Genomic DNA, 56,960 nt, shown 5'->3' with positions numbered 1-56,960 from the left:
TAGCGCCAAAACCCAACATCAGGATGACATTTAATGGAACTCGGTCTCTACACCTTCGCCGACGTCAGCCCGCACCCGGGCCCTGGCGCCATCGGTCCGCATGAGCGGCTGCGCAACCTGATCGAGGAGGTCGAACTGGCCGATCAGGTCGGTCTCGACGTCTTTGGCCTTGGCGAGCATCACCGGCCCGATTATGCCGCCTCCGCGCCGGTCGTGGCCCTGGCCGCGGCCGCCGAGCGCTCGAAGCGCATCAAGCTGACCAGCGCCGTCACCGTCCTGTCTTCCGATGATCCGGTGCGCGTCTTCCAACAGTTCGCCACGCTCGACCTTCTGTCGGGCGGCCGCGCCGAGATCATGGCCGGGCGCGGCTCGTTCATCGAATCCTTCCCGTTGTTCGGCTACAACCTCGAGGACTATGACGAGCTGTTCGCCGAAAAGCTCGACCTCCTGCTTGCCATCCGCGATAGCGTGACGGTGACCTGGTCCGGTAATCTGCGCGCACCGATCAACGATCGCGGCGTTTATCCGAGGCCTTTCCAGGACAGGCTGCCAGTCTGGATCGCCATTGGTGGCACGCCACAGTCTGCCGCCCGCGCGGGCGCGCTCGGGCTGCCGCTGGCGCTCGCCATCATTGGCGGTGAGCCGGCGCGTTTCGCGCCGCTGTTCGATCTCTACCGCGAGGCCGCCAAGCGCGCCGGCAGCGATCCGGCGGGCCTTGCCACCAGCATCAACGTGCACGGCTTCATCGCCGAAACGACCGAGCAGGCGGCCGACGATTTTTACGGCCCGCAGGCGGAGGTGATGAACCGCATCGGCCGCGAGCGCGGCTGGGGCCCGACATCGCGGGCGCATTTCGACCAGTCGCGCGGCCCGGACGGCGCCCTGTTCGTCGGCAGCCCCGAGCAGGTGGCCGAGAAGATCGTCGCCCAGCACAAGATCTTCGGCAATGACCGCTTCCTGCTGCAGATGGCGATCGGCACCATGCCGCATGCCAAGATCATGAAGGCGATCGAACTCTACGGCACCAGGGTGGCGCCGATCGTGCGCAAGGAAACGGCCAAGGCCGCACCGGCGCTGGCAGCGCCCGTCGCCTAAAGCCAATCGCAAGGCCCAATCACGGGCCTTGCCTGCAATGCCGGCTAACGGAACCTTGAGCCTGCGGAGGCGTTTTCGTCAGCGGAATGCACCAATTGCGGTGCGCCGCTGAGGGATCGTGATGAAAGCCGAACCCGCTGCGTTGGGCGCAGGCGTTGCCGATGAGCCGGATTCGCGCGTCGCGGCTCGCGCCGACACCCGTCTGACGCGCTCGCTGCTCGTCGGCATCTTCCTGTTCATGGCCATCTACGCGCTCTACTTCGCCCGCGCCTTCTTCATGCCGGTCATCCTGGCTTTCCTGCTGACGCTGACGCTGACGCCGATCGTCCGGCTGCTGCGCAAGCGCGGCATCCCTGAAGTGATTTCGGCAACCGTGCTGGTGCTGCTGTCGCTCTTCGTTTTCGCCAGTGCCGGCTATTTGCTCAGCGGTCCGGTCATCGATCTCATCAACAACACCTCGTCGATCGGCCAGCGGCTCACCGAACGGCTGGCGCAATTGCGGCGTCCGCTCGAGAAGATCATGCAGATTTCGCATCAGGTCGAACAGCTGACCGAGACCTCGCAGGAGCCGGGCATCCAGAAGGTGGCGGTGGCGCAGTCCGGCATTCTGTCGGCGGCGGCCAGCAACATCCTGTCGGCGGGAACAAGCCTCACCATAATTTTCGTGCTGTCGCTGTTCCTGCTCGCCTCCGGCACGATGTTCTACGAGAAGATCATCCAGTCCTTCGCTCGTCTCAGCGAAAAAAAGCGGGCCCTGCGCGTCGTCTATGACGTGGAACGGGAAATCTCGCACTATCTGCTCACTGTCACCATCATCAATGCCGGTCTCGGCACCGTCATCGGTCTTGGCCTGTGGGCACTCGGCGTGCCCAACCCGCAAGTCTGGGGCATCGCTGCCGCGATGCTCAACTTCCTGCCCTATGTCGGCGCCCTGTTGACCATCATACTTGTTACGATCATGTCGCTGATCAGCTTCGACACCATCTCCTACGCGCTACTTGCGCCGGCCTTCGTGCTGTTGTGCGATATCGTCGAAGGCCAATTCGTGACGCCGACAGTGGTCGGCCGCCGCCTCGAGATCAATGCCGTGGCGATCCTCATCGCCATCGCCTTCTGGTCGTGGCTGTGGGGCTTCGTCGGAGCCTTGATGGCGGTGCCGCTGCTGGTCGTCATCAAAGTGTTCTGCGATCATTTCGACGGGCTGAGCCATGTCGGCAATTTTCTCGCCGCACAGCACACGGCTGTCATCGAGGACGAGGACGTCGCCGACACCGAAACTGCAAAAGGCTGATCAATATTTTTGAATTTGCGGCGTCACCGGACGCTTCCTACATGCGGTCCTGACACAGGATACCGTTCATGACCGACCTTTCCGTCCTCGACCTGTCGCCGATCATCGAAGGCAGCGATGCCTCGCAATCGCTGGCCAATTCGCTTGATCTTGCCCGTCATGCCGAGCGGCTGGGCTACAAGCGCTTCTGGCTGGCCGAGCATCACAACATGCCGGGCATCGCCAGCGCCGCCACCGCGGTCGTCATCGCCCATGTCGCCGGCGGCACCAAGACCATTCGCGTCGGTGCCGGCGGTATCATGCTGCCCAACCATTCGCCCTTGGTGATTGCCGAGCAGTTCGGCACGTTGGCCGCCTTGCATCCGGGCCGCATCGATCTCGGCATCGGTCGGGCGCCCGGCACCGACATGGGCACGGCCCGCGCCTTGCGCCGCAACCTCGAGGCCGGGGTCGATAATTTTCCGCAGGATGTCGTCGAGTTGATGGGCTATTTCCAGCCGGCCGAGGAAGGCCAGCGCATCCGCGCCGTGCCGGGCGAGGGCCAGAACGTGCCGGTCTGGATCCTCGGCTCCAGCCTCTACGGCGCGCAGCTCGCCGCCATGCTCGGCCTGCCCTACGCCTTCGCCTCGCATTTCGCGCCGGCGGAGCTTGACCACGCGCTGGATGTCTATCGTTCGCGCTTCCAGCCGTCGGAGCAGCTCGACAAACCGCATGTCATGCTCGGCCTCAACGTCTTTGCCGCGCCCACCGACGCCGAGGCACGTTTGTTGTTCACCTCGTTGCAACAGGCTTTCGTCAATCTGCGCACCGGTCGGGCCGGCCGGCTGCCGCCACCTGTCGAGAACTATGACCGCGATCTCGATCCGATGGCCAAGACCATGCTCAGCCAGGCATTGTCCTGTGCCGTCGTCGGCTCCCCGGAAACGGTCAGGCAAGGCATCGACGCCTTCGTGCGCCGCACCGGCGCCGACGAGCTGATGGTCACCGCGCAGATATCAGACCATGCGGCGCGGGTGCGGTCGTTCGAGATCCTGGCCGAGGCGCACAAATCGCTGTCGCAAGCGGCCTGACAGTCCTGCTACGAGATACCCTTGGAAAGTGGCGTCCGCCTCGGTTAGAAGCGGTACACCTTTCGCAAGATCGAGCGCCCGCCAACGGGCGAAAACTACGCGCTCACGCTCTGCGCCATCGCTCCCAGCGGGCGGCATGAATTGCGGATCATCAGCCGGCCCTTGAGCACCAGCTTGCGCGGCGGCGCGTCCCTGTTGCCGGCGAGACGGTCGAGCAAGAGATTGGCGGCCTGCTCGCCGATCGCCTGCACCGGCTGGGCGACCGTGGTCAATTGCGGCTGGAACACATCGGACCACGGAAAATCGTCGAAACAGGCGACCGAAATGTCTTCCGGGCAGGACAGGCCGATGTCGCGGATCGCCTTCATGGTGCCGATCACCATCGGGTTGTTGGCCGAGAAGATCGCGCTTGGCCGATCGTGCGAGGAAAGCATCTGCATGGTGGCATTGTAGCCGTCGATCTCGTGGAAATTGCCGAAGCGGATCAACTCCGCGGCGATCGGCAGGCCGGCGGCGTGAAGCGCCTCGCGATATCCCGTCATGCGGTCATGCATCGGCGAAATGTCCGACGTGCCGGTGATGTAACCGATGCGCCGATGGCCGAGATTGATCAGATAGGTGATGGCGTCGAACACCGCGCGCTGGTTGTCGAGTACCACGGCATCGGTATCGACACCTTCGCAGAGACGGTCGAGCAGCACGACCGGCACATTGGCGTCGTCGACGATCCGTTTGAGGATCGCGCCGTCGCCGACGCGCGCCACAATCAGCCCGTCGACCATGCGGTCGAGCAGCAGCCTGATCTGGTCGTCCTGGGTGTTCAGGTCCTCGTCCGTGCAGCAAAGCATGACGGCGTAGCCGGCCCGGTCGAAGGCCTGCTGGATGACCGAGACGACATCCGTGAAGAACGGGTTGGTGATGTGCGGCACGGTCAAGCCGATAGTGCGGGTGGTGCCCATCTTCAGGCTGCGGGCGATCGCGTTGCGCTTGTAGCCGATATCGCGGATCGCCTGTTCGATGCGCTGGCTGAGCTCCGGGCTGACCGTTGCCGTGCCGTTGATCAGCGCCGACACCGTGGCGACCGATACACGCGCCGCTTCGGCGACGTGGAGCATGGTCGGCGCCGTGGATTTTCGCTTCCTAGTCCGCTTGGATGCTGCCATTTCGAAACGTTTCGCCGCCCCTCTATGTGCTATACCTACGGAATCTTGCAGTTTTTCGCAAGAATTGAAATAGGTCGGTTCAACATTATCAGATATCGGCTTGACATGATCGAAACGTTTAGATTAGCGTTTGGATGAGATTTGACGAGGACGGAAGGGAGGCCGCCATTGTCATGGAGCACGCGAGTTCCCTTTCCCCTGAGCACAACGCGGCGGATCGGTCAGACACCGTTCTGAGCGCCGAGCGCATCTCCAAGAGCTTCGGCGGCATCGCCGCCCTGGTCGATGTCGGCTTCGAGTTGCGGCGCGGCGAGGTTCATGCCCTGATGGGCGAGAATGGCGCCGGCAAGTCGACGCTGATGAAGATCCTCTCCGGCGTCTACACCGGCTATGAAGGCACGGTCAGCGTCGATGGCCGTCCCGTCAGCTTCGCCGGCGTGCGCGACGCCGAGGATGCCGGCATCGCCATCATTCACCAGGAACTCAATCTCGTTCCCGAACTCAGCGTCGCCGACAACATCTTCCTCGGCCGCGAGAAGCTGATCGCCGGGCTGATCGTCGACCGCAAGGCGAGCGGCCGCGCGGCGGGTGCTTTGTTGCAGCGGCTTGGCATCGAACTCGATCCGCAAGCCCGCGTCGGCGCCTTGCGCGTCGGCGAGCAGCAACTGGTCGAGATCGCCAAGGCGCTGTCGATGTCGGCACGCATCCTGATCATGGATGAGCCGACCTCGGCGCTGTCTCCGGCCGAATGCCAGCGGTTGTTCCGCATCGTCCGCCAGCTTGCCGACAGCGGTGTCGCCATCGTCTACATCTCGCACCGCATCGACGAGGTCATGCATCTGGCCAGCCGCGTCACCGTGTTTCGCGACGGGCGCCACGTCCTGACCAAGCCGATGGCCAGGCTCGACGAGGATGCGATCATTTCGGCGATGGTCGGCCGCAACCTGCTCGCGTCCTCCCAGGAAGAGCGCAACCCCAGTGGCAAGATCGTGCTTTCGGTCGAGAACCTGTCGCTGTCGAAGCCCGATGCCCATGGCTGGCGCACGGTGATCGACGGCGTCGGCTTCGATCTTGCCGCCGGAGAAATCCTCGGCATTGGCGGGCTGCTCGGCTCGGGCCGCACCGAGATCATGGAAGCGATCTTCGGCTCGAGCGATGGCCGCACCGGTGGCGAAATCCAGGTCGATGGCCTGCCCGTGGATATCCGTTCGCCCCGCGACGCAAGGCGGCTGGGCATCGCGCTGGTGACCGAAGACCGCAAGACGCAAGGCCTGCATCTGCAGGCATCGATATCGGACAATGTCGCGCTGCCGCTGGTCGGTTCGCTGGCGCGCTTCGGCATCCGCTCGCTGGCCGGCGAGCAGGGGTTGGCGCGGCAGGCGGTCAAGGCGCTCGGCATCCGCTGCCAGGACATCGACCAGCCCGCCGGCACGCTGTCGGGCGGCAACCAGCAGAAGGTCGTCATCGGCAAGTGGCTGGCGACGAAGCCAAGGGTGCTGTTGTTGGACGAGCCGACGCGCGGCATCGATGTCGGCGCCAAGCGCGAGATCTACGACCTCATCTTCAAGCTGGCGCGCGACGGCCTCGCCATCGCCGTCATAAGTTCGGAACTGCCGGAGCTTTTGCATCTCTCCGACCGCATCCTGGTGATGGCCGATGGCCGCCAGACAGGCATTCTTTCCCGCGCCGCGGCAAGCGAGGAGGCCATCATGCGCCTCGCCGCGCCGCGCCGGAGCATATCGAGACCAGCCGCATGACTGCCCTGAAACTCCTGTCCCAAACCAAGCTCTATTGGGGCCTGATCGCCATCTTCCTGATCGGCGTGCTGGGCTCGCCGATGAGTTCGAAAGGCAACAACATCTTCCTGTCCTACGGCAACCTGCTCGATGTGCTGCGCCAGGTCTCGACCACCGGCCTGATCGCCACCGGCATGACGGCGGTCATCATCACCGGCGGCATCGATCTCTCCGTCGGCTCGCTGATGGCCATCTGTTCGGTGGTCTGCGCCATGCTGCTGACGGTTCCAGGCGTGACGCCGGGCGTCGTGCTGGGCGTGCCGACTGTCGCCTTGGTGGCGCTTTGCCTCGGCTTCGTCGTCACCCGCTTCATCTTCCAGAACCTCGCAAAGTCCCGTGCCGGGGCCGATGTTGCCCGAGAGGTCAGGCTTGACGGCATTCGTGGCCTGGTCACGCCCGCTGTCGTCGGCGTGGTCCTGTGCTGCCTGTCCCTGTGGTACCTGCTGCCGCAGATCGATTCGAAATTCGGCGTGCTCGGCGTGCTGCTGGTGGCGCCGTGCGTCGGATTGCTGTTCGGCGCGCTCAACGGCTTCATCATCGTTGCCGGACGCCTGCAGCCCTTCATCGTCACCCTGGCGATGATGGTGACGGCGCTCGGCATCGCCCGGCTGACCGCCGGCCAGAACAATGCGGTGCTGCCGGTCTATACCAGCTCGAACGCCACCGCCGATTTCGAAATCCTGCGCTCGCTGGTGTTCGGCATCATCCCGATGCCCGGCCTGTTCTTCCTCGGCGCCATCCTGATCTATGGCGCGGTGCTGCGCTTCACGCCGTTCGGCCGCTATGTCTATGCCATCGGTGGCAATGAGGAAGCGGCGCGCCTCTCCGGCATCGCCGCCGGCCGCGTCAAGATCGCCACCTATGCCGTCTCCGGGCTGCTCGCCGGCATCGCTGCCGTGCTTTATGTCGCGCAATACCGGCAAGGCAAGCCGGATGCCGGCGCCGGGCTGGAGCTCGACGCCATCGCCGCCGTCGTCATTGGCGGCACCAGCCTGATGGGCGGGCGCGGCAGCCTCACAGGCACGTTCTGCGGCGTGCTGATCTTCGGGCTGCTCTCCAACATCCTGCAGCTCCACAACATCAATTCGAACCTTCAGCTGGTGCTGAAGGGGATGATCATCATCGGCACCGTGCTCGTGCAGGAGCGCAACGCCGGTGATCTCCTGGCCTATCTGCGCCTGCCAGGCGGGCAAACGGCGCGCAAGGAAACGGCCGCGGCAAAGCGGCCGTCGCAAGAGACACCGTCTCTCAATCTCGGAGGAAACAAAAATGAAACGACGTGACATGCTGAAGCTTGCCGCCATGACCGCGGCACTGCTGACCACCACCGCGCTGCTGACCACCGGCAATGCATATGCCCAGGACAAGAAGTGGAAGATCGGCTTCTCCCAGGTGACGACCATCGAGCCCTGGCGCGCGCAGTTCAACAAGGACATCCTGGCCGAAGCCGCCAAGCATCCCGAGGTCGAGCTGATCATCACCGACGGCGAGGACAAGACCGAAAAGCAGGTCGCCGATGTCGAGAACCTGATCCGTCAGGAGGTCGACGCGCTGCTGGTGTCACCGAAGGAATCCGCCGGCCTGACCGGCGTCGTGCAGCAGGCGATCGATGCCAAGATCCCGGTCTTCGTGCTTGATCGCAATGTCGACACCAAGGACTATACCCAGTTCGTCGGCGGCGACAACGCGCTGATCGGCCGCGCGGCCGGCGAATATGCCGTCGAACTGCTTGGCGGCAAGGGCAAGGCATCAGGCAATGTCGTCGAGATCTGGGGCGGCATGGGCACCCAGCCGGCGCATGATCGCCATGACGGCTTCCATGAATTCACCGACAAGGAGCCTGGCATCAAATATCTGCTCGACCAGCAATCGGGCGACTGGAAGCAGGACCAGGCCTACAATCTGATGGCCAACGCGCTGAAGAGCAACGAGAAGATCGATCTCGTCTACGGCCACAACGACCCGATGGCCTATGGTGCCTATCTCGCCGCCAAGGACGTCGGCCGCGAGAAGGACATCAAGTTCATCGGCATCGACGGTCTGCCAAACGAAGGCGTGCAGATGGTGAACAAGGGCGAGCTGACGGCGACCTTCACCTATGTCACCCCCGGCGCCGAAGGCCTGCGCCAGTCGATCAAGTTCCTCAACGGCGAGAAGGTCGAAAAGACCATCACTCTGCCGACCGAGAAGATCACCAAGGAAAACGCCGCCCAGGTGCTGAAGGACAACGGCCTCTGAGCAACAGAACGTGAGGGCATAACTCAGCGCTGCCCCTCATCCGCCTGCCGGCACCTTCTCCCCGTATAAGTGACGGGGAGAAGGGAACTGTCGCAAACGCCAGCTCCTTTTTGCAACGCTGGTGATTGGTCAAATCATCTGTGACGGCGTCTCCCCGTCACTATACAGTCACTATACGGGGAGAAGTGCCCGGCAGGGCGATGAGGGCAGCGCAGACCGACAAAGTTTGCCAACCCAGTCTCGAAAATGCCAGCCCCTACATCAATGGGGCAGCGCTTACGCCAGCTTGGCCAGCAGTTTCATGAAGGTGGCGATCTCCTTGACCGAGAGCGGCGCCAGCGTTTCCCTTGTGATCTCGCGGGCCAGGGGAATCAGGCGCTCGATCGCATCGCGACCTTCCGCGGTCAGGTTAACCAGCAGCCGTCGCTTGTCAATCTCGTGCTTGGAGAGCTCGACAAGGCCGCGCGCCTTCAGCCGGTCGATGACACCCTTCACCGTCGCCGCGTCCATGGCGATCAGCGTGCCGAGCTGGTTCTGCGAGGTCTCGCCGACATCGCGCAGCTTGGCGAGTGCGGCGAATTGCGGCGGCGTCAGGTCGCCGATATGCGCGGCGAAGATCGAGACATGGCGCTGGTGCGCCTTGCGCAGGATGAAGCCGACCTGCTCCTGCAGGTGGTAATCCTGGTCGTCGGGCTCTTCGACCTCGACCAGCTTGAGCAGATTGTCCTCGGCGCTCACCGCAGCCCATCCCAGGCCTTGATGTCCTCGGCTGCCAGCCCGCCCATGCGGTCGTGCACGCGCGGGCCGCAGGTCATGGCGAGGCAAAACAGGATTTCGTCAGCGCGTGGCCCGTCATTGATGCCGACTTCCATGGCGTCGAAATGGCTGCGCACATAGGCGGCGTTGATGTGGCCGAGCGGCACGTCGAGCCTTGAACCGAAAGCGCCGACCTTCTTCGCCGACGGCACGATCGCCTTGGCGTCGCCGAGCCGCTCGCGCATGGCGTAGCCGCCGGGCACATGCCAGAGCGCGCCATGTTCCAGCTCACCCGCCGTGCCGACAATGGCGCCCTTGCCATAGCCGTCGATTTGCTTGACGTCGCCGCCGAGCGCGGCGATCAGCCGGTCGGCGAGCAGCAGGCCGAGCGGCTTCAGATCATCCATGGCGCTTTGCAAGTCCTCGACATAGCGCCCGGCGAACGGGTTCTTCACCAGCGCCATGGCAGCGGCGCGGCGGCGCGGCACTTGGGCCACCGGCCCGCCCTCGTGAAAGATCTCCTCGGTCAGAACCGCGATCTTGCGGATCGGAAACTCAGGCATGCGCAACTTCCTTCCCTGGACTTTTGTTGGGCGCGGCAAGCGCCATGGAACCATCGATGCGGGTCTGGCCGGCAAGGAAGAGCGCCGATGCGGCGATCAATCCCCTGCGGCGGAAATCTTCGGCGACGGCAAGCCCGCTGTCCAGCGCCATGGCGATCTCCGCTGGAGAAAGCCGGCCGACTTCTTGCGTGACAAGCCTGTCGCCAAGGTCGCTGTCAGGCGCCAGATCGCGCGCCGGCACACGCCGGACGGCTGGATGGCCGGGAAGATCGACGGCGTTGGCGATCAACGTCGCGGCGGCATCGGCATCGGCTCCGGTCTTCGCGAGCACGGTGACGGCGTCGGCAATGCCCAGCGAGAACGAGCGCCCGCGCCACCCGCTGGTGGCAACGCCGCGCACGCCATCCTCGGCGCGAATGACGATGCGGTCGGCCAGACCGTGTCCGGTGCCGGCAATCGCAAGCGTCATCGATTGGCCGGCGCCGAGATGAATCGCACTGTCGCCGCCATTGTTGACATAGGCGCGATCGAGCCGACGGTCCGCCAGCAGTGCGCCAAGTATTTCGTCGGCTACTGAACCGGCAACGGCCGCCATCGGAGTGATGAAGCTTTCGGCCAACGGCACCACAGCCGCTTCCATACGCCGCGCTGTCGGACCGACGAAGGCGCGCGGCCGCAACGCGGCTGGGCGGCGCAGTTCGGGTAGCTCATCAACCAGCTCGGTCAAAATGGCCTGGAAGCGCGCCGCTGCCTGCTCATAGGCCAGGCGGCGTTCGCCTGCCTCGCCAAAGGCTTTGACGATCAGGTCGATCGGCCCGTGGTTGAGATGCAGCCGCTTGCCGTCCTGCAGCCAATGCACTTGTGGGCCGTCCATCACCCGGTCTCGTTCGACGCAGCGCGGCGCAATTGCGCCAGCGGCGGCCATGGATTGCCGGCCGCAGCACCAGTGCCGCGGCGCGGATTGAGGTATTCGCCACCCTTGGCGACGATGTCCTCGACACTGCGGATCTCGGCCTCGTAGCCGCCCAACCTGATGTAGTCGTCGCGACGCAGGGTGAATTCGATCGGCGCGACCAGCGCCGGGGTCGGCACATAGCCGAAGGCACCTTCCGGCACCCTTGTGACATCGACCATCAGCGTGATGCCGCCGCCTGGCCAGACATAGACCGGCGCGCCGCCGACCGTGACATAGGTGGTCAGGCCTTGCACGGAACGGGTCAGGTTGACCGGGTTTTCGGTGACGCCGGCGCGCAGCGAACCGCCGGCGCCGCCGATGAACAGCACGGTGCACAAAGCCGGCTCGCAATTATCCTCGATCAACTCGACGGACTTTTGCAGCCGTTCGGGAAACGGCTTTTGCACCGGCTTCAGCTCGTCGTCGAGCTCGTAATAGGCGAACTGCTCGCCGGTGGTCGAAACCATCAGCAGCGACAGGCCGGGCCGCGCGCCCTTCTTGGCATTCCATTCGCCGAGGATCGACAGCGGGTCGGATATGCTGGTGCCGCCCCAGCCGAGGCCGGGTTCGGAAACCTTGAAATAGCGGCCCGGCGTCGAGCGGCGGCCGATGATTTTTATGCCGGTGTCCTGCCAGCCCAACACCTTGCCGGCCTGATGCTCCGAGACGACGCCGGTGATGTGGTCGTCGACCACCACCACCTCGTCGACCAGGCCGCGCCATTGCGTGGCGAACATGCCGATGGTGGCCGAGCCGCACCCGACACGCATGCGGTGTTCCTGCTTGCCGTCGATAACAGGCGGTTTGCCGGCTTCGACTGTGATGGTGGCGCCGCCGTCGATGGCCAGTTCCACCGGCTTGCGGTTGCACAGATTGAGCAGCGCGTCACAGGTGGCGCGGCCCTCGGCCTTGGAGCCGCCCGTCAGATGATGAACGCCGCCCAGCGACAGCATCTGCGAGCCATATTCGCCCGTGGTGACATGACCGATCGCTTCGCCTGCCGCGCGGACAATGGCGGTCTCCGGGCCTAGGTGGCGGTCAGTGTCGATCTTCACCTTGACGCCACAGTAGGAGAAGATGCCCTCGGTGACGACGGTGACAAGATCGACGCCCTCGACCTCCTGGCTGACGATGAAGGGGGCCGGCTTGTAGTCGGGGTAGGTGGTGCCGGCACCGATGGCGGTGACGAAGCGGCGGCCGGTGTTGACCAGTTCGCCGTCCCATGCCTCGCCCTCGGCAACGAACGGCACGATTGCCGCGCCGGTCTCCGCCGCATGGTCGAGGATGGTCAGCGGATCCATCCGCACGATTCTGCCGCCGACATTGCCGTAGCGGTCGCAGGCGCCGGTGCGACCATCGGCGATGTAGCACATCACCGGACAGGCATCGCAGCGGATCTTTTCCGCCACCAGCTTCTCGCCGGGATCGTGGGTTTCGAAGCGCTCGGCAAGCTCGCTCATCGGCGTGCCTCCTTTTCGCGAATGGCGGCGCGGATACGCGTCGGCGTCGCCGGAACCTTGGTGACCAGCACGCCGGTTGCGTGCCTGATGGCATTGAGGATCGCCGGCGCCGTCGGGATCAGCACATGCTCGCCCAACCCCTTGGCGCCAAACGGTCCTTCCGGATCCGGAACTTCTATCAGGATGGACTCGATCGGTGGCACATCACCGATCGTCGGAATGAGATAGTCGTGCAGATTCTCGGTGCGGCCGGGGATATACTCCTCCATCAGCGCCATGCCGATGCCTTGCGCGATGCCGCCTTCGATCTGGCCCTCGACCAGCAGCGGGTTGATCGCCTTGCCGACATCGTGCGCGGCGGTGATTTTCAGCAGCTTCACCGTGCCAAGCTTGAGATCGACCTCGAGCTCGGCGATCTGCGCGCCATAGCCATAGACCGCATAGGGCTTGCCCTGGCCCTTGGCGTCAAGCGGCAGCGTCGGCGGGTCGTAGGTCTCCTCGGCGCGGAAGACGAAGCCTTCGGCATCCACGTCGAGCGAGGCGAGGTCGATACGGCGAGTGGCTTCACCTTCGCGGATGGCGATCGCCGGGCCGTCGAGTTGCAGCGACGCCTTTTCGGACACATTGGCGAAACGCAGGATCTGTTCGCGCAAGGCGCGGCCGGCCTTTTCGGCTGCCTTACCGGTGACGAAGGTCTGGCGCGAGGCCGATGTCTTGCCGGCGTCGGGGCTGATGGCCGTATCGGCGCTCCTCAGCTGGAATTTCTCCAACGGCAGGCCAAGCGCATCGGCGCAGATCTGGGTGATGACCGTGTTCGAACCCTGGCCGATATCGACGGCGCCCTGGTGCAGGATGACCGCGCCGTTCGCCGCGATGCCGACCCGGATGGTCGATGGATTGGGCAGCGAAGTGTTGCCGCAGCCGTACCAGCAGGACGCGATGCCAACGCCGCGCTTTCTATCCCGGTTGGCACTGTTGAACGCATCCGCATCGGCCGTCGCGCGCGCCCAATGCGGCCGCAGCGATTCGAGGCATTCGGCGATGCCGACGCCTGAGTCCAGCCGCTGCCCGGTAACTGTTTCGGAGCCGTTCCGAAGGCAGTTCTTCAGGCGAAAATCTAGTCGGTCCATGCCGAGCTTGCCGGCCAGCTCGTCGTAGAGCGTCTCCTGCATAATCGTCGCCTGCGGCACGCCGAAGCCGCGGAAGGCGCCGGAAATCGGACCATGGGTATGGATGGCGCGGCCCTCGGCGCGATAGTTCGGCGTCGCATAGGGTCCGGAGGCATGCACCGGCACGCGGTTGGCGACCGTCGGCCCCCAGCTGGCATAGGCGCCGGTGTTGAAATCGCCTTCGAAGATCATGCCGGTGACAAGGCCATCGGCATCGGTGCCGATCGTCGCCTTCATCTCGGCTGGATGGCGCTTGGTGGTCGACATCATCGATTCGTTGCGGGTGTAGGCAAGGGCCGCCGGTCGGCCGGTCTTTAGCGCCACGAGGCCGATCAGCGGCTGCAGCGAGACATCGAGCTTTGAGCCGAAGCCGCCGCCGGTCGCCGTCGGCACGATGCGCACCTTGTCGACGGGGAGACCGAGCACCTTCGCCGTCTCGTCGCGGTCCATATACGGCGCCTGGGTGCAGGCGACGACCACCAGCGTGTCGCCGTCCATATAGGCGTGGCCGGCTTCCGGCTCGATATAGGCATGCTCGACATAGGAGGTGTCGATGGCACCGGAAACCGTGACGGCGGCACTGGCAAGAGCAGCCTCCGGATCGCCGCGCTCGACGAAGCCGGAGGTCAGCAGGTTGGAAGGGCGGTTCTGATGGATCGGCGCGGCACCCTCGGCCTGGGCCTCGCAAGGCTGCAGGACATGCGGCAGTTCGGTCCAGCGGACAGGGAAATCCGACAAATCGAGATCGAGCATCGCCTCGCGCTCGCCGGCGACCAGCGCCACCGCCTCGCCGCGAAACCGCGCAAACCCTTCGGCGAGCGCCGGCTGGTCGGCGAACGGCCCGATGACGCCGAAACAATTCTTGCCGGGAATGTCGGCGGCGGTGAAAACAGCGACGATGCCGGGATGTGCCTTCGCCCAGCCGTCGAGGTGACCGAAGGCGAAGCCGGCGTGATAATGCGGCGAGCGGACCACCAGCACGGCCAGCGCGTCGGCAGGGAAAGAATCGCCGCCGAATTTTTCACCGCCGGTGACTTTTGGCACGCCGTCGAGCCTGACAGGGGAGGAGCCAATCGCTTGGCCGGATCGAGGCAAGCGGAAATCGAGATTTGCTGGTTGCAGCGACGCATCCATCACCGCCGCGATGATCTTCCGGTAGCCGGTGCAGCGGCACAGAATTCCGCCCAGCGCATCCTGCACCTCGGCTTCGGTCGGGCTGGGCTGCTTGTCAAGCAATGCGGTTGCCGCGACCAGCAGCGCCGGCGTGCAGATGCCGCACTGCGCCGCGCCATGGGCAAGGAACGAGGCTTGCAGCGCCGACAGCCGGCCATTGGCGAGGCCTTCAATGGTTGTAACCGACGTTCCGGCAGCGGAGGCAGCCGACATCAGGCAGGCGCAGACGGGATCGCCGTCGACCAGCACCGTGCAGGCGCCGCAGTCGCCGGCGTCGCAGCCGACCTTGGTGCCGGTCAGCAGCAGTTCGTCGCGCAATACCGAGGACAGCCGGCGCAGCGGCGGTACGTTGACCGAAATGGCGTCGCCATTGACCTCGAAGGCGATATCGGACCGTGCAGCGCCGAAGCCAGGCAGGACGTTGCCTGGAACGGGCAGGGCTTCATTCATTTCAGGTCGAATCTGGCTCATGCCGCCACCTCGTCGCCGGTCGTCCGCCCCACAGCCGCAAGCACGGCGCGGGCAACGATCTCGCGCACCGCATCGAGCCGATACTCGGCACTGCCGCGCACATCGGCTATCGGCGACAGTTCGCCCATCGGCGCGGACAGGACCGCATCGGCGAGCGCTTGGCCGGCGGGCAGCCCGCGCAGAGCAGCCTCGACGCCGGCAAGCCGCTCGGCCACCACCGAGCAGGAGCCGGCGGCGACCGCCGCTTCCGCAACAATGCCATTCTCGACAACCAGACGCGCCGCCACCATGGCAATGGAGATCACAAGGTAGCGCCGCGCGCCGAGCTTGACGAAAGCCGATGTGCCAGTGGCGGATCGTTTCGGCACGCGGATGGCCGTCACCATCTCGCCGGGCAGCAGAGCCGTGCGGCGGTTGCCGAGGATGAAGTCCTGTAGTGGCAGATGACGTGTCGCCGCCACGGACCGCAGCTCGACCTCGGCATCGAGGACGAGCAAGGCAGGCACGCCGTCAGCGGCAGGCGAGGCGTTGCAGAGGTTGCCGGCGACCGAGGCGACGTTCTGGATCTGCGCCGAGCCGACCTCGCGCGCCGCCTGCTTCAGCGCGTCGAAGGATGGCGGCAAGGAATGGCGGACGATGTCGGTCCAGGTCGTGCGCGCGCCGATGACGAAGTGGCCGCCCGTCTCGGCAATGCCGCGCAGCGCCGCCAGGCCATTGATGTCGAGAACATTGTCGCGGAAGGGTTTGCTGCCCTGTGCCGGATAGAAATCGGTGCCGCCGGCAAGGATGCGCCAGGCGCCCTCGCCAAGCAAAGCGAGCGCTTCGTCGACCGAGGTGGGTTTCGCGTAACGGATCACGCTTTGCCTTCCAGAAAAGAGGTCTTCCAGAAACCGGTATTTCGAAAGACCCCGCCGGCATCGGCGGCCGGGTAAATTCATTCGTATGCAAATGATATCAAGCCGGCAGGATTTGTCAAAGCCGGAGTTTGCGGCGGCTCGGCCGGCACGCATTTGTTATGCGGCCAGAGGTTGACGCGGCCGGCCATCTGGTCAAGTTTCTGCCTCGGGTCGCGACAGCGGCATCGAGGCAGAGAGAAGGAAGCCGCATGGCCGACGAAGCGCTTGTCGTCATCGACCTGCAGAACGACTTTTGCCCGGGCGGCGCGCTGGCGGTCGCTGGTGGCGACGAGATCGTGCCGCTGGTCAACGACCTGATTCGGCACGCCGATCACGTCGTGCTGACGCAGGACTGGCACCCCGCCGGCCATTCCAGCTTTGCTTCCAGCCATCCCGGCGCGCAGCCTTTCACAATGATCGAAATGCCCTATGGCCAGCAGACGCTGTGGCCGGACCATTGCATCCAGGGCAGCCTGGGCTCTGACTTCCATTCCGGCCTTGCCTGGACCAAGGCCGAACTCGTCATCCGCAAGGGATTTCGGCCCGATATCGACAGCTATTCGGCCTTTTTCGAGAATGATCGCAAGACGCAGACCGGCCTTGCCGGCTATCTCCGGGAACGCGGCATCGACACGCTGACCCTGGTCGGGCTGGCGACCGATTTCTGCGTTGCCTTCTCGGCGCTGGACGCCGTCAGCCAGGGCTTCAAGACGACCGTCAGGCTTGATGCCTGCCGTGGCATCGATCTCAACGGTTCGCTCGATACAATGCTGCACCGCATGCGCGACGCCGGAGTGACGCTCGAAGATCCCTTGTCGGATTGATCGGACCGTGGGGCGCAAGAGGGGCTTTTTACCGACCGCGGCGGGTGTGATGGCGGGTGCCGCAATCGCTGCCGCGATGCTCTTCCCGGCGCAGGCCTTGGCGGCGGAGGAACACGGTCTGCCCGGCGCCGTGATGTCGCTGTGGTGGGCGCTGCCCTTTGCCGGGCTGCTGTTGTCGATCGCCACTGGTCCTCTGCTCTTCCACCATGTCTGGGAGCATCACTACGGCAAGATCGCAGCCCTGTGGGCCGCTCTGGTGATCGTGCCGCTGGCCCTTGCCTTCGGCGTCCCCTCGGCGACCGAGGCGGTGTTGCATGCGGTGCTCACCGAATACATGTCGTTCATCATCCTGCTGTTTGCGCTGTTCACCATTTCGGGCGGCATTCTCGTCGCCGGCAACATTCACGGCACGCCGCTGGTCAATGCCGGGCTGTTGCTGGTCGGCGCACTACTCGCCTCGGTCATCGGCACGACCGGCGCCTCGATGATCCTGATCCGGCCGATCCTGCGCGCCAACGACAACCGCCCGTTCAACGCCCATGTCGTGATCTTCTTCATCTTCCTGGTCTCCAACATCGGCGGCTCGCTGACCCCTTTGGGCGATCCGCCACTGTTCGTCGGTTTTCTCAGAGGCATCGACTTCTTCTGGACGACCGCCAACCTCTATCGCGAGACGCTGTTCGTCGGCGGTGTCGTGCTGGCCGTCTTCCTAGGCATCGACATCGTCCTGCACCGGCGCGAGGCTGGCGCGCCGAAGATCAAGGATCCGACACCGGATACGAAGGTGCGCCTGCGCGGCCTGGCCAACGTTCCACTGCTGGCCGGCGTGATCGGTGCCATTCTGCTGTCGGCGGCCTGGAAGCCGGGCGTGAGCTTTTCCGTCCTCGGCGTGAGTCTCGAGCTGCAGAACCTGGCGCGTGACGCCATCATCCTGGCGCTCGCCTTCCTTTCGCTCGCCGTCTCTTACAAGAGCCACCGCGAGGCGAACGGCTTCAATTGGGGACCGATCGCGGAAGTCGCAAAGCTGTTCGCCAGCATCTTCATCTGCATCGTGCCGGTCGTCGCCATCTTGAGAGCCGGACATGACGGCGCGCTGGCGCCCTTGGTCGCCCTCGTCTCCTCGCCCTCGGGCGCGCCCAGCGACATCGCCTATTTCTGGCTGACCGGGGCGCTGTCGTCTTTCCTCGACAATGCGCCGACCTATCTGGTGTTCTTCGAGCTTGCCGGCGGCGATCCACGGCACCTGATGACGGAATTCGCCTCGACCTTGGCGGCGATCTCGGCCGGCGCGGTGTTCATGGGCGCCAACACCTATATCGGCAATGCGCCGAACTTCATGGTCTACGCCATAGCCCGCCATCGCGGCGTCAGGATGCCGGGCTTTTTCGGCTATATGGCATGGTCCGGCCTTGTGCTGATCCCGACATTCCTGATCGCGGGTTTTCTGTTTTTCGGCTGATCAACCGACACCGACGTAGCGGCGCACCGCCGACGGATCGGCGCGCAGCTCCTCGACATCGACCGTCTCGCGATTGCGGCCGTTTTCGATGAACGCAACGCGGTCGGCGACGGACAGCACGGCATCGACCCGTTGCTCGACCAAAATGGTCGAAACGTCCATGTCACGCAGCTTCGACACCGTCTCGCGGATCTTGGCGATCATCGACGGCATCAGGCCCTCGGTCGGCTCGTCGAGCAGCAGCACCCCCGGCTCCAGGCAAAGCGCGCGCGCCATCGCCAGCATCTGCTGCTCGCCGCCGGACAGCGTGCCGGAGCGTTGCCGCAGCCGCTGGCGCAGCAGCGGGAACAGGTCGAGCACGTTTTCGCGCGTCGCCTTGCCCTTGCCGCGCGCCATCAGCCCGATCTCGATGTTTTCCGCCACCGTCATCTCGGCGAACAGCCGCCTTCCCTGCGGTACATAGGCGACCCCGGCCCTGGGCACCTCGTGCGCCGGCAGTCCTGTCAATTCCTGGCCGTCGAGCCTTATCGAGCCGGCGCTTGAGGGAACCAGCCCCATGATGGCCTTGAGCGTCGTCGTCTTGCCGGCGCCATTGCGGCCGAACAGGCACAGCACCTCGCCTTTGTTCAGCGTGAGGTCGAGGCCATAGAGCACCTGCACTTCGCCATAGAAGCAGTCGAGCCCCGAGATGCTGAGTGCTTTAGACTTAGGTTCAGCCTTGTTTGTTTCGGTCATGGGGCGGTCCCCAGATAGGCTTCCTGCACCGCGGCATTCTCGCGGATCGCCTCGGGCGTGCCTTCGGCCAAGATCTTGCCGGCATTGAAGACGGTGATGCGGTCGGCCAGTTGCATGACGACAGGCATGTTGTGCTCGATCAGAAGCACGGTGGCGTTTTCAGCGATCTCGCGCACCAGAGTGATGAAATTGTCGATCTCGCTGTCAGCAAGGCCTTGCGTTGGCTCATCGAGAATCAGCAGGCGCGGCTTCAGCGCCAGGCCCATCGCCACTTCCAGCAGGCGCTGATGGCCGTAGGACAATTGCCCGGCCGGCATGTGGGCGCGATCGGCCAGCCCCGTGCGTTCGAGCGCCGCCATGACGCCGGCCCGCACCGCACCCTTCGAGCGGCCGTCGCTCAAAGTCCGCTGCACCGGCAGCGCGACATTGTCGTAGGCGGAAAGATTGGCAAAGACGCTGGTGATCTGGAACGTGTAGGCAATGCCCTTGCGGACCCTGATATAGGCCGGCTGGCTGGTGATGTCGGTGCCATCGAAGACGATCATGCCGGAAGACGGCTGGATGCGGCCGCTGACCAGGCTGACGAAAGTGGTCTTCCCCGCCCCGTTGGGGCCGATGACGGCGCGGATTTCGCCCGGCATCAGCTCGAAATCGACGCCGTCGACGGCACGCAGGCCGCCGAAGTTGCGCGACAGACCCTTGGTGGTCAGAAGCGGCATCATGGCAGCCATCCGAGCCAACGCTGGCGGATGCTGCCCAGAATGCCTTTCGGGAAAAACAGCACCAGCAGGATCAGCGCGATGCCGACGATCAGCAGATAGGCCGAGGTGTAGCCGCTGGTGATGTCGATGACATAATACATGAACAGCGTGCCGACCAGCGGCCCGAGCGTCGTGGCCGCACCCCCGAGCAGCACCCACAGCAGCGGCAGGATCGAATACTGCACAGAGGAGAAGCTCGATCCGACATAGCCGAACAGCAGCGCATAGGCGGCGCCCGAGGCAGCGCAGATGGTGCCGGAGATGACGACGGCGGCAAGCTTGTTCGAAAACGTATCGTAGCCGAGCATCTTCGTCCGCTCCTCGTTTTCGCGGATGGCGACCAGCACGCGCCCATATCTGGAGCGGACGATGGCGAGAGTGACGAGTAGCACGAGCGAAAACAGGCCGAGCGCCGTCATGTAGCGCACGGTCGGATTGGTGAGATCGAGCGACGTCGCGCCGAAGCTGAGCACCCGCGCCGGCTGCGGCACGACCATGCCCTGGTCGCCGCCGGTCCATGCCGCGAAATAGAGGATGAGGAGATAAAAGACCTGGGCGAACATCATGGTGACGATCATGAAGGCGACACCCGTGGTGCGCAGTGCCAGCAGGCCGATCGCCAGTGCCAGGACAGCACCGCTGGCAATTCCGCCTAGGAAAGCCAATGGTACGCTCCAGCCGAGCTGGATGACGGCAAGGCCGGCGCCATAGAGCCCGGCGGCAAAGAACATGGCGTGGCCGAGGCTGAGCAGGCCGACATAGCCGAACAGCATGTTGTAGCCCATGGTGAAGACCGCCAGCACCATGATGCGGGCGAGCAGGCCGTGATAATAGTCCGGTAAAAGGAAGCTCAGCACGAAGAGCAGCGCGATGACGCCGAGATGCAGTGCGTAGGCTTTTGCCGGCGAGGCTTCGCTCATCGCGATGCCGTCCCGAACAGGCCTTGCGGCCGGAACACCAGCACCATGGCCACCAGCAGCGTGGCGATGATCCTGGCCAGCGTCGGCGAGAAGAACATCGAGATGATGCCGTCGGACAGGCCGATCAGCACGGCGGCGACGACGGTGCCGCGCAGCGAACCGAGGCCACCGATGATGACGACGATGAAGGACAGCAGCAGCGGGTCCTGCCCCATCAGATAATGCGCCTGGCTGATCGGCACGATCAGCACCGCGGCGATAGCCGCCAGCATGGCTCCAAGCGCGAAGACGCCGCCATAGACGCGGCCGACGGGAATGCCGAAGGCCTGCGCCGTCTCGCTGTCATACTGCGTGGCGCGCATGACGAGGCCGATCTTGGTGCGCGTCAGCACCAGCCATGTCGCGAGCAGCAGCAGCGCCGAAGCGGCGATGATCGATAGCTTGTAGCCGGAGTAGCCGAACCAGGGCAAAAGGATGCGGTAGCTGAACGGCGGCTCCACCGGCCGCGCCTCCGGCCCGTAGAAGGTCAGCGCCAGCTGCTGGATGATATAGAGCATGCCGATGGTGGCGACGATGGTGGCTTCCGGATTGTAGTTGAGCCGGCGCAGCACCAGCCGTTCGGCGACCAGCGCTATGGCGCCGACGATCAGCGGCGCAATCACCAGTGCCGCCAGGAAGCCGAGCGCCGGATGGCCCCCGATCGCCGTGGTGATCGCCCAGGCGAGCACGGCGCCGAGCATGAAAAACTCGCCATGCGCGACATTGACCACCCGCATGACGCCGAACACCAGCGACAGCCCAAGCGCGGTCAGCGCCAGCACCGCCGACGTGACGAGGCCTTCGAGGGCGGCGAGGAGGAGATGGGGACCAAAGTGCATCGGCTACACCCCAATGGGTGCGCGAGGCACCCCCCTCTGCCCTGCCGGGGATCTCCCCCACAAGGGGGGAGATTGGCAGTACCTGCGACGGCGCCTTAGCGCCGTCGTCGGTAGTTGGCGAAACCCGCCGTGACATCCAATCTCCCCCCTTGAGGGGGAGATGTCCGGCAGGACAGAGGGGGGTGGGCCGAAGGGCACTGCGCTTAAAGGACCAAGCCTACAGCGCCTGCGTCGTATAGTCCCCCTCGGCTTCGTAAAGCCCGTCCTCGATCTTGGTCTTGTGCACGACCTTCAACTTGCCGCCTTCGACCTTGGAGATGTTCTGGATGCCAAAGCACTGGTGGATCTTGCCATTGAAAGTTTTGGGTCCCTGCGGATGCTCGGGGCCCTCGGCGAATTCGGTCAGGGCCTCGGTGGCCTCGACCAGCTTGGCGCGGTCTTCCGGTCCCTTGTAGCCGGCATCTTCCATCGCCTTCTTGACGACGTAGAGCGTTTCCCAGCAGCCGAACATGTGCGCGGCGGTCGAGACGTCCTTTGGGTCGCCGACGGCGGCACCATTGTCGTCGATGCCGACGGCGGCGCGATAGGCTTTCTGCGCCTCGGAATCGTCTGGCTGCGCATAGCGCGGCGAGCCTTCCCAGAAATGGCTGCCGTCGAGGAATTCGAGGCCGGGGCTGTTGATGTCGGTGGCTTCGAGCGAATCGATGAAGCCGAACAGTTGCGGCCGGTTGGAGCCGTAGAACTCGCCGAGCTCCTTGACGAAGGTGAGCACGGCCGGGCCGACCATGACGTGGTAGATCACCTCGGTCTCGGCCGGGATCTGCGGAAAGTACTTGGTGAAGGACGATTCCGTCGGCGGAATAGCGATCTGCGCGATGACCTCGGCGCCTTGCGCCTTCAGCGCCGGCGGCAGGTAGTCGCGATGGTCGTAGCCGAAGGCGAAATCGGGGAAGATCTGCGTCACCTTCTTGCCGGCATTGGCCGCGATCCACGGCGCCATCGACTGGATCTGGCTCTTCACATCGGTGATGCCGGGCTGGAAGACGTAACGGTTCAGCTTGGTCGAGGCGACGTGGTGGCCTTCGCTGACGACGAAATAGGGCATCTTGTTTTCGCCGGCGGCGGGCGCCGAGCCGATGACGACATGCGAGAACAGCGTGCCGAAGACGATGTCGGTCTTGTGCTGGGTGGCGAACTTCCCGACCACCTCGGCGCCACGGCCGGGATCGGTGCCGTCATCCTCGATAATCACCTCGACCTGACGGCCATTGATGCCGCCGGCGGCGTTGATCGCCTTGACCGCGGCGGCGGTGGTCTTCTCGTACCAGCGGCCATAGGCGGCGCCGATGCCGGTGCGGTGCGACTGGAAGCCGATCTTGATCGGCGCCGAACTCTGCGCCTGGGAATAGCGGACGAAGCCCGGTGCGACGGCGAGGCCGGCGCCCGCGGCCAGACCCTTCAGCGCCGTGCGGCGGCTGAGGGCGGTCTTGGAGAGGTCGAAAAATCCGTTCTTGTCAGCCATGTTCGTTCCCCTGTTTTTTTAGTGTTGACCAACGATTAAGGCGCTTCGGCATCCTCGCTCAGAGGACGTAAAAAATTGCATGTGTACAAACTAAATCACCAAAGCCTTGATGTGGCAAGCGAGCTTCTCCAGCGACATTCGAGGCCGCCTTTTTCTCATCCGACGGTCGGCGTGGCAAGCAACCAGAGGCCGAAGACGGTATAGGCGATCATCAGCAGGGTAAGCGGGAACTGGCTGAGTGCCGCAAGGGAGGGCTGCGGGTGCAGGCGCCAGGCGAAGCCGTGGGCGACGAGGACGGCGAGCACATGGCCTGATATGATGGTGCCGGCCTGGACATTCCACAGCCACCACGCCGAGTCCGCCCCGGCAACGATGCCGGCCTCGATCCGCATGTCGGCGGTGCCGAACAGGTTCCAGTCCTGCGCGAACGGGTCGGAAAGTGCCGCAAGCGCATATTGGCTGTCGACGAGCAGCGCCGTCAGATAGTGCGCGACATGATAGGCAAGCGCGATCGGCACGATCGACCACACCAGCAGGCCAGCCGCCTGTCCAAGAGTTTGATCGCTGCCGGCGAGACGCTGGCCGAGCCAGACGGCAAGCAGGAACACCGCCGCCAGCAGCACGAATGTCAGGACGAGCCCGAGAGTGCCGCTGCCGATAACCGCGGTGCGGCCGGGAAATTCGAGCGGGTTGATGCCGAACAGGCCGAGCCAAAAGAAGGTTTTCGACAGGCCGTCGAAGGAAACGGATGACAGGGCCAGCAGCAGGAAGGCAATGCCGCTGGTCGGCAACGGCTCGGCGGCCAGTAGCTTGGCGCCCGGCCAGCACAGGCCAAGCCGGCCGTTCTCGTCGCGCTCGACGATAGCGAAGCGTGCCACTAGCGAAAAGAAGACCGTCAGGAATTCGCCGCCGCGGCTCCAGGCGCGATAGCCGAATGCCAGCATCGCAAGGAAAGAGAACAGCCAGTAAAGGCCCACGATCCAAGCCAGCCGCGCCGGATCGTCAGGCGCCGGATCGATGAGTTCGAACCAGGCAAAGGCGACAAACAGTATCACTGCCGGCCAGTAGCCAAGCCATCGCGGGAGTCGCCACCTTCCCCCGTCGTCCCCGCCCAACAGGTGCGAGACGAGGCGCCACGGACCGTACCACGGGTTAAGCCATGACCAGAGATCGCCGAAGACGCCCTGCAGCAGCGTGGTGCCAGCCCATAGAAGGGTCCAGATCACCAGTGGCAGCGGGTTGGAGAGCGGGTCTCGACTGCCGAACAAGCCGGCGGTGACGGGGATTGCAAAGCCGGCAAAGGATATCAGGCTGACGGCAGTGCGGGCGCTGTCACTGAAGGTGAATAGCGGCAGGCGCCGGCGCCAGAAACGTCCAAGCGAATCCGCTGGCAGCAGTGCCAGGACGAGGAAGCTGACGGCAACGGCAAAGGCGCCGCCGGCCAGATAGTAGCCGGTTGGCAGGAGCAGGACGTGGCCGCGATCGGAGGCGTGGGCGAAGGCCGGGGTGGGTGAGATGAACCACAGGGCCGCAAGCAACAAGGCAAACGACCGACGATGGCGTTCGGTGGCGAAGGAACTCATCCTATCCAAGACTGCCATCTTGGCTGCCGCGGCCACCCCTCACACCTTGACCAGTTGCTCCACGCGGTCCTTTTCACCGAAGATGCGCAAATACCGCTCGATCTCGTCCTCGTCGCCGGTTGCCTTGGCCGGGTTGTCCGACAGCTTGACCGCCGGCCTTCCATTGGCTTCGGTGACCTTGCAGACCAGCGAGATGGCGTCGAGCCTGTTGGTTTCGGTCGGCGCGCAGCCTTCGAAATCATTGGTCAAATTGGTGCCCCAGCCGAAGGACATGCGCACCTTGCCCTTGAAGTGGCGGTAGGTCTCTTCGATTGTCTCGACCTCAAGCCCGTCGGAGAAGATCAGCAGCTTCTGGCGGGGATCCTTGCCCTTGTCGCGCCACCACGACAGGATCTTCTCGCCGCCCTCGATAGGCGGCGCGCTGTCGGGGCGGAAGCCGGTCCAGTCGGCCACCCAGTCCGGCGCGTCGCGCAGGAACGACGCGGTGCCGAAGGCGTCGGGCAGCACGATCAGCAGATTGCCGCCATAGTAGCGCTGCCAGTCCTGCAGCACCTTGTAGGGCGACTGTTTCAGCTCTTTTTCCGAATTGGCCAGCGCCGCGAACACCATCGGCAGCTCATGCGCGTTGGTGCCAAGCGCTTCGAGGTCGTTGTCCATCGCCAGAAGCACGTTGGAGGTGCCGGTGAATGCCTCGCCGATGCCTTCCTTCAGCGCTTCGACGCACCAGCGCTGCCACAGGAAGGAATGGCGCCGGCGCGTGCCGAAGTCTGAGATGCGGATGCCGGGCAGCGCTTTCAGCCGCTCGGTCTTGGCCCACATCTTGGCCTTGGCGCGCGCATAGAGCACATCGAGCGCGAACGGCCCGAACGCCCGCATGGCCGCGCGAGATCGGAGTTCGTTGATGATCGCCAGCGCCGGGATCTCCCACAGCGTGGTGTACATCCACGGCCCGCTGAAGGTCAGTTCATATTGCCTGTCCCGCTTCGACAGCTCGTATTCGGGCAGCCGGAAGCCTTCCAGCCAGGCGAGAAACTCCGGCTCGAAGATCTGCTTGCGGCCGTAGAAATTGTTACCGGCGAGCCAGATCATCTCCTTCTTGGAGAAGCGCAAGGTGCGGGCATGATCGAGCTGTTCGCGCAATTCGCCTTCATCGATCTCGTCGGCCAGCCGCACAGAGGTGGTGCGGTTGATCAGCGAGAAGGTGGTCTCGACCTTGGGGTACATGCCCCAGATCATCTGCAGCATCAAAAGCTTGTAGAAATCCGTGTCGAGCAGGCTGCGCACGATCGGATCGAGCTTCCAGGTGTGGTTGTAGACCCGCCGCGCAATATCGGTCTTAGCCATGTTTCAACACCGCCTTTGCTGCCTGCAATCCACAACCGCGACAGGCCTCATAGCATCGAATTGGCAAAAACGCTGCCCGGTTTCAGGCTGGCCCGACAAAAAGAGAACCCTGCGGAGACGGAACATCACCGACGGCCACCGCAAGCCGTTGTCAGGTCCCGGTCTTGGCACCGATGACCCTGAGCGCCGGACGCTTGCGGCGGCTGACGATGCGGCCCGCCACCGGTGCGTCGGCGCGGCCGTCATCTTGCGCCTTCTCGGCGAACAGCCAATCGATGAACAGCTGAACGATCGGCGTCGCCCTCATCTCGTTGCGGCAGACGACATAGAAATCGTCGACCGCCGGCACCGACAGACTGAACGGCGCAACCAGCATACCCCTGGCCAGCAGCGCACTTGCCGTCACCGAATCGCCCAACGCCACGCCATGGCCATGCACCGCCGCCTCGGTCGCCACGCGTGCATCGCCAAGGTGATGGCGGCGGCCCCGCTCCAGGTCCAGCGCATCGGCGGCCGCCAGCCATGTGTGCCATTCGCGGCCATCGTCGCCATGCAGGAAGACATGGTCGGCGAGATCCCTGACGCCGCGGATCGGACGGTTGTTGATCAAGGTCGGGCTGACCACGGGAAACAGTTCGAGGCCCGACCATTTGCGCATCCAGCAGTCGGCCCAGCTGCCGTCGCCATAATGCACGCAGACGTCGATATTCGGCGCCCGCAGATCCTTAGGGTCGTTGGAGGGGATAAGCGTCAGCCTTATGTCGGGATATTGCGCCATGAAACCGCCGAGCCGCGGTGTCATCCACAGCAACAGCAGCGCCGGCACGCAGGAGACTGAAAGTGTGCCGCTGCTCGCCGGCCTTGTCATGCGCTGGGTGGCGGCCGCGATGCTGTCGAAGGCCGTCGAGACCGCAGGCAAGAGTTCGGCGCCGTGTGGAGTCAGTTTGACCCGCTGACCGACCCGCTCGAACAGCTTGACGCCGAGCGACTGCTCGAGTGCCTTGATCTGGTGGCTGATGGCGCCATGCGTGACGTTCAGTTCACCCGCCGCCTTGGTCAGCGAGCCATGGCGAGCCGTTGCCTCGAAGGCACGCAGTGGATTGAGAGGCGGCAGCCGGTTGGCCATGAGCATCCATTTCAGCACGATCCCGAAAAGTGGAGGCCGGTTTTCGGACGGGATCGTGCTCAGGGTTGATTGTGAGATTTTCTCACAGAGAGCAGCCTAACATTATCATTTGATTTTTCAATGCGGCTGCCAGACACTTGAGCTCGGAACAGCTTCAAGACGTGAAATCTGCAGGCAGCCAGCGCGACAGCGACCCGGCCGGATGATGGTCGGCTCGCCAGGCATCGCCAACGGTCGCACTGCATCAGCCCGGCAGGAGGAGCGGATATGGGATACGATCGCGGCAAGCTCGACGCGTTGCGTCGCAAATATGGCGAAAGCCATGGCGGCGAAATGTTCGACCCGAAATTCCGCAAGGTCGCCGACAAGATCTTTTCCAAGAGCGGTACACGGCTGGCGCCCTATTCCGGCATCCCGACCTTCCTCGCCGCGCCCTACCGCGAAATAGCGGCCGACAATCCGGATTTCGGCGATTTGCAGGTGGCCATGATCGGCGTGCCGATGGATCTCGGCGTCACCAACCGGCCGGGCTCGCGCTTCGGGCCAAGGGCGCTGCGCGCCATCGAGCGCATCGGCCCCTACAATCACGTGCTGGAATGCGCGCCTACGCATGAGCTCAGGGTCGCCGACATCGGCGATACGCCGTTCCGCAGCCGCTATCGGCTGGAGGTCAGCCATGAGGATATCGAGCGCCGCACCAACCAGATCGTCGATGCCGGCGTCATTCCATTGTCTGTGGGCGGCGACCATTCGATCAGCCATCCGATCCTGAAGGCCGTCGGCAAGAAGGCTCCGGTCGGGCTGATCCACATCGATGCCCATTGTGACACCAGTGGCCTGTTCGACATGACCAAATTCCACCATGGCGGGCCGTTCCGCAACGCCGTGCTCGACGGCGTGCTCGATCCGACGCGCACGATCCAGATCGGCATTCGCGGCTCGGCCGAATATCTGTGGGAGTTCACCTACGAGTCCGGCATGACCGTCGTCCATGCCGAGGAGGTGACCGGGCTCGGCATTCCCGCCATCATCGAGAAGGCGCGCAAGATCGTCGGCGACGGGCCGACCTACGTTTCCTTCGATATAGATAGCATCGATCCTGCCTTCGCGCCCGGCACCGGCACGCCGGAAGTCGGCGGGCTGACGACACGCGAAGTGCTCGAACTGCTGCGCGGCCTGAAAGGTCTCAACATCGTCGGCGGCGACGTCGTCGAGGTGGCGCCGCAATACGACGCCACCACCAACACGGCGCATGCCGCCGCACAGGTGCTGTTCGAGATCCTGAGCCTGATGGTGTTCAGCCCAGCGATAACAGGCAAGGCAGCCTGACGTTCAGAAAAAGCAAAGGCGGCCGCCGTGCTGGAGCCGGCGGCCGTATCAAACAAACAAAGCGTCCAGACAGGGGAATGACAATGACGATCCGAAAGACATTTACCTCAATCGCCGCCGTGCTGATGCTTGGCACGACCGGTTTCGGCCTTGCAATTCAGGCGGCCAACGCCGATGCGCTGGCGGATATCACCAAGGCCGGCAGCATCAATGTCGGCGTCTTCGCCGATTTCCCGCCCTTCTCCTCGGCCAGCGCCGATATGAGTCTCAAGGGCTATGACATGGACGTCGCGCAATACATCGCCGACACGCTCAAGGTGAAGCTCAACCCCGTCGCCGTCACCGGCCAGAACCGCATTCCTTATTTGAACGACCATCGCGTCGACCTCTTGATGAGCGTCGGCTATTCGAAGGAACGCGAGCAGGTCATCGACTTCGCAGTCGCCTACGCGCCCTACTATATCGCCGTGATCGGTCCGGCGGCACTTTCGGTCAAGGGCAAGGAAGACCTCGCCGACAAGTCGATCGCCGTCAACCGAGGTACGCTGGAAGACACCTCGCTCACCGAGGCGGCGCCGGCGTCCGCCGACATCAAGCGCTTCGACAACTATAATTCGGTGATCCAGGCCTTCATCTCCGGCCAGACCCAGCTGATGGTCGTCGGCAACGATGTCGGCGCGCAGGTGCTGGCCAAGCAGGACGCGCTGAAGCCGGAGCAGAAGTTCCAGCTCCTGACCTCGCCCTCGCATATCGGCCTCAACAAGAATGAGGACAGCCTGAAAAAGGCGGTCAACGACGCCGTCGTCAAGATGCTGGCGGACGGCAAGCTGGACGAAAGCTCGAAAGCCTGGCTGAAGACGTCGCTCAATCCCGACAATCTCAAGGATTGAGTTTCCGTGGCCTTCGCCTGGCTTCCAGGTGCTGTCGGCGATATCGCGCGCGGCGCGGCCACGACGATCCTGTTGATCGCCGTAACCACGCTGGCGGGAACGTTCCTCAGCATCCTGGGTGCCGCGGGACGCCGCAACGGCCCGGTGCTGCTCAAGCGGGCTATCGCCTGGTATGTCGAGATCATCCGCAACACGCCGTTCCTGGTGCAGCTGTTCTTCATCTTCTTCGGCTTGCCCAGCCTCGGCATCAGGCTCGATCCGGTGCTTGCCGCCATGTTGGCGATGACGCTCAACATGGCGGCCTACACCATCGAGATCGTCGGCGCCGGGCTTGACGCCGTGCCCGGCGGACAGACGGAAGCAGCGCTCGCGCTGGGCTTGAGGCCACGCCAGGTCTTCATCAAGATCGTGCTGCCGCAGGCGCTCAAGGTGATCTTCCCGGCGCTGACCAGCCAGATCGTCATCATGATGCTGGAGTCCGCCGTGGTGTCGCAGATCGCGGTGCGTGAACTGACCTACGAAGCCGACATGCTGCAGGCGCGCACCTTCCGCTCCTTCGAGACCTATCTTGTCGTGACGATGGTCTATCTCTTGATGTCGATGGCCTTGCGCCGGCTGCTGGTCACCGGCGGACGCCGCGTCCTGGGGGCCGGCGTGTCATGATCGAATTCACCTTCTGGGACATCGTGCGCAACCTGCTGCTCGCCGCCCGCTGGACGGTGCTGCTGTCGCTGGGTGCCTTCATCGGCGGCGGCATCGTCGGCCTGATCGTGCTGTTCTTCAGGATCGCTGAGAACAAGTGGAGCCGGCGCATTGCGTCCGGCTACATCGCCCTGTTCCAGGGGACGCCGCTCTTGATGCAGCTGTTCCTGATGTTCTTTGGCCTGCCGATGCTGGGCCTGCGCATCGAGCCATGGACGGCGGCGGTGCTCGGCCTCACCTTCTTCGCCAGTGCCTACCTCGCCGAAATCTGGCGCTCCGGCGTCGCCGCGCTGCCGTTAGGCCAATGGGACGCCGGAGCCAGCCTCGGCCTGCACTACCTGCAGGAGCTCAGACTGATCATCCTGCCGCAGGCGTTTTCGATCACCCGCGCGCCGACTGTCGGCTTCCTGGTGCAGCTGATCAAATCAACCGCGCTTACCTCTATCATCGGCTTCGAGGAGTTGGTGCGAACCTCCAACGCCATCAACAACGCCACCTTCGAACCGTTCAAGGTCTACGGGCTGGTGGCGCTGATCTTTTTCGTCATGTGCTTTCCGCTGACACAATACGCGCGCAAGCTCGAGAAGCGGGCGGCATTACACTGAGCGGAAGGCATGTTGTGTTGACCACCACCTGCGGGACGACAGGATTCGTCAGCTTTTGACCCAAGTGGTCTCTCACAAGTGAAGGCGCGCACGATATGGACGAGGCGACCTTCGCGAACGGCGACATCTACAAAGTGCCACGGACCCGATGGTGACCTTGGCCTCAAATCCCAGCTTGACTAGAGTTGGCAGTATGCTGAACGCCATTCACCACGTCGCGTTGATCTGCACCGACTACGACCGGTCGCGACGGTTCTACGTCGAACTCCTCGGCCTCGATCTGATCCGGGAGGTCTATCGGGAGGAGCGGCGGTCATGGAAGGCGGATCTGCGGATCGGGTCGGTCCAACTGGAATTGTTCTCCTTCCCCGCACCAGCGATGCGGCCGTCCCATCCAGAGGCGACAGGCCTGAGACATCTGGCATTTGCCGTGGCGAGCCTTGATCCCGTAATTATGCGCCTGGAAGCCGCGGGCGTTGCCGTTGAGCCAATCCGGATCGACCCATATACAGACCAACGGTTTACCTTTTTCAGGGACCCGGATGGATTGCCGCTGGAACTCTACGAAGCCCCATAAGGAACGGTTCGCCTTCGCGACGGGCGCCGTGTACTGACGGTCTCATCGGTATCGGCGGAGCCGCGAATCTGTGCTAAGCCGCCGCCCAAACCAACCAAAGGACGACACCAGTGAGCGAACCAACCGTGGCCGAGGCGACCGAGAGCATCTATGCCTCGCTCCGGGCGGACAATGCCGACATCGACGCACATATCGCGACGCTTAAGGCGGCGCTGACACGAGAGGGGATAAAACAGGCGGTGTTCGATCCGACCAAGTTGGCGCAGAACAACCGTTCGGGCCGCAAATTGATGCAGGCTTATTTTCGGCAGCGTGGCGTGAGCGTGAGGTTTTCGGACCAGTAGAACCGCGCGCATGTCGGATGTTCGAGGCGGCGACAGACATTCTCAGAAATCGACGTTCGTTCAGCTTCGCCAGCAGTATCCGTTACGAATCGTACACTGAAGGTCGGTATAGCGCGTGGATGACCGAGGCTGGATTCCGGGATATCTCCGACGCTTCGGGCCTTCACATTTGACCGGCTCAATAACAGCTATCTGCCGCCGCAAGTGCTTCGGCACGGTGAGCTTCGTCCAATGCGCCAATCCGTCGGACCGACGCATAGAACCTGATATAGTCGCCCGAACACAAGTCGAACAGGCGGAGAAACGCCGGAACCTGTTCCCCGTACACGGCAGTCGCGGCGAGCTTCGCGTTGTTGATTGGGGAAGCGAACCAGGCATCGTATCCCCGGTATCGGCCCCAGCGCCTGTCGCGCATGTATCGGTAGCGCATCCGCAGCCGTTCAATCGCGGCCGTCTTTGCGGCCAGCTTTTGCTCCGAGGTGCCGGAGTTGGAATAGACTTGCGTTAACTCGTCCCGGGTCTGCGAGACAAGCGCAAGAAATCCGGTCTTGCGCCTCCGGGCAGCTTCGTAACGGCGCAATGCGGCGGTATCACCAGCCGCGTGCAGCCATTTTTTCACGCCGGTTGTTTCGACGGCGACAGCGAACGCCTCGTTGAATGCGGAATCGTCGTGCACGTAGACGCGCTGGTGGGCCAGTTCATGGAAAACCAGCCCTGCAAGATAGGTTTCATCCTCGCCGAACATCGTGCTTAGCAGCGGGTCACTTGACCAGCCAAGCGTGGAATATGCAGTGATGCCAGTCACATAGACGTCCATGCCCTGTTCTCGAAGTTCGACTGCGATTTCAGTCGCGGACTTCTTGGAAAAATATCCTCGGTAGGGCACGCAGCCGAAAACGGGAAAACACCATGTTCGCGGCGTCAGCGAGAATTCCGGCGCGGCGAAGACAGCCCATGTCACCGAGTCCCGACCGATATCAACATAGCTGCGGTAGCTATTGTTGTCGGGCAGCGCCAGTTCATCTGTTGTAAACTGTCGTATGGCACTCGCCGATGCCATTCGGGCGCGCAATGCCTTCGGCGTCGAAGGTTCCTCGATCAGTCTCCCGACATCCTTGCGCGCCGTCATGATCCGCAGATGACCGTTCACGGATTGCGCATAGTAGGAAATGCCGGTGCAGCCGGTTACGACGGACACCAGGATCATCGAAGCAACCAATCGAAAAAATGCGCGCTTCACGGCTTGCCCCTAGCACTGGTCACACGTTCCTAGAGCAGATGTCGCGCTTGCCGCCTGTCTCACGCAGTCACACCAGTCCATCCATGTCCGAGATGAGGGTGTAGGTTAGACCTTCGTCCTCGGCAAGATTGGCATGATACGTCATTGGCCATTAAGGAGGGAACCGCCCATATCCCCGCGGGTAGCAGAACGCCAGCTTTCTGCTCCCCGATGTTAGGACAAACAGCCGCCGAGCCGGCGGCCGTCCGTTTCAATGACCAAAGGCGAGCGGCGGTGCCAGGCGATCCCGCCGCAGCCAGCGCGCCAGAAGCAGCGCCGCCACCACGGCAAGCCCCGACGACAGGCCGATCCAGATGCCGACGCCGTGGAAGCCGAAATGGAAGGCGAGCAGCACGCCGAGCGGCAGGCCGACGCCCCAATATCCGATCGCGGCATAGATCATCGGCACCTTGGTGTCGTGCAGGCCGCGCAGCATGCCGGCGGCCACGGCCTGCGCGCCATCGAAGACCTGGAACAGTGCTGCGAAGGCGAGAAACGACACGGCAAGCCCGATCACCCTGGCATTGGCCGGATTGCCCAGATCGATGAAGGCGCTGATCAGCGGATGCGGCCACAGGATCATCACCAGCCCCATCAGCGCCATGAACGAGACGCCGATGACGAAGGCGGTCCAGCCGGCGCGGGAAACGCCTTCCGGATTGCCGGCGCCGTGCGCAAGCCCGACGCGCACCGTTACCGCCTGGTTGAGGCCAAGCGGCACCATGAAGCTGATCGAGGCGATCTGGATGGCGATGGCGTGCGCGGCCAGCGAATCCGCGTCGATCAGACCCATCAGCAGCGCTGCCGCATTGAAGATCGTCACCTCGAAGGCGAGGAGGCCGGCAATCGGCAGGCCGAGCCGCAGAAGGCCCCTGAAGCGCGGCCAGTCGGCGCGCCAGAAGCGCCCGAACAGACGGTAGCGCCGGAACTTCTTCTCCAGCATCACCACGACAGCCATGCCGACGAACATCAGCGTGCTGGACAGCGAGGTGGCAAGGCCCGAGCCGGCAATGCCCATCGAAAGCACACCGAGATTGCCGAACATGAACACCCAGTTGAAGAAGACGTTGCAGGCGACGGCGACGAAGACGATGACCAGCGCCCAGCCCGGCCGTTCCAGCGCCGAGATGAACGAGCGCAGCACGATATAGCCATAGAAGGGCAGCACCGCCCATTCGAGCCAGCGCAGATAGACACCCGCCTCATGGGCGAGCGCCGGATCCTGGCCCATCGCCAGCAGAATGGCCTCACCGTGCCAAAGCACGAGCCAGATCGGGATCGAGATCAAAATCGCCAGCCACAGGCCCTGGCGCACGGTGCGGCGCAGGTCGCGCACCGAATGGCCGCGGCGGCCGAGCTCGGTCGCGATCATCGGCGAGGTCGCCAGCATCAGGCCAAGCCCGAAGATCAGCGGCATGAAATAAAGGTTGGCGCCAAGCGCGCCGCTGGCCAGCGTACCAGGCCCCAGACGACCCATCATCATGACGTCGGTGGCCGTCATCGCGGTCTGGCCGAGATTGGTCAGCACCATCGGCCAGGCGAGCGCCAGCGTCGCCATGATTTCCTGACGCCAAAGATTTTCCGGCACGCGAGCGCCGGCTTCGAACGCAGACATTGTCCTGCTCTTTCCAGTTGCGGCGCGTCGGCAAAGAGCCGGAAGCCGCATTCAAACGGCAAAACCTTCGGTTTCGCGGCGTTTGCGCCAGCTTTTGGACGAAACGCGACATGAAGGCAAGAGAGGAGGAGCGGGAACAGATTGAGCCAGCCGGAATACTCGGACCACCATTGGTTGCCGCCGAGATGCATTTCACATGCGGGCAATCGGCTGCTACGGATTGCATGGACGGTGCGACGGCAGATTCCCGATTTTTCAGGAGGCAGGATGCAGTTCAGGCGCAGGAAGAACACGGCCGCGATCCCGCGGACAGCGCCGTCCTTCGAACACATCGTCACCGAGGCGAGCGAAAGTTTCCTGTGGCGGCTCGACGACTATCCCTGGGAGCGCAATGTCTGGAACTTCCATCCGGAATACGAGATCCACCTGCTGCGAAAATCCTCCGGCGTGGTTCTGGTCGGCGATCATATCGGCGAATTCGGGCCGGGCTACCTGACCATCGTCGGTGGCGGCCTGCCGCATGACTGGGTGACCGCGGTGCAACCGGGAGAACTGATCGAAGGCCGCGACATCGTCCTGCAGTTCGATGCGCAGAGGTTGCGCGGGTCGGCAGGCCTGTTGCCGGAATTGCGCGAACTGGAACCGTTCCTCGAACGCTCGCTGCGCGGCATGGTCTTTCACGGCCGCACCGCGCTGGACGGTGCCGACATCATGGAGCGGATGGGTGAGGTTAGCGGGCTGAACAGGTTCTGTCTTTTCCTGAATCTCGTCGATCTTCTCGCTCGCACCGACGAATACGAATTGCTGTCGTCGCCGGATTTCTCGCCGGTTCTCGATGCCGCCTCGCTGGACATCATCCAGCGCACGTTGACCTATCTGTTCCAGCATTTCGCCGAGGATCTGAAGCTGCCTGAGGTTGCGGAACTGGCCGGAATGACGGAGAGCACGTTTTCGCGGTTCTTCCAGAAGAACACCGGCAACAGCTTCAGCGACCACCTTGCCAAGCTCAGGCTCTGGCAGGCCTGCAAGCTTTTGGCGGACACCGATATTGCGATCACCGACATCTGTTTTCAGGTCGGTTACATGAACATCTCGAACTTCAACCGCGCCTTCATGCGCAAGCACAAGATGACGCCGTCATCTTATCGCCGGCTGTCGAGGCAGCGGCTGACAATGCGCGCATAAGCGCGTCCTGAAATATCCTTTCAGACCAAATCGATACTCATGTGACAGGCTTCGTATCGCGGCGCCGGTTTTTGCATCGCACAATGCATAAAAGTACAGGTCTGCTGCAACGAGGCTTCTAGCAAGCCTCCTCGCAACTCCGCATTTTAGCGACGGGTGGCATTGTCACTCGGGCGATGGTGAGGATCGCGTAGCCCGAGGACTTCCGCTTCCTGCGAATTGTTCCTGGAGGAGAAAAGATCATGAAACCAGTTCGGCTTGCTGCCAGCCTTGGCGCAGCTTTTATGCTTTCCACTACCGTTTCCACCATCGCCTTGGCGCAGGCGCCGGTCTGCTCGGCGCCGGTCAAGGTGCTGGCGCAGCCACGTGACGGCCTGACGCTTCTGGAGGACTCCAAGGACGAGTTCCAGAAGTTGAGCGGCGCCAGCTTCCAGATCGATTATCTGAACGAGAACGACCGCCGGGCGAAATCGCGCGCCGATGCGTCCACCGTCGGCAATTACAACGTCTACTATGTCGACGAAGCCAACGTCGCCTTGTTCGCTTCGTCGAAATGGATCGTGCCGCTCACCGACTATTATCCGGCGGACTACGACTACGCCGATTTCGATCCGGGCCGCCAGAAGGTCGCCACCTATGACGGCAAGGCCTGGTTCGCGCCGCTGACCGGCGGCGGCGACCTGATGGTTTACCGCAAGGATATTCTGGAGGCGGCCGGCATCCAGCCGCCGAAGACGCTGGACGAACTGATCGCCGACGTGCCGAAGCTGACCAATCCGGACAAGGGCATATATGGCATCGCATTGCGCGGCGCACGCGGTTCGGGCGCCAATGTCTGGCGCTGGATGCCGTTCTTCAAGGCCTATGGCGGCCAGTGGTTCGACGGCGACAAGCCAGCCTTCAACTCGGATGCCGCCGTGAAGGCAACCGAAACCTACCTGAAGCTGTTCAAGGATTCGGCGCCCGGCACGCAGACCGGCAGCTGGGATGAATCGACCGGCGCGTTCCTGTCTGGCCAGGTTGCCATTCTCGTCGAATCGACGCCGCTGTCGGGCATGGCTGTCGATCCCAAGACCTCGCAAGTGGTCGGCAAGATCGGCTTCCTGCCGCCGCCGTCGCCGCTCACCGGTGGTGGCTACGGCCATGGCCTCGCCATCGCGGCAAAAGCCAATGCCGATGATGCGTCGAAGAAATGCGCGGGCCTGTTCATCGCCTGGGCGACGTCGAAGGAAAACGAGAAGCGCCGGCTCGACGCGCACCAGTTCGGTGAACTGAACCGCACCAGCGTCCTGTCCAGCAAGGAATTCGCCCACATCTACGGCGCCGATCTCGGTCAGGCGCTGGCCGAGACAGGCAAGGTCACGGCGGTCAACTTCTGGCAGGATCCGCGCTGGCCGGATCTTGGCGATCGCTGGGGCATCATCCTCGAGGAACTGGTCACCGGCACCCGTACCGACGTCAAGGGCGGCCTCAGCGAGCTTGAAGCCTATGCCAACGAGCTGGTGAAGAAATAAGCCATCCTCCCCCCGCGGCGCGCGGTCCGCGGCATTCAAGCGAATGTCGGGACCTGTGCGCCGCGGGTCCTCCCTTCTCACCACCGCCGTTTGAGCCGGACATCGCGCGAAAAGGCCCAGCCATGTTCAATCGCCCGAGACGCAGCCAGGGATAGACAGATGCCTCGACGCTCTTCCTTGCCGGTCACCTTCGTCGTCCCGACGCTCGTCATTCTTCTGGTCCTGTCGATGGTGCCGACGCTCTACGCGATCGTCATCGCCCTGCAGGACCGCGAGCTCTCCTCGACGGCCTATTCCTATGTCTGGTTCTCGAATTTCTATGACCTGTTTTTCGACCGCCGCTTTCTCAATGCCGTCTGGGTGTCGGTGAAGTGGGAGGTCGTCACCGTTGTCGCGACCATGACCGTGGCGATCGGACTGGGCGTGCTGATGTTCGAGGTCGCGTCGCCGCGCCTGCGCAACATCTATTGCCTGCTGTTCATCATCCCGGTCCTGTTGCCGCGTGTCTCGGCTGCTTTCGTCTGGAAGTTCGCCTACCATCCGCTCTACGGTATCGCCACCTACCCGTACAGGCTGCTGACCGGTGGGCTGATCTTCGACCCGCTGTCCAAGCCGGCGACGGCATTGTTCGCCGTCGCCTCGGTCGATGTCTGGCAATGGGGCCTGTTCTTCGCCGTCATCGTGCTGAAGCTGCTGGAGACCTTGCCGCCGCAGCCGATCGAGGCGGCACGGCTCGATCACGCCAGGCGCTGGCAGATCCACGCCTATGTGACCTTGCCGATGCTGAAGGCGCCGCTGATCAGCCTGATGTTCGTCAAGATGATCGAGTCGCTGCGCTCCTTCGACCTGATCTATGTGATGACCCGCGGCGGACCGGGCGTGGCGACCGAAACGCTCGACATGTACGCGTTCTCGCAAGGCTTCATTGAGTCCGGCAAGGTGTCCTATGCCTCGGCGATGGCCGTGCTGATGATGATCGCCACCGTCATCACCTTCACCATGCTGTGGAAGCGGGTGCAGGCATGAGACCACATCGCATGAGACCGGGCCGCCTTATCGGTAAGGCCGTGCTGGCCTTCGCCGGCTTCATGGCCGTGTTTCCGCTGCTGTGGACGGCCCTCAATTCGCTTAAAAACAATGTCGATATCATCACCCGCGTTCCGCGCGTGGTGTTCACGCCGACGCTGGCCAACATCAGCTACATCATCGGCCGCGACAGCGTCATGACCGGCCTCTACAACTCGGTGATCGCCTGCGGCGTCGCGGTGCTGGTCGGCGTGGTGCTTGGCCTGCCTGCCGCCTATTCGGTGGCGCGCTATCCCAACCGCTGGGCCGGCGACATCCAGTTCTTCGTGCTGTCGCTGCGCTTCCTGCCGCCGGTTGCGGTGGCCATCCCGCTGATGGTGATCTGGCTGCAGCTCGGCCTCTACGACACGCTCGCCGCGCTGATCGTCACCTATTCGCTGCTCACCATCTCGGTGATCATGTGGCTGGCCATTCCTGCCTTCCAGAGCGTGCCGAAGGAGGTCGAGGAAGCCGCCTTCGTCGACGGCTACGGCGCCTATTCGGTGTTCTGGCGGATCGCGCTGCCGGTCGCGGCGCGCTCGCTGATCGGTGCGGTGGCGTTTAGCTTCGTGCTGGTCTGGAACGAGTTCCTGATCGCGCTGATGCTATCCAGCTCCAATGCCAAGACCTTGCCGATCGTCGCCTCGGAACTGTCCCAGCAAGGCATGAACGTGCCGTGGGGCATCCTCAACGCCTCGGTCGTGCTTTTGTCGCTGCCGCCGCTTTTGTTTCTCGGCGTGCTCAGCGGCTTCCTGAATTCCGTTTTCCGGCAAAAAAAGACTTGAAGCGAGGACGAGACATGCGGGCTTTGGTGCTTGAGAAGAAGGGCGAGCTGGCCCTGCGCGAGATTGCGTTGCCGCTCGATGTCGGGCCGGACGACGTCAGGATCGCCATCCACACGGTCGGTGTCTGCGGCAGCGACGTGCACTACTACACCCATGGCGCCATCGGCAGCTACGTCGTGCGCGCGCCCATGGTGCTTGGCCACGAAGCGTCCGGAACGATCGTCGAAATTGGCGCCAATGTCAGGACGCTGAAGGTCGGGGATCGCGTCTGCATGGAACCGGGCGTGCCGAACCTGTCATCGCGGGCAACAAAACTCGGCATCTACAATGTCGACCCCGACGTAAGCTTCTGGGCGACGCCGCCGGTGCATGGCATTCTTGCGCCGCAAGCCGTCCATCCGGCCGCGTTCACCTACCGGCTGCCGGACAACGTCTCCTTCGCCGAAGGCGCGATGGTCGAGCCCTTTGCGATCGGCATGCAGGCGGCTTCCCGCGCGCGCATCGTTCCGGGCGACGTGGCGGTTGTCGTCGGCTGTGGCCCGATCGGCATCATGATCGCGCTGGCAGCCCTTGCCGGCGGCTGTTCGAAGGTGCTGATTTCCGACTTCTCCGCCCCCAAGCTCGAAATCGCGGCGCGCTATCCGGGCATCGTCCCGGTCAATATCGGCGAGCAATCGCTGGTCGATGCGGTGGCTGAGGCGACCGACCATTGGGGCGCCGATATCGTGTTCGAGGCCAGCGGCAGCCCGAAGGCGTTCGCCAATTTGTTCGAGGTCGTACGCCCTGGCGGCGCAGTGGTCCTCGTCGGGCTGCCGGTGGAACCGGTGGCGCTCAACGTGCCGGCGGCCATATCGAAGGAAGTGCGCATCGAGACGGTGTTCCGCTACGCCAACATCTTCGACCGTGCCTTGCAGCTCATCGCCTCGGGGAAGGTCGACCTCAATCCGCTGATCACCGGCACCTATCCTTTCGACGACAGCATCGAGGCCTTCGAGCGCGCGGCCGCGGCGCATCCGGAAGACGTCAAGCTGCAGATCCTGATTTCGAGCGAGAAGGACTGACCGAAACATGTCCGCGATTACCTGCTCCAATATCGAGAAATCCTATGGCGCCACGACCGTCATCCGCGACCTGAACCTCGCCATCGAGGAACACGAATTCGTCGTCTTCCTCGGCCCTTCCGGTTGCGGCAAGTCGACCTTGCTGCGCATGCTGGCGGGGCTGGAGGACATAAGCGGCGGCGAGGTCTCGATCGGTGGCAAGGTGGTCAACGACCTCGACCCTGGCGACCGCGGCATTGCCATGGTGTTCCAGAACTACGCGCTCTATCCGCACATGACGATCTTCGACAACATCGCCTTCGGCCTGAAGCGGCAGAAGGTGGCGAAGGCGGAAATCCAGCAGCGCGTCGAGGCGGTCTCGAAGACACTGGGGCTGGATCCCTATCTCGGCCGCAAGCCGGCCGAACTGTCCGGCGGCCAGCAGCAGCGCGTGGCGATTGCCCGCGCCATGATCAAGACGCCGAAGGTCTTCCTGTTCGACGAGCCACTGTCCAATCTGGATGCCAAGCTGCGCAACCACATGCGCATCGAGATCGCCCGGCTGCACCAGTCGCTGAAGACGACCACCGTCTACGTTACCCACGACCAGTTGGAGGCGATGACGCTCGCCGATCGCATCGTTCTTTTGCGCGACGGCCGGATCGAGCAGATCGGCTCACCGGCCGAAATTTACGAGCGGCCTGGCAATCTGTTCGTCGCAGGGTTCATCGGGACGCCGAACATGAATTTCATCGACGTAGCCTTGGGGCGCAAGGACAACCGCTGGACCCTGACGAGCGCCGGTGCGGTTTTTTCGATCGAAGGCTCGCGCTTCAATCTGCAAGGCGTTGAGCGTGCGGTGCTTGGTATCAGGCCTCCGGATCTGAAGACCGCCGGCGCTGATGCCGGCAACCTTCTCGAAGGCACGGCCGATCTCATCGAGTTTCATGGCAACGACGCGCTGGTGATCTTTGGCTCCGGCGGCAAGGAAATCAGCGCGCTGGTGCCGACCCGCGAATGCCCCGCCGTCAACAGCCATGTCCGCTATGCGGTCGACGAAACGAGCATTCACCTGTTCGATGCGAAGTCCGGCATGTCCCTGCTGAGACAGTAGTCCGACTTACCTACCGGATCGCGTCCAGCATCTGCCGCTGGCGGTGCATCTCAAGGAAAACCTTGTAATCGCGGTCGAAGCGCCCTGCTGATTTCGGGTTCGAGGCACGCGTCCTGCCGCCTTGCTGCATGGCCAAACAGGCCGCATTGAGGTCGGGGAACAGCCCGGCCGCGGTTGCCGCGACCATGCCGGTGCCGAGCAGCACCGCCTCGTCGGCCAGCGGCTCGATGACCGCGCAGCCGGTGGCGTCGGCATAGAGCTCCATCAACAGCGGATTCTTGGTATGGCCGCCGGTAACATGCAGCGTGTCGATCAGGTAGCCGTTCTCGTTCAGCGCCTCCAGCACGTGGCGCACGCCGAGCGCGATGCCGACGGCGGTGCGCCAGTAGAGCTTGCACAGGCTGTCGAAGGAGGAGTCCAGCGTCAGCCCGCTGACGACGCCGACGGCATGCGGATCGGCGAGCGGCGAACGGTTGCCGTGGAAGTCGGGCAGCACATGCAGCCTTGCGGCAATGTTTTCACCCTCGGTGGCGCGCAGCTCGGCGACGCGCCTGGCGATCTTTGCATGCATGGCGGCATCCGGCTCGCCGCCGGCTCCGTGCCAGCGAATGATGTGGTCGAGCAGGGCGCCGGTTGCCGACTGGCCGCCTTCCGACAGCCACAGCTTAGGCAGCGCCGCGCCGTAATACGGCCCCCAGACGCCGGCGAAGGGCTGCGGATCGGGCGACATCGCCATGACGCAGCTCGACGTGCCGGCAATCAGAGCTAGGTGCCGGCCGATATTCTGTTCGTCGCCGGCAAAGCCGCCGAGCACGCCAAGCGCGCCGGCATAGGCATCTATGACGCCGGCGCCGACCCGGCATTTTTCGCTCAGGCCAAGCTCCGCCGCCGCCTGCGCCGTCAGCTGGCCGATATCGCTGCCGACCGGGCTGGCCCTCTCGGGCAAATTGCCATGTTCGAAAAGATCGTCGAGGCCGATGAGCTCGAAGAAATCACGGCGCCAACCCATCTCCTCATGCGCCAGATAGGTCCATTTGGCGGTCAGCGTGCATTGCGAGCGGGCCACCGAGCCTGTCGCTTGCCAGGTCAGGAAATCGGTGAGGTCGAATAGATAGCCGGCTTCATTCCAGGTCTTGGGCAGGTTCCGCTTCAGCCACATCAGCTTCGGCGTCTCCATTTCCGGTGACATGACGCCGCCGACATAGTCGAGCACGGCATGGCCGCTTGCCGTGCATTCGTCGGCCTCGGCAATGGCCCGGTGGTCGAGCCAGACGATGGTGTCCCAGCGCCTGTCGCCGGTGGTCGAGACGCTCAGCTGGCCGCCTTGCCGATCTCGCACCACCAGCGAACAGGTGGCGTCGAAGGAAATACCGACGACATCCTCGGCGGCGACGCCGGCCTTTTCGCGGGCAGCGCGCACGGCGGCGCAGACCGCCGACCAGATATCGCGCGAATCATGCTCGGCGTGATCGGGCTTCGGCTGGTTCATGACGATCGGCCGTTCGGCGCGGCCGAGCAAGGTGCCACTGGCGTCGAGAATGCCCGCGCGAGCGCTCCCGGTGCCGACATCGACCGCGCAAACGAATTGTTTCGTCAAGATGCTCTAACTCTCGCTCCCAGGCCTGCAATCAGATCGGGCAATTGCAGCATGTCAGCGAATATAAAGTCCGGTTCACTCGACGCAAGCCGCGCTTTCAATGTCGGGTTGCCGGCATGCGAGCCGCCGGTGAAGGCAAACACGCGCATACCCGCCGCCCGCGCGGCGGTGATGCCGGCCGGGCTGTCCTCGACGACGAGGCATTTGCGAGGTTGCGCCCGCATGCTGGCGGCGGCATGCAGGAACAGGTCAGGCGCCGGTTTTCCCTTGGCCACCATGGCGGCGCTGAACAGATGCGGCTCCATCAGCCCAAGCAATCCCGTGACGTCGAGCGCGTAACGGATGCGGTCGAGCGTACCCGAGGACGCGACACAGAACGGCAGCCCAAGCTTGGGCAGCATCTCCTTGACGCCGGCGATCGGCTTCAGCTCCTCGCGGAATTTGCGCATCAATTCGACGCGCATCTCGGTCAGGTGGCTGTCGGTGACGTCAAGTCCGAAGTCGCGGCCGAGGATCTCGCGCACGCTCTTCATGCTCTTGCCGAGGAAATGCTCGTAGGCGGCATCCTCACTGACGTTGCCGCCGGCCAGCTTGATCACGCCGAGCAGCGCCGAGACGGAGAGTGCCTCGCTGTCGACCAGCACGCCATCGCAGTCGAAGATGACCAGTTCAGGCGTCATGACGTCGAATAGTCTCAGAGCTCGCCGGCGAGGTAGCGTGTCAGCGTCGCGCGCGCGCCATTCGACCACAGCACGTTGAGCGCATGGGCGAAGGTCTCGACGAACGCCGTCGCGCGGCCGACATCGCCATAGATGTCCTCCATGGCAAGCCAGGCGGCAGGCGCGTCCTTTGCCGCTTTTGCCGTCGTCCGCAACCGGTCCCAACTCGGGTCGTTGGGCTCGATGACGGCGCCGCTGTCCGTCGTGCCGAAGCAGTAACGGCACCAGAGCGCCGATTCCAGCGCCAGACCGGCAACGCTTTTCCCAGCCTTCAGGCGATCGGCGATTGTCGGGATGATGAATTTCGGCTGGCGGTTGGAGCCGTCGAGGCAGAGCCGGCGCACCGTGTCGCCGATCTTGGGATTGGAGAAGCGGCTCTCGATGAGCTGGTAATATTCTTCCAAAACCGTGTCCGGCACCGGCGGCACGGTCGGGATGATTTCGTTCCGTTCGAGCTTGGCCAGAAAACCGCTCACCAGCGGCTCCTGCATCGCCTCGTGGACGAAATGGATGTCCATCAGGCCGGCCGGATAGGCGATGGTCGCGTGACCGCCATTGAGGATGCGGATCTTCATCAGCTCGTAAGGGGCAACATCCCTCACGAACTGCACGCCGACCTTTTCCAGCGGCGGACGGCCATCGGTGAAATGGTCTTCCAGCACCCATTGCCGGAACGGCTCGCAGAACACCGGCCAGTTGTCCTCGAGGCCAAAATCCTTGGCCAGGATGCCGCGTTCGCGGTCCGTGGTGGCCGGCGTGATGCGATCGACCATGCCGTTCGGAAAGGCTACCTTTTCGCCGACCCAGTTCGCCAGATCCTCGTCGATCAGACGGGCCAGACCAATGACGCCGTCGGAGGTGACATGGCCATTGTGGGGAATGTTGTCGCAAGACATCACCGTGAACGGCACCGTCCCCTCGTCGCGGCGGCGCACCAGCCCGGCAAGGATGATACCGAACACCGTCTTCGGCGTGGCGCCTGGCTGGGCGTCGGCAACGATGTCGGGATGGGTCGGATTGAACACGCCCGAGGCCGGGTCGATGAAATAACCGCCTTCGGTGATCGTCAGCGAAACGATCTTGATCGCCGGGTCGGAAAGCCGTTCGATGATGCCGGCCGCGTCGCCCGGCATCAGGAAGTCGATCATGGCGCCGGTCACGCGGGCGCTCATATGGCCAGAGTCCTGCTCGACCACCGTGGTCAGCCAATCCTGCTCTTCCAGCTTGGAGCGGCCGATCTTCTCGCCCTCGAACACTCCGGCGCCGACCAGCGCCCAGTCATGGCCGATGCCCGAATTGAACAAATCGTCGAGATAGACGGCCTGGTGCGAGCGATGGAAATTGCCGACGCCGAAATGCACGATGCCGGCCTTGAGCGCCGAGCGGTCATACTTCGGACCGGCGACCTTGGCGGGCAGACTGGAGAGGTTTGAGGACGAGAGTTTTACGGTCATCTGTTTTACCCTTTGGCCGGGCTGCGGCCTTCGTTACTCCCTCTCCCCGTTTCTCGCGTGGAGAGGATAAGGGGGCGGCACGTCTTCCAAGGTCGATGCGCCCTCCGATGTCGGCCTCTGCTCCCCGCGGAGGTACGAGGAGCAGAGGCCGTCCCCGCCTTAACTCATCCACTGGCCGCCATCGACATTGTAGGTCTGGGCGACGATGTATTCGGCGTCGGCGCTGGCGAGAAAGACCGCCATGCCGGTGAGGTCCTGCGCCGTGCCCATGCGGCCATACGGCACTGCCTCGCCGACCAGTTTCTTCTTCTCGCCCTTCGGCCGGTTTTCATACTTGGCGAACAGCGCATCGACGTGATCCCAGTGCTCGCCATCGACGACGCCAGGGGCAATCGCGTTGACGTTGATGCGGTGCTTGATCAGGTCGAGCCCCGCCGATTGGGTCAGCGAGATGACGGCGGCCTTGGTGGCGCAATAGACACCGACCAGCGCCTCGCCGCGTCGACCGGCCTGGCTCGCCATGTTGATGATCCTGCCGCCCCGGCCAGCGGCGATCATCGAGCGGGCGGCCGCCTGCAGCATGAACAGCGTGCCGGCGACGTTGACCGAAAACAATCTGTCGTAGCTGGCCTTGGTGATCTCGACGATCGGTGCCAGGTCGAACAGCGCGGCGTTGTTGATCAATATATCGAGCCCGCCGGTCTTCGCCTCGACGGCTTTCACCGCCGCTTCGATTGAGGCGAGGTCGGTGACGTCGAGCTTGACCGCATAGGCCTTGCCGCCGATCTCGGCGGCCGTCTTCCGCGCAGCCTCCAGGTTGATGTCGGCAATGGCGACGGTGGCGCCTTCGCCGACATAGGCTTCGGCGAAAGCCCTGCCGATGCCGCGCGCCGAGCCCGTGATCAGCGCGGATTTGCCGGCCAGTCGCATGCTCAGATTGCCTTCCCGTCGGCGCCGAACCGATGCAGCTTGGCCTTGTCGGGTGTCAGGTAGATGGTGTCGCCGTGATGCACGGCCAGTTCGCCGTCGGCACGCACCGTCAGCGGCCCGACGCCATCAGCCTGGACGTGCAAGAACGTGTCGGAACCGAGATGTTCGGCAACGCCGACGGTGGCTTTCCAGTCGCCCGCCGTGGTCGAGATTTCCAGATGCTCGGGGCGGATGCCGATGGTCTTGGCGCTGTATTTGGCAGCCGGCGCGCCTTCGATCAGGTTCATCTTCGGCGAGCCGATGAAGCCGGCTACGAACAGGTTCTTCGGCGTCTTGTAGAGCTCCATCGGCGAGCCGACCTGCTCGATGTTGCCGGCGTTCAGCACGACGATCTTGTCGGCCATGGTCATGGCTTCAACCTGGTCGTGGGTGACATAGATCATGGTCGTCTTGAGCTGATGGTGCAGCTCGCTGATCTCCAGCCGCATCGTGCCGCGAAGTGCTGCATCGAGGTTGGACAGGGGTTCATCGAACAGGAACGCGGTCGGCTGACGCACGATGGCACGGCCGATGGCGACGCGCTGGCGCTGGCCGCCGGAAAGCTGGCCGGGCCGGCGTTCGAGGTAGTTGGTCAGGTTGAGCACGCGCGCCGCGTCTCCCACCTTCTTTTCGATGGTCGCCTTGTCTTCGCCGGCCATCTTCAGCGGGAAGCCGATGTTCTTGGCCACCGTCATGTGCGGATAGAGCGCGTAGGACTGGAACACCATGGCCAGCTTCCGCTTGGCCGGTGCCTCGCCGGTGACGTCGCGGCCGTCGATGTTGATGGAGCCGCCGCTGGTGTCTTCCAGGCCGGCGATCAGCCGCAGCAGCGTTGACTTGCCGCAACCGGACGGGCCGACGAAAACGACGAACTCGCCATTTTCGATCACCAGGTCGAGGCCGGGGATGATGGACGTCGCTCCGAAGGATTTGGAGACGTTCTTGAGCGTGATGTTTCCCATGGTTTCCTCCCCGAGGGGTTATTGTCCGGCGTCTGTTGCTTGCGGCGGTCTTACTTCACGGCGCCAAAGGTCAGGCCGCGCACCAGCTGCTTCTGGCTGAACCAACCCATGATCAGGATCGGCGCGATGGCCAGTGTCGAGGCCGCCGAAAGCTTGGCCCAGAACAGGCCTTGCGGGCTTGAGAACGAGCTGATGAAGGCGGTCAAGGGTGCTGCTTCCGTGGTCGTCAGCCGGATCGTCCAGAACGCCTCGTTCCAGGCCAGGATGATATTGAGCAGCATGGTCGAGGCGATGCCAGGCACAGCCATCGGTGTGAGTACATAAATGATCTCGTTCCACAGCGATGCGCCGTCCATGCGCGCCGCTTCCAGGATCTCGCCCGGGATTTCGCGGAAGTAGGTGTAGAGCATCCACACCACGATCGGCAGGTTGATCAGCATCAGCATGACCATCAGGCCGATGCGGCTGTCGAGCAGTCCCGTGTCGCGGAAGATCAGGTAGATCGGAAACAGCACGGCAACCGCGGGCATCATCTTCGTGGACAGCATCCACATCAGGATGTCCTTGGTTCGCTTGGTCGGCGAGAAGGCCATCGACCACGCGGCGGGTATGGCGACCAGCAGGGCCAGGATGGTAGAGCCTACCGAGAGCAGCACCGAGTTGAAGAAGAACTTGAAGTAGCCGTTCTGCGCCTGAACCTCGGAATAACTCTCGAACGTCCCCGATGGGATGATGCTGAAACCCTGGATGGCTTCCTGCTCCGACTTGAACGAGGTGATGATCGTATAGAGGATCGGGAAGAAGATCAGCAGCGCGACGATCCAGGCGGCAACTGTCGCGATCGTCTTGTGCCGGGTGGTGACTGAGCGTGCCATCGTATCCTCCCTTACTTGTCCAGGTTCTTGCCGACCGCGCGCATGGCGAAGAAGGCAACGATGTTGGCGAGAATGACGGCGATCACACCGCCGGCGGAGGCCTGGCCGATTTTGAACTCCAGCAGCGCCTTCTGGTAGACGAGGAAGGGCAGGTTGGTGGAGGCGTATCCCGGGCCGCCATTGGTGGTGACGAGGATCTCGGCATAGACGGAGAGGAGGAAGATCGTCTGGATCAGGATGACGACCGTGATGGCGCGCGACATGTGCGGCAGCGTCAGATAGATGAAGCGGCTGATGAAGCCGGCGCCGTCCATTTCGGCGGCTTCCTTCTGCTCACCGTCGAGCGACTGCAGCGCGGTCAAGAGAATGAGCGTCGCGAAGGGCAGCCATTGCCAGGCGACGATGATGATGATGGCCAGCATCGGATGCTGCCCGAACCAGTCGATCGGCTGAGCCCCGAAGAAGCGCGCTATGTCGGCGAACACTCCGTATTGCGGGTGCATGATCATGTTCTTCCAGACCAATGCGGCCACCGGCGGCATGACGAAGAACGGCGAGATGACGAGGATGCGCACGATCCCCTGGCCCCACATCGGCTGGTCGATCAGAAGCGCCAGCAGGATGCCGCCGATCACCGTGATCAGAAGCACGCTGACCACCAGGGTGAGCGTGTTGAGGATCGATTGTAGGAAGGCCGGGTTGGAATAGAACAACGCGTAGTTCGAGAAGCCGACGAAGCCGTCGCGGATCGGATTGAGCGGATTGTACTGCTGGAAGGAGAACCAGATGGTGATGACCAACGGCACGATCATCCAGACGAACAGCAGCACCACGGATGGCGCCATCATGAAACGGGCAAGCGAACGGGTCTGCTGAGTAGCCATGACGGTCACCCTTCACTGGTCAGGCTGAATTTTCAAAAGGCGTTAAAGGCGGCCGCCCGAACTGAGAACTCGGGCGGCCGTTGCCGGTCAAAAAGGCGACCGGCATTCGGCACCGGGAGGAGCCTTACTTGATGTATCCGCCTTCGGTCATTGTCGCGGTGGCAGCGTCCTGGGCCTGCTTCAGGGCGTCGTCGACGCTCGACTGGCCGGCAAGAGCCGCCGAGAAGAGCTGACCGACGGTGGTGCCAAGGCCCTGGAACTCCGGGATGGCGACGAACTGGACGCCGACATAGGGCACCGGCTTGACGGTGGGATGCGTCGGATCGGCCGCGTTGATGGAGTCGAGCGTCATCTTGGCGAACGGAGCCGCCTTCTGGTACTCGGCATTGGCATAGAGCGAGGAGCGCGTGCCCGGAGGAACGTTGGCCCAGCCCTCCTTCGAAGCGACCAGTTCGGCATAGTGCTTGCTGGTCGCCCAGGAGACGAACTTCTGGGCGGCATCAGCTTTCTGCGTGCCGGCTGGGATGGCCAGCGACCAGGCCCACAGCCAGTTGCCGCGCTTGCCCAGACCATTGTCGGGCGCCAGCGCATAGCCGACCTTGTCGGCGACCTGGGATGCCTTCGGGTCGGAGACGAAAGATGCGGCGACGGTGGCGTCGATCCACATGCCGCATTTGCCCTGCTGGAACAGCGCCAGGTTCTCGTTGAAGCCATTGGAGGACGCGCCCTCGGGGCCGTCGGCCTTCATCAGGTCGACATAGAACTGCAGCGTGTTCTTCCATTCGGGCTGGTCGAACTGGGGCTTCCAGTTCTCGTCGAACCAGCGTGCGCCGAAGGAGTTCGACATTGCTGTCAGGAACGCCATGTTCTCGCCCCAGCCGGCCTTGCCGCGCAGGCACACGCCGTTCACGCCATTGGCGCGGTCGGTCATCTTGTCGGCGGCCTGCTTGATGAAGTCCCAGGTCGGCGCATCGGGCATCTTCAGCCCGGCCTTGTCAATCAGGTCCTTGCGGTACATGACGAAGGAGCTTTCGCCGTAGAAGGGCGCGGCATAGAGCTTGCCGTCGACCGAAAGGCCGCCGGCGATGGCCGGGATGATGTCCTTGACGTCATAGTCGTCGCCGAGCTTGTCGAGCGGCAACAGCCAGTTCTGCTTGGCCCAGATCGGAACTTCATAGGTGCCGATGGTCATCACGTCATATTGTCCACCCTTGGTGGCGATGTCGGTGGTGACGCGCTCGCGCAGCACGTTCTCTTCAAGCGTAACCCAGTTGAGCTGGATGTCGGGGTTCGCCTTGGTGAAGTCATCGGTCAGCTTTTGCATGCGGACCATATCGCCATTGTTGACGGTGGCGATGGTGATGGATTCGGCGTGCGCGGCGAACGCGAGCGCGCTGGCCGACAACAAGCCCAGGGTGAGCGTGCGAAGTTTCATCAAATTCCTCCCTTGAACCAAGATGAGCATTTGCCTTGGCTTTGGGCAATTACTCACTTGGCGTTAAATATGTCAAGCCGGATTCGATGCTGCAGCGCAGCACTCGGCGCGGCTGATGGATGCGGGGCGGGGGGAAACTGCGAAGACAAACCGCACCCCGCCGGACCTCAGACGACCGGACAGAACGGCGTGCGGTATTGAATGCGGTTGCTGGAGGCCTGCCTGTCAGCAGGCGATCTCGGCCAGCAGCCAGTCGCGGAAGGCACGGATCTTCGGCACGTTGCGGCGTGCCTCCGGATAGACCAGCCAATAGGCATGACCGTCGTCGCCGACCAGGTCGAAGGGCTGGATCAGGCGGCCGTCCGCCAATTCCGCCTTGAACAGCGCCCTGGTCAGGATCGCCACGCCATGGCCGGCGATTGCCGCATTGGCCTCATAGGCCTGCGCACCCATGCTGCTGCCGGGTCGTCGGGCAAGATCGTGCGAGTGCACGCCGGCGGCCGAAAACCACTCGTCCCACCAGATGTCGCCAGGGTCGAGGATCGGCAGCCGCAAGAGATCGGCCGGTTCCTTGACGCCGCCGATGCTTGCCGCGAGCTTGGGGCTCAGCATCGGCGTGAAATCGGCATCGAACAGCTTGTGCACTTCGAGGCCCGGCCATTTGCCGGCGCCCGAGCGGATCGCGATGTCGGCTTCCTCGCGGGTAAAGTCCGTCAGGCGGCTCGACGTCTCAAGCCGGACGGCAAGCGCCGGATGGGCGATCTGGAACGACCCCAGCCGGTGCGCCAGCCAGTTCGAGGCGAAGGTCAGCACGGTGGTGACGCACAGCAACCCGTCGGCCCCGCCGCGCACCGCAGCATAGGCCTGGCCAAGAATGGCGAAGGCCTCGCCGACGGCGGGCGCCAGACGCTGCCCGGCCTCGGTCAATACGATCTGGCGCGGCCGGCGCAGGAACAGCGGCGCGCCGATGCGTTCCTCCAGCACCTTGATCTGATAGCTGACCGCCGCCTGCGTCATGGCGAGTTCACCGGCGGCCTTGGTGAAGGAAAGATGGCGCGCCACCGCGTCGAATACCCTGATCGCCTGCAGCGGCGGGAGTTGCGAAACCTGTCGCGAGCCGAGGTCCGGCATAAGGCCTCCTTATGGATCATGATCGACGTTCGATTGGCAAAGGCGGGCGGCAAGACCGACATTCATCGCCAACCCGTCATTCGGGTTCAGGATAGCGAAGGTTGACGATCATGACCATGGCGCAGCAAAAATGCACTCCCGCTCCGGATCACCGCTGGATTTCGTGGCTCGCGGACGGATTTGGCTGGTTCGCGTTAAAAAAGAAGGCACATCTCGACATCAGGGACCTGTCGCCGCATCTGCGGCGCGACCTCGGTTTCCTCGATGGCAACGACCCTTTCGGGCGGCACCGGTAGCGTGCCTGTTTTATTGCAAATCAGGCGACGTTGCCTCCGGTCAGATGCTGGCCAGCAGCGCGGCAGCGGTCCGTTCATCGGTGATGAGGCCGTTGATCAGCCGTCGGTTGGCGGCCGCCAGGATGCCCGGCAGCTTTCGTTCGCCCATGGCCAATGCGATGACCAGCGATTTTTCGCGCGACGGCAGTGAAGCCGATGACACACGGTCGTTGGTGATGCCCTCGATCATGCGGCCTTCGCGATCGAACACCCAGCCGACGATCTCGGCGATACCGCCGGCCTTCTGCAGCGCCTTCAACTCGCTTTCCGAGATGAAGCCGTCCACGTAGAGCGGCGCCTTGGGACCGAGGTCGCCAATGCCGATGAAGGTGACGTCGGCTTCGGCCGCCAGCGCCAGCGTCGGCTGGATCATCGGCTGGTTGAGCAGCATCTCGCGCTCCTCCGGCGAAGAGGCGATGACCGGCAGCGGCATCGGGAAGGATCGCGCCTTCACCCTGTCGGCCATGGTGAAGATGACGTTGTAGAAAGCGGCCGAGCCGTCAGGCGAGATGTTGCCCGTCAGCGACACCACCTTGTGCTGCGGGCATTCCATCGGCGGCAACTGCTCGATCGCCGCCTTCAGCGTGCGGCCGGTGCCGATCGCCATGACGATCGGCGTCGGAGACCGCAGCCGCCGCTCGATCTCGGCGGCAGCCGCCTCGGCGATGCCGATCGTGGTGGAGGATGAATTGGGATCGCTCGGCACCACTTCGACCAGATCGAGCGCGAAGCGGGATCTCAGCCGTGACGCGAGATCGAGGCAGTTGGCGATCGGATGGTCGACGCGTACCTTGATCAATCCCCCCGACACGGCCAGCGATACCAGCCGCTGCGCCGTCTGCCGCGAAATGCCGAGCGTGGCGGCGATCTGGTCCTGCGTGTTGCCGGCAACATAATAAAGCCAGCCGGCGCGCGCCGCGTCATCCAGCCTGTTGCTGCCACCATCCTGCCGGGTATTCACGTCCTGCCTCCCACGACCGCCGGTTTCAGAGCGGTCCACGCCTACTTTCGCAGGGAACGGCCTGCTGCGCAATTGTCAATCTCTAGGGCAATTGCTTGCCAATTGTCGGCGCAGACAGCCAGAATTTCCACTTCCGGCAATGCCGGCATCAGGCAAAGAAGCGCGGTTGCCGTCCCGACCGGCGGCACGTTCTTCGGTCCCGAAGGTTTATCTCCCGGCGCAAACGCTTTAATGGATCGCAAAAAGGAGCGCTGCATGACACCGAAAGCGGTTTTCTGGGATATGGACGGCACGCTGGTCGACAGCGAACCGCTGCACGAGGCCGCCCTGATGGCCGCGATGCGCAGTGTCGGCCTCATGCCGCCTGATAATCTGCATGAGCGCGTGCTCGGCGTCGCCGCCTGGCCGGTCTACGAGATGATGCGCGACGAGTTCGGCCTGGACTTGCCTTTCGATGACTGGATCGTGCGCAAATACGACCACTATCTGCCGCTGGTCGAAGGCTTGAAGCCGCGCCCCGGCGCGATCGAGATATTCACCGAACTGCGGGCAAAGGGCGTGGCGCAAGCGGTGGTGTCGAATTCGGACCGGATGATCGTCGACGCCAATCTGAGCATGGTCGGTCTCATCTACCCCGGCATGAAGACGGTCAGCCGCAACGATGTGCGCGAAGGCAAGCCGCATGCCGAACCGTTCCTGCGCGCCGCGTATCTGGCCGATGTCGACCCCGCGCACGCCGTCGCTATCGACGACAGCTGGCCGGGCGCCATGGCGGGGCTGGCGGCGGGCATGAAGACGATCTTCTGGCCGGAAAGGCCGATGGAAGGACCGCCCAGCGCCGTCGTCATCAACAGCGCCGAGGAATTGCGCGCCCAGTTGGGACTCTGAGCGCGCCCGCAGGCGCAGGCGTCGCCCCTCACGATCACAGCGTCTTTCTCCCCGTCACTATACTATGGCATTCACACATCTCTTTCCGCTCATGGACGGTAGGTCAAAAATGCCAGCATTTTCAACGCCTGCATCCTAGCGCCGCCAAGGGATCATGACGACATCGCCCTCACTTAAGTCTTTGATTTCACGTTTCTTTAGCCGCCGCAGAAAGATGTGTGAATCCGATAGGTCCCTATACGGGGAGAGGATGCCGGCAGGCAGGTGAGGGGCGGCATCAACGCCCGAAGGGGAGATGGTTCGAAACCTGAAGCGATTGCCCTGGCAGCCGGGGCCAGCCGGGCGCAAATCGCGCTGCGGATCACTGCTGCTCGGCGAACATCAGCCTGGTCTTGGTGTCGGCCATCGCAGGCGACAAACTCCGCTGGATCAGCGCTTCGACATGGTCGTTGCGCTGGCGGGCGCTGTCGGCGCCCATCACCACCACGATCAGGTTGCGGCCGTCGGCGTTGTAGGAGGTGACGATGTTGAAGCCCGAGGCCCTGATGTAGCCGGTCTTGATGCCGTCGACGCCGCGCACGCGGCCGAGCATGTCGTTGTGGCCACGCACCAGCCTGCCGCGGAACATGAAGTCGCTTTCGGAGAAATAGTGGAACTGCTGGGGAAACCGCCGATGCAGCGCCATGCCGAGCACGGCCATGTCGCGCGCGGTCGTCATCTGGCCACCGTCGGGCAGGCCGGACGCGTTGCGGAACAAGGTGCTGGTCATGCCGAGCTGGCGCGCCTTGGACGTCATCATGGCGGCGAATTGATCCTCCGAGCCGCCGAGATATTCGCCGACGGCGACCGCCACGTCGTTGGCCGATTTGACGACGATGGCGCGGATCGCGGAATCGACGTCGATGCTCTCGCCGCGCCGGAAGCGCATCTTGGTCGGCGGTTGCGAGGCGGCATGGTCCGAAACCGGGATCTGCGTTTCCTTGGTGAGGCGGCCGGCGTCCAGCGCCTCGAACAGCAGATACAGCGTCATCATCTTGGTCAGCGAGGCCGGATAGCGCTGCGCCGTCGAATTGACCTCGAACAGCTGCTTGCCGGTCCCGGCGTCGACGACGATGGCGGCGTATTTCTGCGGCGGCGCCGGTACCGCCAATACGGCGTCCGGCGGCGTCACGGTCGTGCAGCCGGCAAGCAGCAGCAACAGGCCAAGGACCGCAAAAACTCTCTGGATGAGCGGAAGGGGACGCAGGTGGGGCAAGGGCAAGTCTGTTCGGGTCAAGCTGTTGCTGAGATAAGGCGAAGCTAACGTAACGCGTCAGCTGCGTCCATTTGGTTAATGGCTGACAGTCCCAGGATTGTCGAGGCCTCGCAGGACTTGATTCCTCGCCCTCGCGGAGGGGGGAGAGGAACCCAGGCTTGCCATTCGCCCCGAAATGGCCTGTTTCCGGTGTCTTTCCTTGCCAAGACGGCGTTTCCCGTGGGAAGTCGTGGTATCTGGTGGCTTGGGGGCTTGGCATGACGAATATCGGGGCCGGGGCCGTAGCACCCTCGCTTATCAGGGCATCGCTCAGCCGCACCGGCAAATGGGCCGGCAGCGTCGCCTTTATCGGAGGTGCGGCTTCCGACATCCTCAATCCACTGGCGCCGTTCGCCGCCTATATCGCGCTGGTGGCCTCGGTCGCGGCCGTCATCATCGCCATTGCCATCGTGCTCAGGCTGGTGCTGGCGGCCAAGGCGCTGCCGGCCTTGATCTTCGCCACAAGTGCTGCCGCCGTCGCCGGCGGCGTCTATGGCCTGCAACAGCAAACCAACGCACAGAACGGGGTGATCGCCAGCCTGGTGCCGGCCATCGCCGGACTGCAGCAGTCGATGGGCATCGTTTCGGCCAAGGTGGCCAAGATCGAGCAGACGGTCACGCAGACGCAGAAGACGGTCGAAGCGGTCAAGCAGTCGACCGACACGGTGGTGAAGAAGACCGATGAGATCGCCTCCGCCCAGCAGCAGCAGACGCGGCAGACGGCGGAAGTGCAGAAGACCACCGATGAGGTGAAGAAGCAGACCGAGACGCTGCAGGCGACGACGCAGCAGATCGCCGCCTCGATCGACACCATCGCCAAGGGCTTTGCCGCCCTTGCCGCGCAAGGCGGGGCGATCGCCGAGCCGAAGCGGCCGGACGAGTTCTACCACAATGCCCGCGTCTACGAGCTCTCCGGCGACATGCTCAACGCGCGGCGCTCCTACCTCGCCTTTGCCGGTTTCGATGTCGACGCCATCGACCCCTACACGCGCTTTGCCACGCTGCTTCGGGTGCAGGACGGCAAGGCCGGCGCGCGCGAAGTGTTCGGCGCGCTTGCCGACAAGGGCAAGGCGCTGTCGATCAAGCTGGTGCATATCCAGCAGTTCGACGACGCCCAGCGCCCCGACAAGCTCAACGCCTTCATCGCGGCCCATGCGGATTTCGCGCCGGCTTATTTCCTGCTGGCGCAGGAGTTTTCGGAGGACCGCCTCGGCGCACAGACGCTGGCCGACAAGCGCAACGAGGCCAAGGCGCTGACCAAATTCGTATCCTACGAGAAGGATGGCGGGCTGCTCAAATATTTCGTCGACCAGACGCAGCTCGCCGACTGGCTGGACCGCAGCCGCAGCCGGCTGGCAGCACTTGGCGATGTGCTCGATCCCGCCCGCTTCGTGCCTTCGCTGACGCCGATGCGCTCGAACCAGGGCTGGTCGATGACCATCTCGCTGCCGGAGCCGGCGACCGCCATCTCGTGGCGCATGGGCGAGACCGGCCCGTTCACCGACACCGGTTTCCTGGCGATGAACGACCAGACGACCGGCAAGCCGATGGCCAATCCGAGCTTCGAGATGCCCGACAGCACCGTGGCCGGGATCATCGCGATCAAATATCTCGACATCAGGGGCCGCGAGACCGGCCCGTTCGACATCCGTTTCGACCCGGACACAGCGCTGCAGCAAGGCGACAAGCAGATCCTCGACCAGTTCTGGACCTCGTGGATCGCCTTCGACTCCGGCGGCAATCACGGCCTGGTCTATTTCACCCAGATGCTGTCCTACCGCTGCGCCATCAAGGAGGTGCATTACAGCCTGGACGGTGCCGCGCTCGACAAATCGCTCGAGATACCGCCTTGCGACAAGAAGGACCCCTACGCCATCCCTTACGACGCCAGGGGCTATTTCAAGGTCGCCGACAGCGTGACGTCGATGTCGGTGCAGGTCACCTACACCGACGGCACCAAGTCGCCGATGCGGGTGTACAAGCGGCGGTAGGATCTCCTTCACCCTCCCCTTGTGGGGAGGGTCGATCCGCGAAGCGGAGCGGGGTGGGGGTGCTCGTAGGCGCGGGGGGCCCCCCCCCCCCCCCCGCCACCGCGCCCCCCCCCCCGCCGCCCCCCCCCCCCCCCCCCCGCCGCCGGCGCCGGCGAGCGAATGACACACAAAAG

Annotated in this window: 51 protein-coding genes; 23 read left to right on the top strand and 28 right to left on the bottom strand. The window is 63.6% G+C overall.

Features of this window, described 5'->3' with window-relative positions:
* The first annotated feature begins 33 nt into the window (after window positions 1-33).
* The 3 genes from NKG99_RS18310 to NKG99_RS18300 all read left to right on the top strand — a co-directional run bounded on the left by NKG99_RS18310 (window position 34) and on the right by NKG99_RS18300 (window position 3,456).
* The gene (locus tag NKG99_RS18310; RefSeq protein WP_352870095.1) at window positions 34-1,095 is read left to right on the top strand and encodes an LLM class flavin-dependent oxidoreductase; all 1,062 of its coding nucleotides are present in this window, start codon (window positions 34-36) and stop codon (window positions 1,093-1,095) included.
* A 121-nt stretch (window positions 1,096-1,216) separates the two neighbouring features.
* Window positions 1,217-2,386, top strand: a complete 1,170-nt coding sequence (locus NKG99_RS18305; protein WP_352870094.1) for an AI-2E family transporter — start codon at window positions 1,217-1,219, stop codon at window positions 2,384-2,386.
* Between the two features lie 68 nt (window positions 2,387-2,454).
* Window positions 2,455-3,456, top strand: coding sequence for an LLM class flavin-dependent oxidoreductase (locus NKG99_RS18300; protein WP_352870093.1), 1,002 nt, complete (start codon window positions 2,455-2,457; stop codon window positions 3,454-3,456).
* Between the two features lie 95 nt (window positions 3,457-3,551).
* Here NKG99_RS18300 and NKG99_RS18295 read toward each other — a convergent pair whose 3' ends face one another.
* Window positions 3,552-4,571, bottom strand: coding sequence for a LacI family DNA-binding transcriptional regulator (locus NKG99_RS18295; protein WP_352870092.1), 1,020 nt, complete (start codon window positions 4,569-4,571; stop codon window positions 3,552-3,554).
* 221 nt (window positions 4,572-4,792) lie between these two features.
* Between NKG99_RS18295 and NKG99_RS18290 the strand changes: the two genes are divergently transcribed.
* The 3 genes from NKG99_RS18290 to NKG99_RS18280 are packed head-to-tail and all read left to right on the top strand — an operon-like array spanning window position 4,793 to window position 8,653.
* Window positions 4,793-6,376: a sugar ABC transporter ATP-binding protein gene (locus tag NKG99_RS18290; RefSeq protein ID WP_352870091.1), complete on the top strand. Its 1,584-nt coding sequence runs from the start codon at window positions 4,793-4,795 to the stop codon at window positions 6,374-6,376.
* Window positions 6,373-7,698: an ABC transporter permease gene (locus NKG99_RS18285; RefSeq protein ID WP_352870090.1), complete on the top strand. Its 1,326-nt coding sequence runs from the start codon at window positions 6,373-6,375 to the stop codon at window positions 7,696-7,698. The genes NKG99_RS18290 and NKG99_RS18285 overlap by 4 nt, the downstream gene beginning before the upstream one ends.
* A complete protein-coding gene (locus NKG99_RS18280) occupies window positions 7,685-8,653 on the top strand; it encodes a substrate-binding domain-containing protein (protein ID WP_352870089.1) in 969 nt (322 codons plus the stop codon). The genes NKG99_RS18285 and NKG99_RS18280 overlap by 14 nt, the downstream gene beginning before the upstream one ends.
* A 276-nt stretch (window positions 8,654-8,929) precedes the next feature.
* Here NKG99_RS18280 and NKG99_RS18275 read toward each other — a convergent pair whose 3' ends face one another.
* The 6 genes from NKG99_RS18275 to NKG99_RS18250 are packed head-to-tail and all read right to left on the bottom strand — an operon-like array spanning window position 8,930 to window position 16,057.
* Window positions 8,930-9,391 carry a MarR family winged helix-turn-helix transcriptional regulator gene (locus NKG99_RS18275; RefSeq protein ID WP_352870088.1) on the bottom strand — a complete coding sequence of 154 codons (462 nt, stop codon included), beginning with the start codon at window positions 9,389-9,391 and terminating at the stop codon, window positions 8,930-8,932.
* Window positions 9,388-9,972, bottom strand: a complete 585-nt coding sequence (locus NKG99_RS18270; RefSeq protein ID WP_352870087.1) for an amino acid synthesis family protein — start codon at window positions 9,970-9,972, stop codon at window positions 9,388-9,390. Before NKG99_RS18270 ends, NKG99_RS18275 begins: the two co-directional genes overlap by 4 nt.
* Complete coding sequence (locus NKG99_RS18265) at window positions 9,965-10,846, bottom strand: UPF0280 family protein (RefSeq protein WP_352870086.1); 882 nt, start codon at window positions 10,844-10,846, stop codon at window positions 9,965-9,967. The genes NKG99_RS18270 and NKG99_RS18265 overlap by 8 nt, the downstream gene beginning before the upstream one ends.
* On the bottom strand, window positions 10,846-12,387 hold the full coding sequence (locus tag NKG99_RS18260; RefSeq protein WP_352870085.1) for a 6-hydroxynicotinate reductase: 1,542 nt from the start codon (window positions 12,385-12,387) through the stop codon (window positions 10,846-10,848). Before NKG99_RS18260 ends, NKG99_RS18265 begins: the two co-directional genes overlap by 1 nt.
* Window positions 12,384-15,179 (bottom strand): molybdopterin-dependent oxidoreductase, encoded by a 2,796-nt coding sequence (locus NKG99_RS18255; RefSeq protein ID WP_502910994.1) that lies wholly within the window; start codon window positions 15,177-15,179, stop codon window positions 12,384-12,386. Before NKG99_RS18255 ends, NKG99_RS18260 begins: the two co-directional genes overlap by 4 nt.
* Before the next feature lie 17 nt (window positions 15,180-15,196).
* Window positions 15,197-16,057: an FAD binding domain-containing protein gene (locus NKG99_RS18250; RefSeq protein ID WP_352870083.1), complete on the bottom strand. Its 861-nt coding sequence runs from the start codon at window positions 16,055-16,057 to the stop codon at window positions 15,197-15,199.
* Window positions 16,058-16,305: 248 nt separating this feature from the next.
* Between NKG99_RS18250 and pncA the strand changes: the two genes are divergently transcribed.
* Together pncA and NKG99_RS18240 are read left to right on the top strand one after the other, a co-directional pair.
* Window positions 16,306-16,920, top strand: coding sequence for a bifunctional nicotinamidase/pyrazinamidase (gene pncA, locus NKG99_RS18245; protein ID WP_352870082.1), 615 nt, complete (start codon window positions 16,306-16,308; stop codon window positions 16,918-16,920).
* Between the two features lie 49 nt (window positions 16,921-16,969).
* The gene (locus NKG99_RS18240) at window positions 16,970-18,379 is read left to right on the top strand and encodes a sodium:proton antiporter (RefSeq protein WP_352870081.1); all 1,410 of its coding nucleotides are present in this window, start codon (window positions 16,970-16,972) and stop codon (window positions 18,377-18,379) included.
* On the opposite strand, the gene NKG99_RS18235 is transcribed toward NKG99_RS18240, so the two are convergent.
* The 8 genes from NKG99_RS18235 to gcvA (NKG99_RS18200) all read right to left on the bottom strand — a co-directional run bounded on the left by NKG99_RS18235 (window position 18,380) and on the right by gcvA (NKG99_RS18200) (window position 27,248).
* The gene (locus NKG99_RS18235) at window positions 18,380-19,114 is read right to left on the bottom strand and encodes an ABC transporter ATP-binding protein (RefSeq protein ID WP_352870080.1); all 735 of its coding nucleotides are present in this window, start codon (window positions 19,112-19,114) and stop codon (window positions 18,380-18,382) included.
* Window positions 19,111-19,836, bottom strand: coding sequence for an ABC transporter ATP-binding protein (locus NKG99_RS18230; protein WP_352870079.1), 726 nt, complete (start codon window positions 19,834-19,836; stop codon window positions 19,111-19,113). Before NKG99_RS18230 ends, NKG99_RS18235 begins: the two co-directional genes overlap by 4 nt.
* Window positions 19,833-20,795, bottom strand: coding sequence for a branched-chain amino acid ABC transporter permease (locus tag NKG99_RS18225; RefSeq protein WP_352870078.1), 963 nt, complete (start codon window positions 20,793-20,795; stop codon window positions 19,833-19,835). The genes NKG99_RS18230 and NKG99_RS18225 overlap by 4 nt, the downstream gene beginning before the upstream one ends.
* Window positions 20,792-21,673, bottom strand: a complete 882-nt coding sequence (locus NKG99_RS18220) for a branched-chain amino acid ABC transporter permease (RefSeq protein WP_352870077.1) — start codon at window positions 21,671-21,673, stop codon at window positions 20,792-20,794. The genes NKG99_RS18225 and NKG99_RS18220 overlap by 4 nt, the downstream gene beginning before the upstream one ends.
* A 217-nt stretch (window positions 21,674-21,890) precedes the next feature.
* Window positions 21,891-23,195: an ABC transporter substrate-binding protein gene (locus NKG99_RS18215; RefSeq protein ID WP_352870076.1), complete on the bottom strand. Its 1,305-nt coding sequence runs from the start codon at window positions 23,193-23,195 to the stop codon at window positions 21,891-21,893.
* Window positions 23,196-23,350: 155 nt separating this feature from the next.
* On the bottom strand, window positions 23,351-24,778 hold the full coding sequence (locus NKG99_RS18210; protein ID WP_352870075.1) for a hypothetical protein: 1,428 nt from the start codon (window positions 24,776-24,778) through the stop codon (window positions 23,351-23,353).
* 39 nt (window positions 24,779-24,817) lie between these two features.
* Entirely contained in the window at window positions 24,818-26,122 is a 1,305-nt protein-coding gene (pncB, locus tag NKG99_RS18205) for a nicotinate phosphoribosyltransferase (protein ID WP_352870074.1), read from the bottom strand.
* A gap of 151 nt (window positions 26,123-26,273) precedes the next feature.
* Entirely contained in the window at window positions 26,274-27,248 is a 975-nt protein-coding gene (gene gcvA / locus NKG99_RS18200; RefSeq protein ID WP_352870073.1) for a transcriptional regulator GcvA, read from the bottom strand.
* Window positions 27,249-27,515: 267 nt separating this feature from the next.
* On the opposite strand from gcvA (NKG99_RS18200), the gene speB reads away from it, so the two are divergent.
* The 6 genes from speB (at window position 27,516) to NKG99_RS18170 (ending at window position 31,695) form a co-directional block, all read left to right on the top strand.
* Entirely contained in the window at window positions 27,516-28,577 is a 1,062-nt protein-coding gene (gene speB, locus NKG99_RS18195; RefSeq protein ID WP_352870072.1) for an agmatinase, read from the top strand.
* Window positions 28,578-28,660: 83 nt separating this feature from the next.
* Window positions 28,661-29,467 (top strand): transporter substrate-binding domain-containing protein, encoded by an 807-nt coding sequence (locus tag NKG99_RS18190; protein ID WP_352870071.1) that lies wholly within the window; start codon window positions 28,661-28,663, stop codon window positions 29,465-29,467.
* A gap of 6 nt (window positions 29,468-29,473) precedes the next feature.
* A complete protein-coding gene (locus tag NKG99_RS18185; protein ID WP_352870070.1) occupies window positions 29,474-30,130 on the top strand; it encodes an amino acid ABC transporter permease in 657 nt (218 codons plus the stop codon).
* A complete protein-coding gene (locus NKG99_RS18180) occupies window positions 30,127-30,774 on the top strand; it encodes an amino acid ABC transporter permease (RefSeq protein ID WP_352870069.1) in 648 nt (215 codons plus the stop codon). The genes NKG99_RS18185 and NKG99_RS18180 overlap by 4 nt, the downstream gene beginning before the upstream one ends.
* 193 nt (window positions 30,775-30,967) lie before the next feature.
* Entirely contained in the window at window positions 30,968-31,351 is a 384-nt protein-coding gene (gene gloA2 / locus NKG99_RS18175; RefSeq protein ID WP_352870068.1) for an SMU1112c/YaeR family gloxylase I-like metalloprotein, read from the top strand.
* A 110-nt stretch (window positions 31,352-31,461) separates the two neighbouring features.
* Complete coding sequence (locus NKG99_RS18170; protein WP_352870067.1) at window positions 31,462-31,695, top strand: hypothetical protein; 234 nt, start codon at window positions 31,462-31,464, stop codon at window positions 31,693-31,695.
* Window positions 31,696-31,873: 178 nt separating this feature from the next.
* Here NKG99_RS18170 and NKG99_RS18165 read toward each other — a convergent pair whose 3' ends face one another.
* Entirely contained in the window at window positions 31,874-32,902 is a 1,029-nt protein-coding gene (locus NKG99_RS18165; protein WP_352870134.1) for an aminopeptidase, read from the bottom strand.
* Window positions 32,903-33,185: 283 nt separating this feature from the next.
* The gene (locus tag NKG99_RS18160; protein ID WP_352870066.1) at window positions 33,186-34,589 is read right to left on the bottom strand and encodes an MATE family efflux transporter; all 1,404 of its coding nucleotides are present in this window, start codon (window positions 34,587-34,589) and stop codon (window positions 33,186-33,188) included.
* A 267-nt stretch (window positions 34,590-34,856) separates the two neighbouring features.
* Between NKG99_RS18160 and NKG99_RS18155 the strand changes: the two genes are divergently transcribed.
* The 6 genes from NKG99_RS18155 (at window position 34,857) to NKG99_RS18130 (ending at window position 41,292) form a co-directional block, all read left to right on the top strand.
* Window positions 34,857-35,774, top strand: a complete 918-nt coding sequence (locus tag NKG99_RS18155) for an AraC family transcriptional regulator (RefSeq protein WP_352870065.1) — start codon at window positions 34,857-34,859, stop codon at window positions 35,772-35,774.
* A gap of 242 nt (window positions 35,775-36,016) precedes the next feature.
* A complete protein-coding gene (locus NKG99_RS18150) occupies window positions 36,017-37,288 on the top strand; it encodes an ABC transporter substrate-binding protein (protein WP_352870064.1) in 1,272 nt (423 codons plus the stop codon).
* Between the two features lie 159 nt (window positions 37,289-37,447).
* Window positions 37,448-38,314: a carbohydrate ABC transporter permease gene (locus NKG99_RS18145; RefSeq protein ID WP_352870063.1), complete on the top strand. Its 867-nt coding sequence runs from the start codon at window positions 37,448-37,450 to the stop codon at window positions 38,312-38,314.
* 11 nt (window positions 38,315-38,325) lie between these two features.
* Window positions 38,326-39,138: a carbohydrate ABC transporter permease gene (locus NKG99_RS18140; RefSeq protein WP_352870062.1), complete on the top strand. Its 813-nt coding sequence runs from the start codon at window positions 38,326-38,328 to the stop codon at window positions 39,136-39,138.
* A gap of 14 nt (window positions 39,139-39,152) precedes the next feature.
* Window positions 39,153-40,199, top strand: a complete 1,047-nt coding sequence (locus NKG99_RS18135; protein ID WP_352870061.1) for an NAD(P)-dependent alcohol dehydrogenase — start codon at window positions 39,153-39,155, stop codon at window positions 40,197-40,199.
* 7 nt (window positions 40,200-40,206) lie between these two features.
* Complete coding sequence (locus NKG99_RS18130; RefSeq protein ID WP_352870060.1) at window positions 40,207-41,292, top strand: ABC transporter ATP-binding protein; 1,086 nt, start codon at window positions 40,207-40,209, stop codon at window positions 41,290-41,292.
* Window positions 41,293-41,302: 10 nt separating this feature from the next.
* Here the strand turns inward: NKG99_RS18130 and NKG99_RS18125 are convergent, their stop codons facing one another.
* The 9 genes from NKG99_RS18125 to gcvA (NKG99_RS18085) all read right to left on the bottom strand — a co-directional run bounded on the left by NKG99_RS18125 (window position 41,303) and on the right by gcvA (NKG99_RS18085) (window position 51,318).
* A complete protein-coding gene (locus tag NKG99_RS18125; protein ID WP_352870059.1) occupies window positions 41,303-42,889 on the bottom strand; it encodes an FGGY-family carbohydrate kinase in 1,587 nt (528 codons plus the stop codon).
* Complete coding sequence (locus tag NKG99_RS18120) at window positions 42,886-43,569, bottom strand: HAD family hydrolase (RefSeq protein WP_352870058.1); 684 nt, start codon at window positions 43,567-43,569, stop codon at window positions 42,886-42,888. The genes NKG99_RS18125 and NKG99_RS18120 overlap by 4 nt, the downstream gene beginning before the upstream one ends.
* A 14-nt stretch (window positions 43,570-43,583) precedes the next feature.
* Entirely contained in the window at window positions 43,584-45,062 is a 1,479-nt protein-coding gene (locus NKG99_RS18115; RefSeq protein WP_352870057.1) for a mannitol dehydrogenase family protein, read from the bottom strand.
* A gap of 159 nt (window positions 45,063-45,221) precedes the next feature.
* Window positions 45,222-45,992 (bottom strand): L-iditol 2-dehydrogenase, encoded by a 771-nt coding sequence (locus NKG99_RS18110; RefSeq protein WP_352870056.1) that lies wholly within the window; start codon window positions 45,990-45,992, stop codon window positions 45,222-45,224.
* Between the two features lie 2 nt (window positions 45,993-45,994).
* The gene (locus NKG99_RS18105) at window positions 45,995-46,993 is read right to left on the bottom strand and encodes an ABC transporter ATP-binding protein (RefSeq protein ID WP_352870055.1); all 999 of its coding nucleotides are present in this window, start codon (window positions 46,991-46,993) and stop codon (window positions 45,995-45,997) included.
* A gap of 50 nt (window positions 46,994-47,043) precedes the next feature.
* Window positions 47,044-47,868, bottom strand: a complete 825-nt coding sequence (locus tag NKG99_RS18100) for a carbohydrate ABC transporter permease (RefSeq protein ID WP_352870054.1) — start codon at window positions 47,866-47,868, stop codon at window positions 47,044-47,046.
* Window positions 47,869-47,879: 11 nt separating this feature from the next.
* Window positions 47,880-48,752 carry a carbohydrate ABC transporter permease gene (locus NKG99_RS18095; RefSeq protein ID WP_013528414.1) on the bottom strand — a complete coding sequence of 291 codons (873 nt, stop codon included), beginning with the start codon at window positions 48,750-48,752 and terminating at the stop codon, window positions 47,880-47,882.
* A 124-nt stretch (window positions 48,753-48,876) separates the two neighbouring features.
* Window positions 48,877-50,187, bottom strand: coding sequence for an ABC transporter substrate-binding protein (locus NKG99_RS18090; protein ID WP_352870053.1), 1,311 nt, complete (start codon window positions 50,185-50,187; stop codon window positions 48,877-48,879).
* Between the two features lie 225 nt (window positions 50,188-50,412).
* Window positions 50,413-51,318, bottom strand: a complete 906-nt coding sequence (gene gcvA, locus NKG99_RS18085; RefSeq protein WP_352870052.1) for a transcriptional regulator GcvA — start codon at window positions 51,316-51,318, stop codon at window positions 50,413-50,415.
* A 110-nt stretch (window positions 51,319-51,428) separates the two neighbouring features.
* Here gcvA (NKG99_RS18085) and NKG99_RS18080 point away from each other — a divergent pair, with 110 nt between their 5' ends.
* Entirely contained in the window at window positions 51,429-51,614 is a 186-nt protein-coding gene (locus tag NKG99_RS18080; RefSeq protein WP_352870133.1) for a hypothetical protein, read from the top strand.
* 40 nt (window positions 51,615-51,654) lie between these two features.
* Here NKG99_RS18080 and NKG99_RS18075 read toward each other — a convergent pair whose 3' ends face one another.
* The gene (locus NKG99_RS18075; RefSeq protein WP_352870051.1) at window positions 51,655-52,614 is read right to left on the bottom strand and encodes a sugar-binding transcriptional regulator; all 960 of its coding nucleotides are present in this window, start codon (window positions 52,612-52,614) and stop codon (window positions 51,655-51,657) included.
* A gap of 255 nt (window positions 52,615-52,869) precedes the next feature.
* Between NKG99_RS18075 and NKG99_RS18070 the strand changes: the two genes are divergently transcribed.
* Entirely contained in the window at window positions 52,870-53,502 is a 633-nt protein-coding gene (locus tag NKG99_RS18070; RefSeq protein WP_352870050.1) for an HAD family hydrolase, read from the top strand.
* A gap of 361 nt (window positions 53,503-53,863) precedes the next feature.
* On the opposite strand, the gene NKG99_RS18065 is transcribed toward NKG99_RS18070, so the two are convergent.
* Complete coding sequence (locus NKG99_RS18065; protein WP_352870049.1) at window positions 53,864-54,757, bottom strand: D-alanyl-D-alanine carboxypeptidase family protein; 894 nt, start codon at window positions 54,755-54,757, stop codon at window positions 53,864-53,866.
* Between the two features lie 257 nt (window positions 54,758-55,014).
* On the opposite strand from NKG99_RS18065, the gene NKG99_RS18060 reads away from it, so the two are divergent.
* Window positions 55,015-56,787 (top strand): methyl-accepting chemotaxis protein, encoded by a 1,773-nt coding sequence (locus NKG99_RS18060; protein ID WP_352870048.1) that lies wholly within the window; start codon window positions 55,015-55,017, stop codon window positions 56,785-56,787.
* Window positions 56,788-56,960 lie beyond the last annotated feature (173 nt).

This window comes from Mesorhizobium sp. M1409 (genome assembly GCF_040317535.1).
Lineage (GTDB): Bacteria > Pseudomonadota > Alphaproteobacteria > Rhizobiales > Rhizobiaceae > Mesorhizobium.
Note: the sequence above shows the minus strand (reverse complement) of the source record. Positions and strands in the feature narration are given on the sequence as shown.

Coding starts and splice junctions, on each gene's coding strand:
- NKG99_RS18310 (WP_352870095.1), top strand. CDS start 34: ATGGAACTCGGTCTCTACACCTTCGCCGACGTCAGCCCGCACCCGGGC.
- NKG99_RS18305 (WP_352870094.1), top strand. CDS start 1,217: ATGAAAGCCGAACCCGCTGCGTTGGGCGCAGGCGTTGCCGATGAGCCG.
- NKG99_RS18300 (WP_352870093.1), top strand. CDS start 2,455: ATGACCGACCTTTCCGTCCTCGACCTGTCGCCGATCATCGAAGGCAGC.
- NKG99_RS18295 (WP_352870092.1), bottom strand. CDS start 4,571: ATGCTCCACGTCGCCGAAGCGGCGCGTGTATCGGTCGCCACGGTGTCG.
- NKG99_RS18290 (WP_352870091.1), top strand. CDS start 4,793: ATGGAGCACGCGAGTTCCCTTTCCCCTGAGCACAACGCGGCGGATCGG.
- NKG99_RS18285 (WP_352870090.1), top strand. CDS start 6,373: ATGACTGCCCTGAAACTCCTGTCCCAAACCAAGCTCTATTGGGGCCTG.
- NKG99_RS18280 (WP_352870089.1), top strand. CDS start 7,685: ATGAAACGACGTGACATGCTGAAGCTTGCCGCCATGACCGCGGCACTG.
- NKG99_RS18270 (WP_352870087.1), bottom strand. CDS start 9,972: ATGCCTGAGTTTCCGATCCGCAAGATCGCGGTTCTGACCGAGGAGATC.
- NKG99_RS18265 (WP_352870086.1), bottom strand. CDS start 10,846: ATGGACGGCCCACAAGTGCATTGGCTGCAGGACGGCAAGCGGCTGCAT.
- NKG99_RS18260 (WP_352870085.1), bottom strand. CDS start 12,387: ATGAGCGAGCTTGCCGAGCGCTTCGAAACCCACGATCCCGGCGAGAAG.
- NKG99_RS18255 (WP_502910994.1), bottom strand. CDS start 15,179: ATGAATGAAGCCCTGCCCGTTCCAGGCAACGTCCTGCCTGGCTTCGGC.
- pncA (WP_352870082.1), top strand. CDS start 16,306: ATGGCCGACGAAGCGCTTGTCGTCATCGACCTGCAGAACGACTTTTGC.
- NKG99_RS18240 (WP_352870081.1), top strand. CDS start 16,970: ATGGCGGGTGCCGCAATCGCTGCCGCGATGCTCTTCCCGGCGCAGGCC.
- NKG99_RS18235 (WP_352870080.1), bottom strand. CDS start 19,114: ATGACCGAAACAAACAAGGCTGAACCTAAGTCTAAAGCACTCAGCATC.
- NKG99_RS18230 (WP_352870079.1), bottom strand. CDS start 19,836: ATGATGCCGCTTCTGACCACCAAGGGTCTGTCGCGCAACTTCGGCGGC.
- NKG99_RS18225 (WP_352870078.1), bottom strand. CDS start 20,795: ATGAGCGAAGCCTCGCCGGCAAAAGCCTACGCACTGCATCTCGGCGTC.
- NKG99_RS18220 (WP_352870077.1), bottom strand. CDS start 21,673: ATGCACTTTGGTCCCCATCTCCTCCTCGCCGCCCTCGAAGGCCTCGTC.
- NKG99_RS18215 (WP_352870076.1), bottom strand. CDS start 23,195: ATGGCTGACAAGAACGGATTTTTCGACCTCTCCAAGACCGCCCTCAGC.
- NKG99_RS18210 (WP_352870075.1), bottom strand. CDS start 24,778: ATGAGTTCCTTCGCCACCGAACGCCATCGTCGGTCGTTTGCCTTGTTG.
- pncB (WP_352870074.1), bottom strand. CDS start 26,122: ATGGCTAAGACCGATATTGCGCGGCGGGTCTACAACCACACCTGGAAG.
- gcvA (WP_352870073.1), bottom strand. CDS start 27,248: ATGGCCAACCGGCTGCCGCCTCTCAATCCACTGCGTGCCTTCGAGGCA.
- speB (WP_352870072.1), top strand. CDS start 27,516: ATGGGATACGATCGCGGCAAGCTCGACGCGTTGCGTCGCAAATATGGC.
- NKG99_RS18190 (WP_352870071.1), top strand. CDS start 28,661: ATGACGATCCGAAAGACATTTACCTCAATCGCCGCCGTGCTGATGCTT.
- NKG99_RS18180 (WP_352870069.1), top strand. CDS start 30,127: ATGATCGAATTCACCTTCTGGGACATCGTGCGCAACCTGCTGCTCGCC.
- gloA2 (WP_352870068.1), top strand. CDS start 30,968: ATGCTGAACGCCATTCACCACGTCGCGTTGATCTGCACCGACTACGAC.
- NKG99_RS18165 (WP_352870134.1), bottom strand. CDS start 32,902: ATGATCCTGGTGTCCGTCGTAACCGGCTGCACCGGCATTTCCTACTAT.
- NKG99_RS18160 (WP_352870066.1), bottom strand. CDS start 34,589: ATGTCTGCGTTCGAAGCCGGCGCTCGCGTGCCGGAAAATCTTTGGCGT.
- NKG99_RS18155 (WP_352870065.1), top strand. CDS start 34,857: ATGCAGTTCAGGCGCAGGAAGAACACGGCCGCGATCCCGCGGACAGCG.
- NKG99_RS18150 (WP_352870064.1), top strand. CDS start 36,017: ATGAAACCAGTTCGGCTTGCTGCCAGCCTTGGCGCAGCTTTTATGCTT.
- NKG99_RS18145 (WP_352870063.1), top strand. CDS start 37,448: ATGCCTCGACGCTCTTCCTTGCCGGTCACCTTCGTCGTCCCGACGCTC.
- NKG99_RS18140 (WP_352870062.1), top strand. CDS start 38,326: ATGAGACCGGGCCGCCTTATCGGTAAGGCCGTGCTGGCCTTCGCCGGC.
- NKG99_RS18135 (WP_352870061.1), top strand. CDS start 39,153: ATGCGGGCTTTGGTGCTTGAGAAGAAGGGCGAGCTGGCCCTGCGCGAG.
- NKG99_RS18130 (WP_352870060.1), top strand. CDS start 40,207: ATGTCCGCGATTACCTGCTCCAATATCGAGAAATCCTATGGCGCCACG.
- NKG99_RS18120 (WP_352870058.1), bottom strand. CDS start 43,569: ATGACGCCTGAACTGGTCATCTTCGACTGCGATGGCGTGCTGGTCGAC.
- NKG99_RS18115 (WP_352870057.1), bottom strand. CDS start 45,062: ATGACCGTAAAACTCTCGTCCTCAAACCTCTCCAGTCTGCCCGCCAAG.
- NKG99_RS18110 (WP_352870056.1), bottom strand. CDS start 45,992: ATGCGACTGGCCGGCAAATCCGCGCTGATCACGGGCTCGGCGCGCGGC.
- NKG99_RS18105 (WP_352870055.1), bottom strand. CDS start 46,993: ATGGGAAACATCACGCTCAAGAACGTCTCCAAATCCTTCGGAGCGACG.
- NKG99_RS18100 (WP_352870054.1), bottom strand. CDS start 47,868: ATGGCACGCTCAGTCACCACCCGGCACAAGACGATCGCGACAGTTGCC.
- NKG99_RS18095 (WP_013528414.1), bottom strand. CDS start 48,752: ATGGCTACTCAGCAGACCCGTTCGCTTGCCCGTTTCATGATGGCGCCA.
- NKG99_RS18090 (WP_352870053.1), bottom strand. CDS start 50,187: ATGAAACTTCGCACGCTCACCCTGGGCTTGTTGTCGGCCAGCGCGCTC.
- gcvA (WP_352870052.1), bottom strand. CDS start 51,318: ATGCCGGACCTCGGCTCGCGACAGGTTTCGCAACTCCCGCCGCTGCAG.
- NKG99_RS18080 (WP_352870133.1), top strand. CDS start 51,429: ATGACCATGGCGCAGCAAAAATGCACTCCCGCTCCGGATCACCGCTGG.
- NKG99_RS18070 (WP_352870050.1), top strand. CDS start 52,870: ATGACACCGAAAGCGGTTTTCTGGGATATGGACGGCACGCTGGTCGAC.
- NKG99_RS18060 (WP_352870048.1), top strand. CDS start 55,015: ATGACGAATATCGGGGCCGGGGCCGTAGCACCCTCGCTTATCAGGGCA.